Annotated in this window: 50 protein-coding genes and 1 pseudogene (1 of these 51 running past the window's edge); 35 read left to right on the top strand and 16 right to left on the bottom strand. The window is 41.4% G+C overall.

What is annotated here, in order from left to right:
* Positions 1-679, top strand: partial view of a translocation/assembly module TamB domain-containing protein gene (locus B6K83_RS11185; protein WP_158088343.1) — the 3' portion only. The gene continues 3044 nt to the left of window position 1, outside the view; only the last 679 of its 3723 coding nucleotides appear in the window; the start codon falls outside the window, past its left edge; the stop codon is at positions 677-679.
* Positions 680-889: 210 nt separating this feature from the next.
* On the opposite strand, the gene B6K83_RS11180 is transcribed toward B6K83_RS11185, so the two are convergent.
* The 5 genes from B6K83_RS11180 to B6K83_RS11165 form a co-directional block, all read right to left on the bottom strand.
* The gene (locus tag B6K83_RS11180) at positions 890-1729 is read right to left on the bottom strand and encodes a universal stress protein (protein WP_085285009.1); all 840 of its coding nucleotides are present in this window, start codon (positions 1727-1729) and stop codon (positions 890-892) included.
* A gap of 363 nt (positions 1730-2092) precedes the next feature.
* Positions 2093-3508, bottom strand: coding sequence for a putative bifunctional diguanylate cyclase/phosphodiesterase (locus tag B6K83_RS11175; RefSeq protein WP_198951684.1), 1416 nt, complete (start codon positions 3506-3508; stop codon positions 2093-2095).
* A gap of 3 nt (positions 3509-3511) precedes the next feature.
* Entirely contained in the window at positions 3512-3769 is a 258-nt protein-coding gene (locus B6K83_RS18425; RefSeq protein ID WP_269844015.1) for a response regulator, read from the bottom strand.
* A gap of 58 nt (positions 3770-3827) precedes the next feature.
* Positions 3828-4253, bottom strand: coding sequence for a response regulator (locus B6K83_RS11170; protein ID WP_085285008.1), 426 nt, complete (start codon positions 4251-4253; stop codon positions 3828-3830).
* 10 nt (positions 4254-4263) lie between these two features.
* On the bottom strand, positions 4264-6048 hold the full coding sequence (locus B6K83_RS11165; RefSeq protein WP_085285007.1) for a CHASE domain-containing sensor histidine kinase: 1785 nt from the start codon (positions 6046-6048) through the stop codon (positions 4264-4266).
* A gap of 547 nt (positions 6049-6595) precedes the next feature.
* On the opposite strand from B6K83_RS11165, the gene B6K83_RS11160 reads away from it, so the two are divergent.
* Together B6K83_RS11160 and B6K83_RS11155 are read left to right on the top strand one after the other, a co-directional pair.
* The gene (locus B6K83_RS11160) at positions 6596-7231 is read left to right on the top strand and encodes an MlaC/ttg2D family ABC transporter substrate-binding protein (RefSeq protein ID WP_085285006.1); all 636 of its coding nucleotides are present in this window, start codon (positions 6596-6598) and stop codon (positions 7229-7231) included.
* 157 nt (positions 7232-7388) lie between these two features.
* On the top strand, positions 7389-8138 hold the full coding sequence (locus B6K83_RS11155) for a mechanosensitive ion channel family protein (protein ID WP_233143960.1): 750 nt from the start codon (positions 7389-7391) through the stop codon (positions 8136-8138).
* Between the two features lie 46 nt (positions 8139-8184).
* Here B6K83_RS11155 and B6K83_RS11150 read toward each other — a convergent pair whose 3' ends face one another.
* The 4 genes from B6K83_RS11150 to rimK form a co-directional block, all read right to left on the bottom strand.
* Entirely contained in the window at positions 8185-9063 is an 879-nt protein-coding gene (locus B6K83_RS11150; RefSeq protein WP_085285004.1) for a mechanosensitive ion channel family protein, read from the bottom strand.
* Positions 9064-9144: 81 nt separating this feature from the next.
* Positions 9145-9570, bottom strand: coding sequence for an ATP-dependent zinc protease family protein (locus tag B6K83_RS11145; RefSeq protein ID WP_085285003.1), 426 nt, complete (start codon positions 9568-9570; stop codon positions 9145-9147).
* 12 nt (positions 9571-9582) lie between these two features.
* Positions 9583-10605: a succinylglutamate desuccinylase/aspartoacylase family protein gene (locus B6K83_RS11140; protein ID WP_198951683.1), complete on the bottom strand. Its 1023-nt coding sequence runs from the start codon at positions 10603-10605 to the stop codon at positions 9583-9585.
* Positions 10606-10616: 11 nt separating this feature from the next.
* Positions 10617-11522, bottom strand: coding sequence for a 30S ribosomal protein S6--L-glutamate ligase (gene rimK / locus B6K83_RS11135; RefSeq protein ID WP_085285001.1), 906 nt, complete (start codon positions 11520-11522; stop codon positions 10617-10619).
* A gap of 136 nt (positions 11523-11658) precedes the next feature.
* Between rimK and B6K83_RS11130 the strand changes: the two genes are divergently transcribed.
* The 4 genes from B6K83_RS11130 (at position 11659) to B6K83_RS11115 (ending at position 18793) form a co-directional block, all read left to right on the top strand.
* The gene (locus B6K83_RS11130) at positions 11659-12504 is read left to right on the top strand and encodes a LysR family transcriptional regulator (protein ID WP_085285000.1); all 846 of its coding nucleotides are present in this window, start codon (positions 11659-11661) and stop codon (positions 12502-12504) included.
* A gap of 344 nt (positions 12505-12848) precedes the next feature.
* Positions 12849-13979, top strand: a complete 1131-nt coding sequence (locus B6K83_RS11125; RefSeq protein WP_085284999.1) for an S-(hydroxymethyl)glutathione dehydrogenase/class III alcohol dehydrogenase — start codon at positions 12849-12851, stop codon at positions 13977-13979.
* A gap of 110 nt (positions 13980-14089) precedes the next feature.
* Positions 14090-14941, top strand: coding sequence for an S-formylglutathione hydrolase (gene fghA, locus B6K83_RS11120; protein WP_085284998.1), 852 nt, complete (start codon positions 14090-14092; stop codon positions 14939-14941).
* Between the two features lie 402 nt (positions 14942-15343).
* The gene (locus B6K83_RS11115; protein ID WP_085284997.1) at positions 15344-18793 is read left to right on the top strand and encodes a M36 family metallopeptidase; all 3450 of its coding nucleotides are present in this window, start codon (positions 15344-15346) and stop codon (positions 18791-18793) included.
* Between the two features lie 124 nt (positions 18794-18917).
* Here B6K83_RS11115 and B6K83_RS11110 read toward each other — a convergent pair whose 3' ends face one another.
* On the bottom strand, positions 18918-19271 hold the full coding sequence (locus tag B6K83_RS11110) for a DUF1428 domain-containing protein (protein WP_085284996.1): 354 nt from the start codon (positions 19269-19271) through the stop codon (positions 18918-18920).
* Positions 19272-19472: 201 nt separating this feature from the next.
* Here B6K83_RS11110 and puuE point away from each other — a divergent pair, with 201 nt between their 5' ends.
* The 20 genes from puuE to rnk all read left to right on the top strand — a co-directional run bounded on the left by puuE (position 19473) and on the right by rnk (position 40687).
* Positions 19473-20390, top strand: coding sequence for an allantoinase PuuE (gene puuE, locus B6K83_RS11105; protein WP_085284995.1), 918 nt, complete (start codon positions 19473-19475; stop codon positions 20388-20390).
* 120 nt (positions 20391-20510) lie between these two features.
* Positions 20511-21347 carry a bifunctional allantoicase/(S)-ureidoglycine aminohydrolase gene (locus B6K83_RS11100; protein WP_085284994.1) on the top strand — a complete coding sequence of 279 codons (837 nt, stop codon included), beginning with the start codon at positions 20511-20513 and terminating at the stop codon, positions 21345-21347.
* Positions 21348-21622: 275 nt separating this feature from the next.
* Complete coding sequence (gene xdhA, locus B6K83_RS11095) at positions 21623-23080, top strand: xanthine dehydrogenase small subunit (RefSeq protein WP_085284993.1); 1458 nt, start codon at positions 21623-21625, stop codon at positions 23078-23080.
* Positions 23073-25463 (top strand): xanthine dehydrogenase molybdopterin binding subunit, encoded by a 2391-nt coding sequence (gene xdhB, locus B6K83_RS11090; protein ID WP_085284992.1) that lies wholly within the window; start codon positions 23073-23075, stop codon positions 25461-25463. Before xdhA ends, xdhB begins: the two co-directional genes overlap by 8 nt.
* Position 25464: 1 nt before the next feature.
* Complete coding sequence (gene xdhC / locus B6K83_RS11085; RefSeq protein ID WP_085284991.1) at positions 25465-26388, top strand: xanthine dehydrogenase accessory protein XdhC; 924 nt, start codon at positions 25465-25467, stop codon at positions 26386-26388.
* 32 nt (positions 26389-26420) lie between these two features.
* The gene (gene uraD, locus B6K83_RS11080) at positions 26421-26921 is read left to right on the top strand and encodes a 2-oxo-4-hydroxy-4-carboxy-5-ureidoimidazoline decarboxylase (protein ID WP_085284990.1); all 501 of its coding nucleotides are present in this window, start codon (positions 26421-26423) and stop codon (positions 26919-26921) included.
* A complete protein-coding gene (gene uraH, locus B6K83_RS11075) occupies positions 26918-27259 on the top strand; it encodes a hydroxyisourate hydrolase (protein ID WP_085284989.1) in 342 nt (113 codons plus the stop codon). Before uraD ends, uraH begins: the two co-directional genes overlap by 4 nt.
* Positions 27260-27274: 15 nt before the next feature.
* The gene (locus tag B6K83_RS11070; protein WP_437438162.1) at positions 27275-27784 is read left to right on the top strand and encodes an ureidoglycolate lyase; all 510 of its coding nucleotides are present in this window, start codon (positions 27275-27277) and stop codon (positions 27782-27784) included.
* A 76-nt stretch (positions 27785-27860) separates the two neighbouring features.
* Entirely contained in the window at positions 27861-29180 is a 1320-nt protein-coding gene (gene guaD / locus B6K83_RS11065; RefSeq protein ID WP_085284987.1) for a guanine deaminase, read from the top strand.
* Positions 29181-29294: 114 nt separating this feature from the next.
* Positions 29295-30491 (top strand): urate hydroxylase PuuD, encoded by a 1197-nt coding sequence (locus tag B6K83_RS11060; protein WP_085284986.1) that lies wholly within the window; start codon positions 29295-29297, stop codon positions 30489-30491.
* An 88-nt stretch (positions 30492-30579) separates the two neighbouring features.
* The gene (locus B6K83_RS11055) at positions 30580-31209 is read left to right on the top strand and encodes a TetR/AcrR family transcriptional regulator (protein ID WP_085284985.1); all 630 of its coding nucleotides are present in this window, start codon (positions 30580-30582) and stop codon (positions 31207-31209) included.
* 319 nt (positions 31210-31528) lie between these two features.
* The gene (locus B6K83_RS11045) at positions 31529-32935 is read left to right on the top strand and encodes a sensor domain-containing diguanylate cyclase (RefSeq protein WP_085284983.1); all 1407 of its coding nucleotides are present in this window, start codon (positions 31529-31531) and stop codon (positions 32933-32935) included.
* A gap of 969 nt (positions 32936-33904) precedes the next feature.
* Complete coding sequence (locus B6K83_RS11035) at positions 33905-35179, top strand: O-acetylhomoserine aminocarboxypropyltransferase/cysteine synthase family protein (RefSeq protein WP_085284982.1); 1275 nt, start codon at positions 33905-33907, stop codon at positions 35177-35179.
* A gap of 171 nt (positions 35180-35350) precedes the next feature.
* Complete coding sequence (locus B6K83_RS11030; RefSeq protein WP_085284981.1) at positions 35351-35659, top strand: monooxygenase; 309 nt, start codon at positions 35351-35353, stop codon at positions 35657-35659.
* Positions 35660-35847: 188 nt separating this feature from the next.
* On the top strand, positions 35848-36552 hold the full coding sequence (locus tag B6K83_RS11025) for a substrate-binding periplasmic protein (RefSeq protein ID WP_158088342.1): 705 nt from the start codon (positions 35848-35850) through the stop codon (positions 36550-36552).
* A gap of 242 nt (positions 36553-36794) precedes the next feature.
* Positions 36795-38234 carry an NCS2 family permease gene (locus B6K83_RS11020; RefSeq protein WP_085284979.1) on the top strand — a complete coding sequence of 480 codons (1440 nt, stop codon included), beginning with the start codon at positions 36795-36797 and terminating at the stop codon, positions 38232-38234.
* A 75-nt stretch (positions 38235-38309) separates the two neighbouring features.
* The gene (locus B6K83_RS11015; protein WP_085284978.1) at positions 38310-38714 is read left to right on the top strand and encodes a VOC family protein; all 405 of its coding nucleotides are present in this window, start codon (positions 38310-38312) and stop codon (positions 38712-38714) included.
* Between the two features lie 553 nt (positions 38715-39267).
* On the top strand, positions 39268-39480 hold the full coding sequence (locus B6K83_RS11010; protein ID WP_085284977.1) for a hypothetical protein: 213 nt from the start codon (positions 39268-39270) through the stop codon (positions 39478-39480).
* A gap of 1 nt (position 39481) precedes the next feature.
* Positions 39482-40261, top strand: coding sequence for a uroporphyrinogen-III synthase (locus tag B6K83_RS11005; RefSeq protein ID WP_085284976.1), 780 nt, complete (start codon positions 39482-39484; stop codon positions 40259-40261).
* 57 nt (positions 40262-40318) lie between these two features.
* Positions 40319-40687 carry a nucleoside diphosphate kinase regulator gene (gene rnk, locus B6K83_RS11000; RefSeq protein ID WP_085284975.1) on the top strand — a complete coding sequence of 123 codons (369 nt, stop codon included), beginning with the start codon at positions 40319-40321 and terminating at the stop codon, positions 40685-40687.
* Between the two features lie 244 nt (positions 40688-40931).
* On the opposite strand, the gene B6K83_RS10995 is transcribed toward rnk, so the two are convergent.
* The 6 genes and pseudogenes from B6K83_RS10995 to nrdB all read right to left on the bottom strand — a co-directional run.
* Entirely contained in the window at positions 40932-42581 is a 1650-nt protein-coding gene (locus B6K83_RS10995) for an esterase/lipase family protein (protein WP_139175555.1), read from the bottom strand.
* A gap of 169 nt (positions 42582-42750) precedes the next feature.
* On the bottom strand, positions 42751-43335 hold the full coding sequence (locus B6K83_RS10990; protein WP_085284973.1) for a cytochrome b: 585 nt from the start codon (positions 43333-43335) through the stop codon (positions 42751-42753).
* A gap of 435 nt (positions 43336-43770) precedes the next feature.
* On the bottom strand, positions 43771-44328 hold the full coding sequence (locus tag B6K83_RS10980) for an NADPH-dependent FMN reductase (RefSeq protein WP_085284971.1): 558 nt from the start codon (positions 44326-44328) through the stop codon (positions 43771-43773).
* 43 nt (positions 44329-44371) lie between these two features.
* Positions 44372-44995: an isochorismate family cysteine hydrolase YcaC gene (ycaC, locus tag B6K83_RS10975; protein ID WP_085284970.1), complete on the bottom strand. Its 624-nt coding sequence runs from the start codon at positions 44993-44995 to the stop codon at positions 44372-44374.
* Between the two features lie 514 nt (positions 44996-45509).
* A complete protein-coding gene (yfaE, locus tag B6K83_RS10970) occupies positions 45510-45767 on the bottom strand; it encodes a class I ribonucleotide reductase maintenance protein YfaE (protein ID WP_085284969.1) in 258 nt (85 codons plus the stop codon).
* Positions 45767-46570: pseudogene (gene nrdB, locus B6K83_RS10965) on the bottom strand (class Ia ribonucleoside-diphosphate reductase subunit beta); the annotation flags it as partial. The gene yfaE and the pseudogene nrdB, both read right to left, overlap by 1 nt.
* 185 nt (positions 46571-46755) lie before the next feature.
* On the opposite strand from nrdB, the gene B6K83_RS10960 reads away from it, so the two are divergent.
* The 8 genes from B6K83_RS10960 (at position 46756) to B6K83_RS10925 (ending at position 57122) form a co-directional block, all read left to right on the top strand.
* The gene (locus tag B6K83_RS10960) at positions 46756-48225 is read left to right on the top strand and encodes a site-specific integrase (RefSeq protein WP_085284968.1); all 1470 of its coding nucleotides are present in this window, start codon (positions 46756-46758) and stop codon (positions 48223-48225) included.
* Positions 48226-48240: 15 nt separating this feature from the next.
* Positions 48241-51882: a VPA1269 family protein gene (locus B6K83_RS10955; protein WP_085284967.1), complete on the top strand. Its 3642-nt coding sequence runs from the start codon at positions 48241-48243 to the stop codon at positions 51880-51882.
* Positions 51882-52583, top strand: coding sequence for a hypothetical protein (locus B6K83_RS10950; RefSeq protein ID WP_085284966.1), 702 nt, complete (start codon positions 51882-51884; stop codon positions 52581-52583). Before B6K83_RS10955 ends, B6K83_RS10950 begins: the two co-directional genes overlap by 1 nt.
* 69 nt (positions 52584-52652) lie before the next feature.
* Positions 52653-53090, top strand: coding sequence for a VPA1267 family protein (locus tag B6K83_RS10945; protein ID WP_085284965.1), 438 nt, complete (start codon positions 52653-52655; stop codon positions 53088-53090).
* Positions 53087-55321: an AAA family ATPase gene (locus tag B6K83_RS10940; protein WP_233143957.1), complete on the top strand. Its 2235-nt coding sequence runs from the start codon at positions 53087-53089 to the stop codon at positions 55319-55321. The genes B6K83_RS10945 and B6K83_RS10940 overlap by 4 nt, the downstream gene beginning before the upstream one ends.
* A 201-nt stretch (positions 55322-55522) precedes the next feature.
* The gene (locus B6K83_RS10935) at positions 55523-55897 is read left to right on the top strand and encodes a hypothetical protein (protein WP_085284964.1); all 375 of its coding nucleotides are present in this window, start codon (positions 55523-55525) and stop codon (positions 55895-55897) included.
* Between the two features lie 164 nt (positions 55898-56061).
* Positions 56062-56616, top strand: a complete 555-nt coding sequence (locus tag B6K83_RS10930; protein WP_085284963.1) for a hypothetical protein — start codon at positions 56062-56064, stop codon at positions 56614-56616.
* Between the two features lie 17 nt (positions 56617-56633).
* Positions 56634-57122: a hypothetical protein gene (locus B6K83_RS10925; protein WP_085284962.1), complete on the top strand. Its 489-nt coding sequence runs from the start codon at positions 56634-56636 to the stop codon at positions 57120-57122.
* The last annotated feature ends 549 nt before the right edge of the window (positions 57123-57671 follow it).

Below are 57671 nucleotides of genomic sequence, written 5' to 3'. Positions count from 1 at the left end.
AGCGTCGTTGTTTGAGACAGGAAAACCCTTGATATTAAATGGTACATTGGAGCTAAAAGCGGGCAAGTTTCAAGCATATAAACAAACACTGATCATAGAGCAAGGACAATTGTTGTTTCTTGGCAGCGCAGAAAACCCCAGTATCCAATTTAAGGCAGTTCGACAACTCGATGATGTTAAGGTTGGTCTTATCGCCGACGGCACTATTTATCAGCCCAAGTTAACCTTATTTTCTGAGCCAAGCATGGCCGATGAAAATATATTAGCACTATTAATAACTGGCCGAAATCTATCCTCGTTATCACAACAAGAAGGCAACGCGCTCACCAGTGCCGCCATCAGTTTAGGTGTGGAAAGCGCGAATATTGCCGTACAAAAAATTGCCGATAAACTGGGTCTAAAAGACGTGGCTTTTACCAGTAAAAGTGGAGATGGAGGCAATAGTACCCGCCTTGATATAGCGGCAAAAATTAATGATAGATTACAAGTGGGTTATGGCACTAACATAGATTCTGATAATCGCTTGCAGGCCGGTTGGAACATAGAGTACCGCTTATCACCTAATATTTCATTTGAAGCCAATAGTGGCGAAGAAATTAGCGCTAACATCAACTATAAAAAGCAGTTTTCATCCTCTAAAGAAAAAGAAAAAGAAAAAGAAAAAGAAAAAGAGCAATAATGCCAACAAAAGCTGGCCGAGTGTTCGCGGTAAATGTTGTTAACCGGCTAGACGATTAACAACGCTTTTTCAGTTGCAGCCTTAACGGTTTTGATATCAGTTATGTTTCTTATGTCATTTATAGATAATGTTAAAAGTTAACTATTGCAAGCTCCTTGCTCACCATGACATAACCGTCGTTCGTGTCAAACAATACAGCATGATGTCAGATTAAGCCGTATTGATTAGCACCATATCCACACTATTATGACTTAGCAAGGCGGAAATGGTTGAACCATTAAGCCATTTGGCAATAATACTGTGTTTGCGCGCACCGAGTACCATGACATCAATTTTATGCGCAGTGACATACTGTATTAATGCCTGTTCTGGTATACCGCGTATAAAGGCTAATAATGCTTTTGGGTACTTTATTTGGCTTGCAAAACGATACACTTGTTCAACATGTAAAGCCTCTATTTGCTTTTCGTATTCAATCGCTAACGGCGGGATATGTATGGCGTGCAATAAAGTTGCCTCGATATGTTTACTGGATGCACACCAAAGCCGCATAAATTTGACCACGCTATATGCGGCTTTATTTTCAGGATCATCTTCATGAAATGGGTCGATGGCGCCAATTGCTTGACCTTGCGATAGCCAGGGCGTTTGGTTGAAAATAAACACCGTACCTTGATAATGATTTAGGTAGTGTTGATCCGCGCCACTTAAGCCAGTTTTCGCTTTGATAATGACCCTTGACTCCGTATTCTTAGCTTTGCTATCCACCATCTCTGACCAATATTTATCTTGGCATAGATAAACGGTACTCGTAGGAAAATGTTGCTTAATTTTGCTTTCTACTTGTTTGATTTGCTTATCAATATTAATTTGCAAGCTGTGAGAAACATCGGCTAAATCATCATTAATGTAGTGCCGTTCAAAAAAGCCTTGATATGAATGCAGATACCAAACAAGCTCCGCAGCGAGTTTTTTTTGTAAACAGGAGATTTTTGTAATACTTGCATGAGTGACGGTTAACTCGGATAAAACAATATGCAATCTTGTCATAGCGGCTCCTTTTAAGACACGTTAAATTAGGCTAAACAATGCACTAGCTGCGTTTTCAGTATAGACAAGTGTATGCAGATAACCTAGCTCACATTAACAAGCCCATTATCTTGCAACAAAATAACAACTCGCTAATTAATAACGCTTTTAAAGCAAAATAAGGCTGGAGTTTCAAGTTTCATTCTTGCAAAGCAACAAAGCGTCTACAGAGAGATAAGTTACGCACTTGCACCGTATTGCGTATTAGCGCAAACGTATTGTTTTGTCAGAAACATTACGCTAGCGGTAACACAGGATTAATGCCTTTATTGCCATTATTAACTAACGTTTAAGCTAACATGTGTTAGCAAAGCATAGGGTTAATTATAACACTTTTGCCTCAATGGTTTTTACATCTAAGGGCTTAGAAAAATAATAGCCTTGCATGCGTTGAATGTTAAGCTGCTGGCATAAGAGCATACTTTCGGTGTTTTCAATACCTTCAGCGACTATGTTTAAGTCTAGCGAATGCAACATAGCGGCTAGCCCTTTTATTAAAGCTAAAGTTTTCGTTTCATGGCAAACAAACATCAGCGACTGATCTAACTTTACGGTATCGATTGGAAAGTTTTGCAAATGTGCTACCGAAGAAAAGCCACTGCCAAAGTCATCAAGTGCAATACGACAGCCTAGCTTATTTAGTTCGCTCATAAACGCTATACTTTGATTGTCATGCTCAAGTAACGCGGTTTCGGTGAGTTCAAATTCAATTAGCCTTGCTGGAAACTGATATGTATCAATAACGGTTTTAATAAAGTCAATTAAAGAGCTATCACTTAGCTGCAAGGCTGATAAATTAATTGAAACGGAAAGGGTTTTATTATGCTTTGCATTCCAATAAGCCACTTGCGCTATTGCTTGGGTTATTACCCAGCGACCTAACTCAAAAATAACGCGCGAGCACTCTGCAATCTCGATAAAGCTATCAGGAAACAGTAGTGTATTTTGAAAGTTCCAACGAATAAGCGCTTCAAAGCCAATGACCTGTTTGCCATCGGTTGGGTATACGGGTTGGTAATGTAGCACAAACTCATTACGCTTTAGGGCGCCCAGTAAATTAGCCTCAATTTGATAGCGTTCGATAAACTTTGCTTGCATTTCTTCGGCAAAATAACAAATTTGGTTTCTACCGAGTTTTTTCGCCCGATACATGGCAATATCGGCATATTTAAGGAGCTCTTGGCCATTAACGCTGTTATCAGGATAAATAGCTATGCCAATACTGGCAGATATTTTGATGTCAATGCCAGCAACATTGCAAGTTTTATCAATACTATTAAGAATACGTTTAGTGACGCGAGTAGCGTTATCTAAGGTGCGTAAATTATTTAATATAATGGCAAATTCATCACCACCTAAACGGGCAAAAATTTCGTTACCGCGTAAACATGCGCGAACACTATTGGCTACCTGTTTTAGTAATTGATCGCCAATATTGTGGCCGTGCGTATCATTAACGTATTTAAAATTATCAAGATCAAATAAAATTAGCGCCAGTTTTTCATCATGGCGTGGCTGTTGAGTAATATTTAAGCTTAGAGCTTCTTCAAAAGCATAGCGATTTGCTAAGCCAGTTAGCACATCAAGCTCGGCTAGTTTTTTTGCTTCTTGGTAACTATTTTGCAACTTTTGCTCTAACTCAAAGCGGGCTTGTGATTGCAGTATTACGCGTTGTAATCTTGACTCAGTTACTTCAGATTTTAACAAAAAGTCTTGCGCGCCGGCTCTGATGCACTCCAATGCTTACTCAGGCTCTTCAGAGTTACTGAGCATAACAATCGCAACATTCTGTTCAAATGAGGCGTTGCGTAACGCTAGCAGTAGCTCGATGCCATCTCGTTGCGGCATGCGGTAATCTAACAGCACCATATCAAACGACTGCGACGCAAATGCGGCGAGGCCTTTATCAACCGAGTCAGTTTCTACAAAGCGCCAAGCGATTGTAGCTTTTTGTAACGTCCTTTTAATGTGTTCACGATCTACAATATCGTCGTCGACAATTAAAATATTCAGCGTTTTGCCCTCTATCGCTTGCTTAAAATAAACTATTAGTACTTTACTATTGCTCCGGAAGTAGCGCGATTTTCCAGTAGCCTTTCAGCATTTTGACAATGTCTAAAAATTCTTCACCAACTTGGTCTTTAATAAAGTAGCCGGCAATATTTTTCTGGTAACTGGCGGCGATATCTTCATCAGACTTTGATGTGGTTAAGATAAAAATAGTACTTTGCGCTAGATTTTCATCGGCGCGAACTTGCTCTAAAAACTCTAAGCCATTCATGCGCGGCATTTGTAAGTCTAATAAAATGATAAAAGGCGATGGCACCGCACCGCTGCGTAGCATTTGCAAGCCTTCAACCCCGTCATGGGCCCTAATTATCGGATTGCTCAGTTTCATTTTTTCAAAAGAGCGGGTGATAGACATAGCATCGACATCATCATCTTCTATCAAAAATAAGGAGACTTCTTTTTTTTCTACTGTCATCTTGCTTCACTTATGCGTTTTGTTTGGCATTGTTAGCTATTGGCCATAAAATGACAATAGTAGTGCCGTTAATACCATCGGAATTAATCGTTAAACTACCGCCATAATGTTCAACCGTTTTTTTCGAGAGCGCTAATCCCATGCCACTGCCTTCTACTTTATCTCGCGGCTGTAGGGTTTGAAACATCTCTAGGGCTTTATCAAAGAGCTCACTGGGTATACCTGGCCCATCATCTTCAATACTAATGTGGTGCATACCTGGGTCCATTTGATAGCGAATCTTGATGTGGCCGCTTGCTTTGTCGTGATGTTTAATAGCATTGGAGAGTACATTGCGTAAGATAATTTCAAATGGGATTTGCGGCAGACAAATGGTTTGTTTTTCAACTGACAAAGTAAAGTTAGCAGGGTGATCTAATAAGTTAAAAATAGCTTGTGCGATTTCAGCAAGATCAAACTCGTTAGCTTGATGATCTTTACGGCCGATGCGGGAATAATCAAGCAGATCATCTAATAAGTTGTTCATTCTTTCGCTGCGATTATTGAGCAAAGCTAAGTGTTCCTTAGAGCTATCAGGTAAAATATCTTCGCAGTCTTCATTGAGCCAGCCGACAAGTTTTCGTATCGCATTTAACGGGGACTTTAAATCATGTGACGCCACATAAGCGAACTGTTCAAGATCTTGATTGGATTTTTTCAAACGTTGACTGTTGATTTTTAACTCGCGTGTCACTCTATCAGCGTACGCCAATGCCTGTTGGTTTGCTTTTGAAAGGAAGCTAAACAAAGCAAACAGTAACAAGTTAATGATCACACCAGCGATTAAAATAAAGTAAGGCTTATTTGAGGCTGAGTCAGCGCGAAACTCAAGGTTAGAGCTAATATTAAACTCCCACACTCGACCATATAAATTGACCTTGAATTTATCTTTAAATAATGGCTTAGGGTCAATCATATCGGCATCTTGGTTATCTTTATCATGGTATAAATGCTGGCCATTATCAGTGATTTCTATGGTGACGTGGCGTCTATCAACCGCTAAGGTTCCCGAGATTAATTTATACATGATAAAGGGCGCATAGCTGACACCTGTAATAGCTTGTCGGCGCGCCGCAACCGTATCTTCAATGAGTAAATTATTATAAAACGGGGCGTAAAAAAGGAAGCCGGGGGTTTTTTTGGCATCTTGCACTAAGGTAATAGGACCTGTTAGTTGTGCTAGGCCGGTATCTCGCGCTTGTTTAATTGCACTGTATCTGTTGTTTTCAAACGCGACATCTAAACCCACCGCTTGCTGATTCGAAAGTACAGGTTCAATATAAGTAATTGGCCATAGCTCGGCTTCGTTATGCTGTGGATGAATCGTAAAATTAGGTCGGTCGACTTGTTGGGCGCGAATAAAGCTATCTTGTTGTTCGCGTTGAATGTTGAAAATTATGCCAATACCATTAATGCTGGGGTACTTTTTTTCTAATTGTAAACTATTACTATAACGTTGCCACTGTCGATTATTGGGGGCATTACCATTGGCATCTATATGAGCAACAGCTCCCCAAAGCGCATTTTCGTATACCAACATACGCTCTTTGACTAACTCGATGACTTGTAAAGACTCTCGTTGAAAACGCTCGGCAATATTTTTATTGTGTTGCTCATTTGCTAAATACCAAGCCCCAAGCGTTAATACGGCTGAAAGCGCTAATACCAACCAATGAATACCATGAAGTTGACTGGCGTCAATTAACTTTTGACGTTCAATATTAATATCCTTTGATGGCTTAGCAAAATCTATCATTCGTTCCGTCTCTTAGCTAATGTTAAAGGTTTGCCGACATCGCGCTCAACAAGCTTGCGCCATACTATACACAAAACCGTTAATATTTATCGACTTAGCTTTGGGTAAACTCACTTAGCCTGAGCCCATGGGCAGAGGGTAATGCACAGTGCTTTATCAAAACTCAAGTTTAAAAAGGTTTTATTAAGTCATTAATATCTTTGTTGATATCATTAACAATCTCACATAACTCTATGCAATTTCAAGCAATTATTTAATGTCTAAGGTAAGTTATTGATAGTTGCTATTGCTTTTTTGTTTATGCATATGGCAAAAATGGCAGCCATGCACGCATAGATAGCTAGAGTTATATCACTCGTAACAACATTGCTGTATAGGCTTAGGAGGTTTTGGGGGTGATTAGCAAAATGCAATGTACTGCAAATTAAGTTATTAAGACCTAACTCTGTCATTAAATTATTTGATTAGATTAACGAAATTAAAGCGTTTGCGGCCAAGCTAGCAAGGCTTATAATGAACCTTATTGTTAATATTTTTGAGTAAAATAATGAAAATCAAATTTGTACTGCTAAATAATTTAGTTCATGTTGTATTTTTCACCTTAGCTTTATTGGTGTCGGCGAGCGTTTTTGCCGACGCTGAGTCAGCAAAAAATAAAGTTACCAGTGTTTTTACGCAAGTTGAGTCGTCATTAGTGGCATTAAAACGCCAACAGGCGCTAACTAAAACGAATATAAGAGCAGTGCTTGAGCAATATTTATTGCCTGAGGTTGAAGCGCGCTATTTTACCTATAAAGTACTGAATAAAAACCTAGCAAAAGTGCCGGACGCACTTAGGGCGGACTTTACTCATGAATTATCAGTACAACTCATTAATACTTATAGTAATTTATTAACTAAATATAATAACGAAACCCTAACTATAGGTACCAGTACATTATCTAATAGTGGTAAACTGGCCATGGTTAATATCACTATTGAGGGTAAAACCACTACCAACAATGCTGTGGTAAAGTTATTGCGCAGTAACACAAACGATTGGCTATTTTTTGATATTGAGATCGAGGGTATTAGTTTGCTACAAACAAAACAGGGTGAAATAAACGCTAGTTTTAGCCGCTTAGGGGTTGAAGGAACACTAGCACATCTAAAGAAAATAAATGCCAATGCCGTTAGCGACTAAAACCGTATTGTAGCAAGCATTCAGTTAGCAAATTTAGACAACAGATAAGGCCAATATTATTTTTACTTTCAGCAATATTCTTGAATTTTTATGGCAGCATAAATTCGTACTAACCATAGCGTTTATTTTTGTTTTTTTTGCCGTTAAAGCGATAACGGTGCGGTTTATCAAACGTAAAGCTAAGCAAAACAAGCGATTACAAATTAACATGGTTAACAATATATTTACCCTGTTAGTGATAGTATTGATCTTTAATATTTGGTCTGATGAAATTCAAGAGTTTGCTTTTTCAATTGCGGCATTTATTGTTGCTATTGTGTTAGCAACACGCGAGTTTATTCAGTGCTTCATTGGCTTTATTTACATTATCTCAAGTCGACCATTTCGTATTGGCGACTGGATACAAGTGGGGCAGCATTATGGCGAAGTACACTCTAATGACTGGGCAAAGCTGACCTTATTAGAAGTCAATAAACTTGATTATCACTATACGGGTAAAACCTTGTATGTACCCAATAGCCAATTAATTACCTCGGTTATTAAAAATCTGAACTTTTTAAAGCGTTATGCTATGCATCACTTTACTATCGTGCGTGATGACAGCGTTAACCCTTTTCTTTTTCTCGAGACCTTGCACGATAAAGCCAACTTGTACTGCGCTGAGTTTAAAGAAGTGGCGATTCGTTATAACCAATTAATTGAAAATCGTTTAGATATTACTATTGCCGGTCCAGAGCCACATATTCAAATATCTACCTCTGATATAGGTGACACTCAAGTAGCGTTTTCGATTTTTTGCCCAACCGAAAAAGCACTGGAAATAGAGCAAAAGCTAACGGCAGACTTTATGCAGTTATGGTTTGAAAACAAAGCCACTACTGTGGCGCAAAATAACACTAGCAGCTAATGCCAGCCGCGGTTCGTATTGAAAGGCTGCCAACGCAATAGTGGTTTTAGTTTTTGTTTATTGTTAATGAGCCATCAAGGTGGATGTCACGTTGCGGAAATGCCACCACAATTTTGTGCTCGGCAAATAATTCATCTAAACGAAAACGCACCTTGCTTTTGGCAACTCGTAAACCACTTTCAGCTTGTGAGCTGATCCAGAAGGTAACTTGAAATATTAGGGCACTGTCGCCAAAATCGTCAAAAGTTACCACGGGCTTAGGGTGGGCTAGGGTTTCTTCTTGCTCAATGGTCGCCTGCATAATAAGCTCAGCCACTTTTTTCGCAGGTGAGCCATAAGCAACACCGACCGTTACTGAACATCTGACATACGGATCTACTAAGGTCCAGTTAACTACGGTATTTTCTAATAATTTACTGTTAGGAATCAATAAATGAACACCATCAACGCGCTTAATACGAGTTGAGCGCGTATTGATTTCTTCGACTAGGCCTTTAGTACTTTCTACTTCTAAAAAATCGCCAATGCGAATTGGTCGCTCCCACATTAAAATCCAGCCACTAATGAAGTTATTAATAATATTTTGTGCGCCAAAGCCAAAACCTATGGCGATGGCACCAGATAAAAAGGCAAAAGCAGCAATCGGCACGTTCATAAAATCTAAAATGCTGATAATGATTACTGTGATTGATAAGACATAAACAATTCGCTGAATTAAATGGATAGCGTTGGGATCGGTATTTTGTTTGGTTAAGCGCTTACTGATAAATTTAGTTAGCCATTTAGTTAGCAGTAAACCTATGAATATTAATACTGGGATAAAAAGAATATCACCTAAGGTGATGGCTTGTCCTGAAACCTTGACAACTTGATAGTTAAGAAGCTCGGTTAGTTGAGCTAGGGCCAATTTAAAGTCAATAGTCATAAAATTGCCTTGTTATCTGCCTAGCTGCTAAGCGTGACTTGAATTTTACTCAAGCATGTCACGATTAGCAGCTCGCATCGTTTATGAATTGATAAATACTTTTGATGGGTCGACAAGGAATCTGTCACCAATAGCCTCGCGGCCAAATAGCATTAGATAACTCATATCAGATCGATCCGTTAGTGTGATTTCAATGTTCCAAAGTTCATCACCTAACTTTACTGGTGTCGATATTACATAGCGTTGCTCAGAGGTGCCATTTGACGATTTAACGCGTCTAATGTCATGAATAGGTGCCTGACATGAGACAATATTTTTAACATTATGGACATCTGGATGCAGATCAAATGTTACCATGCGCTTACCGTCTTTCTTAATCTTCGCTATATTGTCGACATGTAGCGATGAAGTTTTAGCGCCAGTATCTACACGTACTTGTAAATCACTTATTGCTAACTCAGGTAGAGCGATTGACTCTAACCGACCTATGATTGCTTTTGTTGTCATATGAGCTTACCTTTATACGTTATTATCAGGTAGTAGTGTGTCCTGAGCATTTTCTATTTGCTCGACAATCTCTTTATCATCTTCCTCAAAATAGGCGATATGAAACATAGCCTCGCCTTCTTGCACTAAAGGAATGTTTTGTTGGCCAATTAATATGCCAGATCTAATGGCGGTAACCACATTAATAATGTCACCATACGGGCTACCAATATCGGCTAAGATATCGCCTTTTTTGACCCTGTCACCCAAACGCACACGATGATTAACAATACCACTGGCATTAGCTCGCAACCATTGACTGCTATTCGCGACAAAAGGCGCAATTAATTTTTTCCGGCTCGACGATTTTCGTACCATGCCCAAGTGCTTTAACACGTTGGTTATGCCTCTGATACCCGCAAGAATAGAAAAATCATCAAAACGTAACGCTTCACCGGCTTCATAAAGCAAGACTTTAGTGTTACTTTTTACCGCAGCTTCTCGCAGTGAACCATCAATAATATTGGAGTTTAGCACCACAGGCACACCAAACACTAACGCCAATTCTTTCGTTTCTTCATCGGATAAGTCGGCACGAATTTGCGGGAAGTTTGAGCGATGAATAGCGCCCGTATGCAAGTCAATGCCGTAATCACAATGTTTGACTATCTCATTTAAGAAAATATGTGCCACCCGTCCTGCCAAAGAACCTTTTGCTGAACCAGGAAAACAGCGATTAAGATCGCGTCTATCCGGCATGTAACGACTTTGGTTAACAACGCCATAAACATTAACCATAGGCACAGCAATGAGCGTACCTCGAATCAGTTTAAAATTCTTTTGGCTAATCAAGCGTCGAATAATTTCTATACCATTTAATTCATCACCGTGCACCGCCGCACTAACAAATATAGTGGGGCCAGGCTTTTTTGCGCGAATAATGTGAACTGGCAAAGAAACGCTAGCATCGGTATAGAGTTTAGCAACGGGTAATTCTATTTTACGTTGTTCACCAGGCAAAATATCAAATTCGCCAATTCGTAATGCATCCATCATTGATTCCTCAATTAGCCCCGACCACGAGTTTTGGTTTGATTTGGTTTGGCATTTTTCTCTAAAAACTTGAAAATCATGCCAGCAACATTTTTCCCAGTGGCTTTTTCAATGCCTTCTAAACCTGGCGAAGAATTGACCTCCATGACCATAGGGCCATTTTGTGAGCGCAGTAAGTCAACACCACACATATTTAGGCCCATGGCTTTTGCTGCTTTTACCGCAGTTTCGCGTTCTTCTTTTGATAACTTTACCACTTCTGCCGAGCCACCACGGTGTAAATTAGAGCGAAACTCCCCTTCAGCACCTTGTCGTTTCATGGCGGCTACCACTTTGCCACCAATGACTAAGCAACGAATATCGGCGCCGCCGGCTTCTTTAATAAATTCTTGTACCAAAATGTTTGCTTTTAACCCCATAAAGGCTTCGATGATGGCCTCGGCCGCTTTGGCGGTATCGGCTAATACAACGCCTATGCCTTGTGTACCTTCGAGTAGTTTGATCACCACAGGCGCGCCACCGACATTTTTAATTAAATCTTTAGCGTTATCAGGTTTATTGGCAAAACCGGTTCGTGGTAAGCCAATGCCTTTACGCGATAATAATTGTAATGAACGTAATTTATCGCGCGAGCGACTAATGGCAACAGATTCATTAATACTAAAAGTCCCCATCATTTCAAATTGTCTTGCCACTGCTGTGCCATAAAAGGTAACAGAAGCGCCAATGCGCGGAATAATAGCATCATACTTAGGCAATTCTTTACCGTGATAACGCACCGTTGAACGACTACTGGTGATATCCATATAGCAATGTAAGGTGTCGATAACATCGACTTCATGGCCCATGGCTTCGCCTGCTTCTTTTAAGCGTTTAGTAGAGTAAAGGTTTTTATTTCTTGATAAGATTGCAACTTTCATAAGATAAGTCCGATATGTTTCACTTTGCTAAATAAAGTGAGTTAAATGTATAGCTAAAGTGTATAGTTAAGACATAAATTTATAAAACGCAATATTTTGCCTAGTTTAATCAAAATATTTGATTAGTGACGCTGCCATGAAATTTGAATTATTAACGACATTTTTAGAAGTCAGTAGAACCTTACATTTTAGGATCGCCTCTGAAAATTTATTTATTACCCAGTCTGCAGTCAGTGCGCGTATTAAATTGTTAGAAGACGAGTTAGGTGTATTGTTATTTGATCGCAGCCATAAGCATTTAAAGCTAACCCGAGAGGGGCATAGGTTAATTAAACATGCCAATGAACTTTTGTTTGTCTGGCAAAAAACCAAACATGATGTCGGTATAGCTGAACATGATGCTCAGCAATTGGCGATCGGATCTATGAACTCTATTTGGGATATAGTTTTACAGGGCTGGTTGCAAAAAATTCATCGTAACTTAGACAGTGTGAGTTTATTTACCAGTACTTATTCACCGGTAGAGCTAAGAAAAAATGTCATTAACCGTACTGTTGATATTGCCTTTTTATTTGAGCCACCCTTTGTTGAAGATCTAGTCACAGAAAAAGTCGCCACTGTGCCATTACATTTAGTTACCACAGAAAAAGAATATAATGATGAGTTGAATTTAGATCATTATATTATGGTGGACTATGGCGAGTCAGTGAACACCATGCATATGCGTGAATTTCAAGACGCACCGCCAGCGAAGCATTTCATGAGTCAACCACGTCTAGCGTTAAACTACCTATTGCAAGCGGGTGGCTGTGCGCACTTACCCAGACAAATGACTTTTGAACACGTTGAGGCAGGGCATTTATATGTCTTGGAAAATGCCCCAGTTTATCAAAGAGAGATTTTTGCGGTTTATTTAGCGAAAAGCCAAAAAACTGAGCTGATCAAGCAAGCTATTGCTTTATTTCCAAATTTACCTGTTTAATCAAGCACAAGTGTAGGCTCAGTTGTGTTTGCTGAGTTTAGCGTCAGTACTTAAATTTGACTAATAGCTAAAGTTGTGGCGCAGATGTTGGTGGCAAACTAACCAATAACTGCGGCGCTAGCTGCGCTTGGCCACAAATGTTGCCGCACTTAAGTCTATTTTCTAACCATCACTACTTTTTATTCATGCTTAATTTATCACTATTGTTACCCAGTAGTAAAAGTGATTTGTGTTTTGTGGGGATTATCATTACAAGGGCAATATACTACACTAGCCTCAATTACTAGCAGTTCGCTTAAACGCAACTATCATTAACAACTTATCAAGAGAAAGTGAGCATAACTATGACAGATAAATTTATTAAATCAAAAGCCGCCGTAGCTTGGGGCCCAAAACAACCCTTAGCTATTGAAGAAATTGACGTAATGTTACCGCGCAAAGGCGAAGTTTTGATTAAGGTTATGGCGTCAGGGGTATGTCACACCGACGCCTTTACTTTATCAGGTGAAGACCCAGAAGGTATTTTCCCTGTGGTTTTAGGCCATGAAGGTGGCGGTATTGTCGAGCAAGTGGGTGAAGGCGTCACCAGTGTACAAGTTGGCGACCATGTTATTCCGCTATACACACCCGAATGTGGCGAGTGTAAATTCTGTTTATCAGGTAAAACCAACTTGTGTCAAAAAATACGCGAAACCCAAGGTCAAGGCTTAATGCCTGATGGCACCACACGTTTTTACAAAGACGGCCAGCCAATTTTCCATTACATGGGCTGTTCAACGTTTTCAGAGTACACAGTACTACCCGAGATTTCGTTAGCAAAAGTCAATAAAGAAGCGCCGTTAGAAGAAGTGTGTTTACTGGGCTGTGGCGTAACAACCGGCATGGGCGCGGTGATGAATACCGCGAAAGTTGAAGAGGGCGCAACGGTGGCTATCTTTGGTTTAGGCGGTATTGGCTTATCAGCGGTTATCGGCGCAACCATGGCCAAAGCCAGTCGTATTATTGCCATTGATATCAATGAAAGTAAGTTTGAGTTAGCAAGAAAGTTAGGCGCAACCGACTGTATCAACCCGAAAGACTTCGATAAGCCGATTCAAGATGTGATTGTTGAATTAACCGATGGCGGCGTAGATTACTCGTTTGAATGTGTCGGTAACGTTAACTTGATGCGCTCGGCGTTAGAGTGTTGTCATAAAGGCTGGGGCGAGTCAGTGGTTATTGGTGTGGCCGGTGCTGGGCAAGAAATTTCAACCCGTCCGTTCCAGTTAGTGACAGGGCGTGTATGGCGTGGCTCGGCTTTTGGTGGTGTAAAAGGTCGCACAGAGTTACCTGATTATGTTGAGCGTTACTTAGCGGGTGAATTTAAGTTAAGTGACTTTATAACTCATACCATGGCATTAGAAGATATCAACGAGTCGTTTGAGCTAATGCACAAAGGTGAAAGTATCCGCACCGTTATTCATTTTGATAAGTAATATTACCCGTCGCGTGTACTAAAAGCAGTGCAATCAATTAATTTTGATTGCTGATTTATTAGCCCCTTTTGTTTGTGTATAAATACAAGGGGCATTATTAAGGAGTTACCATGACAGCTGAACATTTAATTGAAAGTGTGAGTGTAAATAAAATTTTTGGTGGCTGGCACAAGCAGTACAGTCATCAATCGAAAGTATTAAACTGTCCAATGCAGTTTGCCATTTACTTACCACCACAGGCCGCAAATGGTAAAAAAGTGCCGGTATTGTATTGGCTTTCAGGTTTAACCTGTAGCGATGAAAACTTTATGCAAAAAGCCGGTGCTATGCGTGTTGCCGCTGAGTTAGGCATAGCGATTGTTGCCCCAGATACTAGCCCACGTGGCGACGATGTAGCTGATGATGAAGGTTACGACTTAGGTAAAGGCGCGGGCTTTTATGTTAACGCTACCCAAGCGCCGTGGAATAAGCATTATCAAATGTATGACTATGTGGTAAATGAACTGCCAGCCTTGATTGAAGCAACTTTTCCGGTGTCAGATAAACGCGCTATTAGTGGTCACTCTATGGGTGGGCACGGTGCTTTAGTTATCGGTATGCGAAATCCAGAGCGTTATAGTTCAATGTCGGCATTTAGCCCTATTTGTCATCCAGTCACAGCACCTTGGGGTAAAAAAGCATTTACCGCGTACTTAGGTAAAGATAAAGCCACATGGCAAGAGTATGACGCTAGTGAGTTGATGCGTAAAGCAACCACGCACCTACCGGTTAAAGTTGACCAAGGTGGCGCAGATGATTTTCTTGTTGAACAATTGCAACCAGAAGCATTAGAAGCCGCGGCAAAAGCCAGTGGTTATCCGCTAATTTTAGATATTCATGAAGGCTATGATCATAGTTACTACTTTATTTCTAGCTTCATTGAAGATCACTTACGCTTTCATGCTGAGCATTTAAGTAAGTAAGTCTATTTAATGGCCGCCGAAGCTTTCGGCGGCTTTTTTCTCGTATCAGCTCAAGTTCATTAAACTGGCGGTGTATACATGCATGTACTTTCTAAATTATGTCGCTTTCTTCGCACTACTGTAACAACTAGCGCACTATTACTGCCGATAGCGTTAATGTTTGTTGTTGGCGATGCATGTGGGTTTCTGCATTATCGCAATACAATATGGTCTGCGTTCCAATAACACTCCTCAGCCCTAAACTAGGGGATTATACCTAGCTGCTCTAGGGGGAACACCCGATTAACCTTTGTTGAAAAAATAGGCACTGTGGTTAAGTGAATTATTTTCTTACCCATAAAGTGTCCATCAACCGTAACAATATGAGGTTGGTGGTTACCACAACCATAAAGGTTAATAAAGATGAAAACTACATTACTCTCAAGTGCCATCGCGTTTGCGCTAGCAACACCATTTGCCGCACTACCTACAGATGCTTATGCCGCTAGCGTTAGTGACAGCGTGAAAGCAAATAAAATCTTAAATTTTGACGTAGCAAGTGTACCGACTGTCAACCAATTGCAAGATAGCGCATCCATTAGTTTACAAGCACTAAGTGCGGAGCAAACTCAGGCCATTAACCAGTTTAAAGCCCAAAATCCGAATGCGCAGGTCACGGTCAACGCCTTGACCGGTACTGTAGATGCCATGATAGGAATGGCGATTCAAGTTTCAGGCCACTCGCCTGAAAATATGGCACGTAATTTTATTGCCGATCATCAAGCTATTTTTGCTGGTCTGAACATAGATCAGTTACAGTTTAATGCTAATCGCTCAAAAGCCGCGTTAGGTGGTCAAGTTGTTCGTTTCGAGCAAGTGGTAAACGGTATTAAGGTCGATGGCAGTGGTGTGGGTGTGGTTATTGATGCCAATAACCATGTTCGTGGTGTTATGGGACCCTATCAAAAAGATTTCAACCTTGCCAGTCAGCCAGAGCTTTCTGCTGAATCGGCCGTATTAGCGGCAAGTCAAAACTTACTACAATTTCAAAAAGATATTCCAGCTGCAGCGATGGACGTGTTAACGCCGGCGTTTAATACCATTGCGGAAAAACTCGGTGTATTTCAAACCCCGATGCCAGAGTTACGTTTTGTGCAAACGGCTAATGGTCATAGCTTAGTTTGGCAGTTTTATTACTACTCAACCAATCCCTTTGGTGTTTTTAAGTATATGGTTGATGCTCAATCTGGCGAAATACTTTACCGTGAAGATCAGGTGCGCACCGCAGAAGGCTATGAGCCTACTGATCAATTTGCTGATTATTTCCCAACCTTTCCTCCCATCACGGCTGAACTACAAGACAATTGTGAAATTATCGATGAAGACGGCGGGTTAACCGCTCGACCACAAGACTTATTACGCATTAAATTGCGTAAGTTTGATGATAGCAACCGAGTGACAGGGGTTGAAGGAGTCTTAACCGGTAAGCATGCGCTTATTGGCAGTGCTTTACCAACGAGTTCACCGTTTCCTCAAGCCGCATTAGGAACCTATTATTTTGACCGTGATGAAGCGTCAGTTTACGGCCGCGTTGATGAAAAAGATCATACCACAGGCTCAAAAGTACATTTTGATGGCATCAGCCAATTTATTTATATCACCAATTTATTAGAGTATTTAGATTACTTACACAAAGAAGGTGATGCAGTGCATGCGCGTGGTTTTGGTAATGGTAGTTTTCCAGATCAATATCCGAACGAGTCAACCCCCTTAGTGGGCGTTGTACATATTCCTAATGTATTAGATGCACCTACAGACCCGAGCGATCCGGAGTTTTTAGCAGATTTGTTAAACTTAGATAATGCCTTTGCCATTCCACTGTCACAAGACGTTGCTGGTCAAGAAGTGGTGGTTAACCCAACGTTTTATGGTCACGGTAATCTATTCAATAACCTAGCTATCGACTTTAGTGTGCCAATTCATGAAGGCACACATGCAACCATCACACCGATTGCCGGTTTTGAAGGCAGCCCAGAAGGCGGCGCGTTAAACGAAGGTCAAGCAGATTTATGGGCGTATACTATTGGTGAAACCCCAGACTTAGGCACTTATCCGGTGAATGCCTGTAAATTAAGAGATGTGTTACGTGCAGCTAATGTCGACCCTGATTCATTTGAGTATATTCGTAGTGGTCAAAGTCAATTGCGATACTCGCAATTAGGGACGCGTGGCAATACCTTTGAAGAACACAGAGACGGCGAAATTTATGCCGGTGCAATGTGGGATTTACGCGAATTGATGGTCCAGATGTATCCTGCTAACGACTTTGTTCGCCCTGATCCGGTAACTGGTGAAGCCACGCAAGCGGCGAGCTTAGGTAAAGAAACTTGGGAGCGTATCTTCCTAGGCTCTATGTATGTTTTAGGGGTCAGTGCACCAGATACTTTTGTTAAAGCCCGAGATGCGGTGCTAATTGCAGATGCCATGTTATATCCGGCAAACTCTGTTGATGCGCAATCTTTAGGTAAACACCATGCGTTAATTGAACGAGTATATGCGGCGCGTGAATTAGGTAAAAATGCCCAAGCCCCGTTAGGTGGCGTACAAATGATTTCTACTGCGGTCAGTGACTTTACCGCCAACCAAGCAGCGCCAGCAACGCCACAAAATATTATTGCTGATATTGTTGGCGATGACAGCATTAATGTTTCATGGGACAGTGTTGATGGCGTTATTGGCTATCAAGTATTAAAACGTAAAGGTGGCAGCCCAGCACGATTATTTGCTGGTGTTCCTGGCCGTGAATATATCGATGGCGACTTAACGTCAAATGGTTATACCCATGTTGAGTTTGTTACTGAGCCGAGCTACTTAGATAAAGGCCAAGGTTTTGGTCGTGGTGCAGGCCAAGGCATTGACGATTTTGACTATCAATATGTGGTGCGTGCGATAAAAACCAATGCCACAGGACAAGTAGGGTTTTCAGACTTATCCGGTACAGCTAAAACGAAATTGAAAGCGAAAAATGTCACTAAGCAGGTGCAAGCAAGTATCAGCAATGTCACGTTCTCACTAAGTGAGTTTGCGTTTGATAACACCTTAACTAACAACAGTGCTAAGGTATTATTTGGACCTATCAATTTTGATATCGTGTCAATTAGTAGTGCTAATGTTAGCGTTAATAATGCTGATAACGCAGGCACAGGCCAGCGTGGTGATAAAGCGCGCTTTGTTTACAATGAAGCGGTTTCACCGGGCAAGGATTCAAGTGCGCGTAACTTGCGTTTTGATAATCCATTAGCGGAAATGTTTAGTTTTAAAGCCAAAGTATTTGCGAAAGTAGAAGGCCAAGCACGCGCTGCGAGTGGCAGCCAAGTATCAAATGATACCTCTGAAGCAGCAGCGCGTGAGGTGGTATACCATGCCATTTCTGAACATAAAGGTTTAGTGGCGATTGGCACAACCGATGTAGCCGTAGCTGATGGCGTTGACTATGTTGATGTTAATTTTACGGCACTAAACAGCGCTACTAGTGCCGTTGCCACATTAACAGCCGATGTTGACGTCGGTGGTGCTTATCCGGATCTGGATTTTTCAATGCTGGATAGTGAAGGTAATGTGTTAGCCACGTCAGGTAACTTAGGCGCTTCAGAACAAGTTGGTAGCACAGTGGTTGGCGGTGAAACCTACACTTTACGTGTTAAAGGTTATGCTAATGGTCCAACCCAATTTACCATAGTATTAGACCAAATGGTGACTGATGCTGGTGATGCAAGCAATAATGCTGCAAGCGAAAGTGCACCAGAAGACAATGTCTTTGAACTCGTTGAGTTTTTGGTTAACCCTGTCACTGGCACCATAACCAAGTTATAGTGCATTAGCTTGGCGCGTAAAACGTTAAACAAATAAAAAAACAGTTTGAGCATAGCCCACTTAGTATTAACCTAGTGGGCTATTTTTATTTACCCTATCAACTGGGTTAGTCAACAGTGCAATACTATTTGCTTAATATTGTTTCGAAACCACCGAGTATCAGACGTTTACCGTCAAAAGGCATCTCTGCTTGATCAAAGCTCATGCGCGGATCAGCCATTACTTGTACCATACCTTGATCCCGTGCTTTTTTATTCGGCCAAGTCACCCAAGATAACACCACACTTTCATCTGCTTGGCATTTTACTGCCATAGGAAAAGACGTTAATTCACCACTAGGAATATCATCTCCCCAGTTTTCTACGACAGTTAACGCACCGTGATCTTTAAAGATATCCGCCATAGTTTGAGCAAGTTCTAGGTACATTTTTTTATTCGCTGTTGGCACAGCAAGGACAAAACCGTCAACATATGTCATAAGCTATCCTTTGTGATTGAAGGCTCTTAATTAGCTTAGCAGTTGCTCATATTTCAGCGACATTTTGCGGTATAAATCGTTAGCTTGTGTATGAAAGGCGCTTGATATTATAAAAAAAATACCGTATTTATGGGCTAGTAAGCGCGCTTATATCACGCGTAATTATCGATAAAATAAGTAAATTAATGGACGGCTATAGCAATGAACGCAGATCATCAAAATAACTATCCCCGCGATATGGTAGGTTACGGTCGCCAAGTACCGAAAGTGAGTTGGCCTAACAAAGCTAAAGTTGCCGTGCAATTTGTCATTAATTACGAAGAAGGGGCAGAAAATTGCATTTTGCATGGTGATAAGGCCTCAGAAGCCTTTTTATCTGAAATAGTTGCCGCTGTGCCATTTGAAAATCAACGTCATATGAATATGGAGTCTTGCTATGAGTATGGCAGCAGAGCAGGATTTTGGCGCTTACAACGATTATTTAGCGAACGTAAGATACCTGTTACCGTTTTTGCCGTGGCTATGGCCATGCAGAGAAACCCCGAAGCGGTTGATGCCATGTTAGCCGCCAATTGGGAGATAGCAAGCCATGGTTACCGTTGGATTGACTATCAAAACGTGCCGTTAGCAACCGAGCGGGCGCATTTAAAAAAAGCGATTGCTATACATCAAGCAATGACAGGTGCAAAGCCCAAAGGCTGGTACTTAGGACGCATGAGTGCTAATACCCGACAACTGGTGATGGCAGAGGGTTCGTTTTTATATGACGCTGACAGTTATGCCGACGACTTACCCTATTTTGTCAAGGGTATAGATAAACCCCACTTGATTGTTCCTTACACGCTTGATGCAAACGATATGCGGTTTGCTAGCCCACAAGGCTTTAACTCAGGCGAGCAATTTTATCAGTACTTAAAAGACAGTTTTGATACCTTGTACGCCGAAGGTGCCCAACGCCCGAAAATGATGTCGATAGGCTTACATTGTCGCATTATCGGTCGGCCAGGGCGCTTTGCCAGTTTAGTGAAGTTTCTTAATTATCTTCAGCAGTTTGATGATATTTGGTTATGCCGACGACAAGATATTGCGGAGCATTGGTTAAAACATCACAGTGGCTAAATTATAATATCGGCACTTAATGGCTACTGGCTTGAAAACGAAAACTAAAATAACTGAGCACAACGTGCCAAGCTATAATGCCAACAAGCTTTGTTGTTACAATAAAAAAGGAATTACCGCATGAAAAACAAGCATACATACTATACACCAACTGGCGGCTTACCGCCGCAAAGTCAGTTATTATCCGACCGTGCTATTTTTACTCAAGCCTACGCCATTATCCCTAAGCGGGTACTCACCGATATTGTCACCAGTTATTTACCGTTTTGGCAAAAAATGCGTATGTGGGTAATTGCGCGGCCACTCAGTGGTTTTGCCGAAACCTTTTCTCAGTATATTGTTGAAGTTGAGCCCGGTGGTGGCTCAGAAAAGCCCGAGCTTGATGACAGCGCTGAAGCGGTATTATTTGTGGTGGCAGGCGAAATGGAGCTTAATATTGAAGGTCGCCGCCATACCTTGCAAGCGGGGGGGTATGCTTACTTGCCGCCCAAGTGTCAATGGACATTAACCAATAATAGCGAGCAAACGCTTAAGTTTCACTGGATCCGCAAAGCCTATCAATACGTTGACGGCTTAGCAGCGCCGGAGCCGTTTGTCACCAGTGATCAAGACGTTGCAGCGGTGGCGATGCCTGATACTGATGGCGTTTGGCAAACCACACGTTTTGTCGAGCCATCCGACATGCGTCACGATATGCATGTAAATATAGTTACTTTTCAACCTGGCGGGGTTATTCCGTTTGATGAAACCCATGTTATGGAACACGGCCTTTATGTGCTTGAAGGCAAAGCCGTGTACCACTTAAATGGCGAGTGGGTGGAAGTGGAAGCAGGCGACTTTATGTGGTTACGGGCTTTTTGTCCGCAATCTTGTTACGCCGGCGGTCCTGGGCCGTTTCGTTATTTACTTTATAAAGACGTTAATCGTCATATGCCGTTTATTCGCCCGCAAAATTAAGACACTGCAAGCCCGCTTCTCGTATACATTTTTTGCTCAATTATCGTTAATTGCTAAGACGTATCTGCCAGCACCTTGCTCATTTTCTGCTACAAGGCCGTGAAAATGAGCAAGGCTATGTTTTAGCTTAGTGTACGCCGCTATTTACCTACACCGGCTACTTTATTACGGTTATCAAGTTTTTTTTGACACTTGTGTCAGGTTTTTAATCTGTTATATTGGTTTTATTATGTTGGGCTAATTTTTAGCCTAGCAAACCTATAAGCGGAATCCCTATGACCTTAAAAGCTGTTCGTTTTTTATTAAACAACGATCCTGTGACCCTAGAAAACCTTGAGCCAAATTTAACGGTGTTACAGTATCTGCGTGAACAAGCATTTAGCACAGGCACAAAAGAGGGGTGTGCTTCAGGTGATTGTGGTGCCTGCACTGTGGTGGTTGCACAGCTTAATAAAGACAAGACAGCACTGAACTATAAAGCCATTAATGCCTGTATCAGTTTTGTTGGTACTTTACATGGCAAGCAATTGCTCAGTGTTGAACACCTTAAACAAGGTGCAACATTACATCCGGTGCAACAAGCCTTTGTAGATCATCATGGTTCGCAATGCGGCTTCTGTACGCCAGGATTTGTTATGTCAACGTTTGCACTCCACAAGCAAACACCAACGCCTAATCGTGAACAGGTATTAACCGCCTTAGCCGGTAATTTATGCCGCTGTACTGGTTATCGCTCAATTGTTGATGCCGCGCTGACAACAAGTGAGCTGATAGAGTCAGACTCGTTTACACAGCAATATCAGCAAACAGTGGCGCAGCTACGCGCCATTCACGACTTGCCAGGAGCTGAGCTTACTCATAAGCAACACCAATACTATGCGCCAAAAAATATTAGCCAATTAGCGGAAAAGTTAATGGCAAACCCGCAGGCAACCCTCGTGGCAGGCGCTACCGACTTAGCTTTGTCTGTGACCCAAAACTTAGCCAGAATCGAAGACTTGGTATACTTAGGCGATGTCGCACAATTACAAGAGATTGAAGAGGCTGCTGGGTATATACGCATAGGCGCAGCAGTGCCTTACAGTGAATTTACTCCTTTACTTGCTGCACAATATCCTGAGCTTGGTGAAATGATAACGCGATTAGGCTCAAGACAAATTCGCAATGTTGGCACTTTAGGTGGCAATATTGCTAATGCCTCACCAATTGGCGACATGGCACCGACGCTGATCGCATTGGGGGCAAAAATTAGCCTGCAACTTGGTGATGTCGAGCGAAAAATTGCCCTTGAAGACTTTTTTCTCGGTTATAAAAAAACCGCTTTAAAAGCCGGTGAATTTATTAAAAATATATACCTACCTAAAGCACAGTCTGGGCAAACATTAAAAGTATATAAAATATCAAAACGCATTGACGATGATATCTCAGCGGTGTTGGCGGCATTTTTTATTGAGTTAAAAGATAATCAGGTAACTCAGCTGCGCATAGCGTTTGGCGGTATGGCAGCAACGCCCAAGCGCGCATTGGCGTGTGAAGCCGCCTTATTAAATAAAACGTTTACGCTAGATAATATCAGCGCGGCCCAACAAGCATTAAGCCACGACTTTCAACCTTTGTCTGATGTGCGCGCCAGTGATAACTACCGTATGCAAGTGGCACAAAACTTACTGAAAAAGTGCTATTTAGAGTACCAAAATTCCAACATAGCAACACGAGTGGTGAATTATGCGTAGCTTAATTGCAACTCAGCACAGCAATGATACACAGCCTAAGTCAGCAAAGTCTGTAGGCTTAGGTGGCATTGGTCGCCCAAGCAAACATGAAAGTGCTGATAAGCATGTCAGCGGCGAAGCACGTTATATTGATGACAACGCAAATATACAAGGGCAATTACATGCGGCGGTTGGTCAAAGCACAATTGCCCATGGCAAGATTAAACACCTTGATTTATCAGCGGTAAAAGCTGCTGAAGGTGTGGTTGAGGTGATCACAGTAGCGGATGTGCCAGGTCATCATGATATTGGCCCAGTTTTTCCTGGCGATCCTGTGCTAGCAGTAGATAAAGTTGACTATGTTGGTCAACCAATATTTGCCGTTGCCGCAACGAGCCATGACTTAGCAAGACGAGCGGTAAAGTTGGCAAAAGTTGACTATCAAGTACTTGAGCCGATATTAAGTGTTAAAGCTGCGCTGGCTAAGCAAAGCTTTGTTCGCCCCCCGTTTACCATGCAGCGCGGTGATGCAGATAGCGCCATTGCCAACGCTCAGCACCAACTATCAGGGCAAATAGCCATTGGTGGTCAAGAGCATTTTTACCTTGAAGGGCAAGTTTCTAGTGCCGTGCCTACAGAAGATGGCGGCATGACCATATTTTCTTCTTCACAGCACCCCAGTGAAGTGCAAAAACTGGTTGCCGAAGTATTAAATATTAGCCTTAATAAGGTGGTGGTTGATACCCGCAGAATGGGCGGCGGCTTTGGCGGTAAAGAAACCCAAGCTGCGCCTTGGGCCTGTATTGCTGCCTTATTGGCCAATAAAACACAACGACCTGTAAAGTTTAAACTAAGCCGAGTTGATGATTTTACCATGACCGGCAAACGTCACCCATTTGAAAACAGTTATCAGGTTGGCTTTGATGATCAGGGGCAAATAAAAGGCATTAAAATCGTGGTGAATGGCAATTGTGGTTATTCCGCTGATTTATCAGATGCCATAGTTGATCGTGCTATGTTTCATTCAGATAACGCTTATTATTTAGATCAAGCCTCTGTGACCGGTAATCGATGTAAATTAAATACGGTGTCGCATACCGCGTTTCGCGGTTTTGGTGGGCCACAAGGTATGATGACCATAGAAATGGTAATGGATGATATTGCACGCTTTTTAGGGCAAGACCCGTTAGCCATTCGTAAAATTAATTTATATGGTCAAAACCAGCGTAATATGACCCACTATCACCAACAGGTCGAACACAATAAGCTGGCAGCCTTGATTGATAACCTGGAAGTTAGCGCAGACTATCAAGCGCGCCGAGTAGCCATTACCGCCTTTAATACTGAAAATACGCTGTTGAAAAAAGGCCTTGCCTTAACACCGGTAAAATTTGGTATTTCATTTACCGTTCAACACCTTAACCAAGCGGGTGCGTTAGTGCATATTTACACCGATGGCACTATACATTTAAATCATGGCGGCACGGAAATGGGCCAAGGGTTGTTCACCAAAGTGGCGCAAATTGTTGCCGAAGAGTTTCAGCTTGATGTTGACCGGGTTGGCGTTTCGGCAACGCGCACCGACAAGGTACCCAATACCTCACCCACGGCAGCATCGTCAGGTACAGATCTTAATGGTAAAGCCGCACAAGCGGCGGCAAAAACTATCAAAGCGCGCTTGATCAGCTTTGCTTGTCAGCATTATCAAGTTACCGAAGCCGAAGTGAGCTTTTGCAATAATCAGGTTAAGATTGCACAGCAATGTTTTAGCTTTGCTGAGTTTGTTCAGCAAGCCTACATGGCGCGTGTATCCTTATCCGCGACTGGCTTTTATAAAACGCCGAAAATTCATTTTGATCGCAGTACAGCAAAAGGTCGGCCGTTTTTTTATTATTCTACCGGCGCAGCGGTATCTGAGGTGATCATAGATACATTAACCGGCGAATATAAGGTTTTGCGCGTCGATATTTTGCACGACGTTGGGCAATCATTAAACCCTGCACTGGATATTGGGCAAATAGAGGGGGGCTTTATTCAAGGCATGGGGTGGCTAACCAGTGAAGAGTTAGTGTGGGACCAACAAGGGCGCTTATTATCAAATAATCCAGCAACTTATAAAATTCCTGCCATTAACGATTTACCGCTTGAGTTTAATGTTGCACTAGTGCCCGATGATCCAAACCAAGAGCAAACTATTTATCACTCAAAAGCGGTCGGTGAGCCGCCGTTAATGCTGGCAATTTCAGTCTGGTCGGCGCTAAAAGACGCCATTGCCAGTGTCGCTGATTATCAATTTAGTCCAGCCTTAGATACACCCGCAACCCCAGAGCGGGTGTTGTGGGCGGTAGCGGCAATGCAAGAAAAAGCGCAAGCCGCGCGCGAAGACAAAAAGCTAGGGGCCTAAGATGAAGATGAATTGGAGCCGAGCATGTCATCACTTAAGCCAACAAGGTCAAAGTTATGTGTTAGTTACGCTTGTTGCGGTGGCTGGTTCAACGCCCAGAAACAACGGCACAAAAATGGTGGTGAGTAAAGATGGCATTTTTGACACCATAGGCGGTGGTCACCTTGAGCATAAAGTCATCAAACAAGCGAATAAATTGTTACGGACCGGCAAAGCCGCTCAGCAAATTGAACACTTTCAATTAGGCAGTCAATTAGGACAATGCTGTGGTGGCAGCGCCAGTGTGTTATTTGAATGCTTTGCACAACATGCGGTGAATATTATGTTATTTGGTGCCGGTCATGTTGGCAAAGCGCTAGTGCCGATTTTAGCGCAATTGCCTTGTCACATTACTTGGGTAGACTCGCGTGCAGAGCAGTTTACCAACGACCTTGCAAAATATGACAATTTAAACTGCATCGTTAGTGACGCGCCTGAGTTAGAAGTTGCGCGCATGCCTGCAGCAAGCTACTTTATTGTCATGACTCATAATCATCAATTGGACTTTGCCATTAGCCAAGCCGTTTTAACGCGCGCTGATTTTCATTATTTAGGGTTAATTGCCTCAGCCACTAAATGGCGACGATTTCAGCAGCGCTTTAAGCACCGTGAAATTGACCCTAGCCAAGTGGCACGCATGAGTTGTCCGATAGGCTTAAGTCAGGTTGCGGGCAAACTACCGATAGAAGTAGCGGTGTCGATAGCGGCAGAAATTATCCATTGCTATCAACAGCAACAGGCAGAGCAAGCTCAGAGCCTGAGCATTGATACTACAACAAACCTAAGTGCGCAAAACAGTCAAGCAAAGCCGGTTAATAACGTACGCGCTCGCGGGCAACAAGGCGTATGTTGGCAAGATATTAAACCATTACTGACCAACAGCTAATGAATACCAAGCAGTGATTAAGGAACAAGAACATGAATGTAGCGCACTTAAACCAATTAACAGAGCAACAAGCCACTGAGCGCTTGTTGCAATGTTGTAGCTCAAGTGCATGGGTTAGCGCCTTAGTGCAAGCGCGGCCATTTTTGGATAAAAACGACTTAGTTGCTAAGGCAGATTTGGCTTGGCAAAACTTAACTGAGGCTGATTATTTAGCAGCCTTTGCGGGCCATCCACAAATTGGCGATTTAGCCACATTGCGAGCGAAATATGCCAACACTCAAGCACTGGCCAGTGACGAACAAAGCGCGGTGCGTGCCGCTTCAGAGCAAGTAATCGCGTCATTAGCGCAGGCAAATGCCCAATACTTAGAAAAATTTGGTTTTATTTTTATTGTTTGTGCAACAGGCAAAACGGCTGAGCAAATGTTGGCGCTATTACAGCAGCGTTTAGTTAATGATAAAGCCACAGAGCTGCGTAATGCTGCGGCAGAGCAACGCAAAATCTTTCACTTACGCTTAGAGAAATTATCATGAGTCAAATTACCAGCCATGTTTTAGATACCACGCGCGGTCAACCGGTTGAAAACTTAGCCATTAGCTTATTTGAGCAAACCCAGCAAGGGTGGCGTGAATTAGCAACAGGGGTAACCAATGCCGATGGTCGCATTAGTGATTTATTAACAGCTAAGCATGTACTTTCAGCCGGCGTATATCGCATGCATTTTGCAACCCAAGCCTATTTTATCAGTCAAAAGGTGACAGGCTTTTATCCCTATGTTGATATTGTTTTTGAAATTGATGCCAGTGGCGCACATTACCATATTCCCTTGTTATTAACGGCATTTGGTTACTCAACCTATCGCGGCAGCTAACGGGTTTACTGCGTTATGATGACTAAAAAGTGCCAACTTATCCGCCCTGAGCCATTAACTAGCGCGGCATTTCGTGAATTTGGTGATGTCATTGAAGCCAGTGATAGCGCAAAGGTATTAACGATAAATCAAGGCTATACCCAGCGTTACCATGATTTAGCTACTGTTGATGTGAGTGACCATGGTGGCCATGCCTTGATCAATATTTTTCGTACTACGCCATTAGCACAACCTATTGCCATTAAAATGATGGAGCGCCATCCAAAAGGTAGCCAAGCGTTTATCCCGTTAGGTCAACAGCCCTATTTGGTGGTAGTGGCGCCCAAAGGCGATTTAGACTTAACACAATTACGCGTATTTAAAGCCAGTGCAGGGCAAGGGGTAAACTACCATAAAGGCACATGGCACCACTTTTGTTTAGCTTTAGATGTAGAAAGCGACTTTTTAGTCATAGACAGGGGCGGCCCAGGTGATAACTGTGATCTGGTTACACTCGATGGCACGCACCTGATTGTTGCCAATTAGGCAAGCCATACTGGGCATAGAGCCGAGCCAGTAAACAGTAAACTTAGCGGATAAAATAACCAGAAGGTCAATGTGAATGTTAAAAGTATATCGTGGTGAACTGCTACACTTTTTAGCCGATCCAGACAAAGTACCGCTGTCAGAGAGTTACCAGTACTTTGCCGATGGTGTCATGATCATTAAAAATGGCTTAGTCGAGCAAGTGGGAGAGGCAAGTGAGCTGTTAGCGCAGCTAGACGAGAATGTAGCGCTTATTCATTATCAAAATGGCCTCATAATGCCTGGTTTTATTGATACTCATGTGCATTACCCGCAAACTGAAATGATCGCTTCCTATGGCGAACAATTACTTGAGTGGCTAGAAAATTATACCTTTCCATTTGAGCGCCAGTTTGCTGATTTTGAGCACGGTAAAAATGTTGCAGAATTCTTTTTAAATCAATTGCTAGCCGCTGGTACCACTACAGCATTAGTGTTTGGTACGGTTCATAAAGCCTCTGTCGATGCGTTTTTTACGGTTGCTCAACAAAAAAACTTACGCATGATTTGCGGCAAAGTGCTCATGGATCGCAACTGCCCTGATTATTTATCGGACACCGCGCAAAGTGGCTATGAAGACAGTAAAGCGTTAATTGAAAAATGGCATAACACAGAGCGTTTACAATACGCGATAACCCCAAGGTTTGCGCCAACGAGCTCAACTGAGCAACTCAATAAAGCTGGGCAGTTACTGGCAGAATACCCAGGGGTTTACCTGCACACTCATTTAAGTGAAAACAAAGCAGAAATTGCTTGGGTGAAAGAGCTATTTCCAGAACGAGATGGTTATTTAGATGTCTACGATAACAGTAAACTACTGGGTCGGCGCAGTGTGTTTGCCCACGGCGTACATTTACATGATAACGAGTGTCAACGTTTAGCGACAACCTCATCTGCCATTGCATTTTGCCCTAGCTCGAATTTGTTTTTAGGTAGTGGCTTGTTTAATTTACAGCAAGCAAAAGCTTTTAATATCAATGTAGGCTTGGGCAGTGATATTGGCGCAGGTACGACCTTTTCCATGTTAAGCACCATTAATGAAGGCTATAAAACCCAACAATTGCGACAAGAAAAGCTCAGTCCGTTTCAATCATTTTATTTGGCGACCTTAGGGGGCGCAAAGGCGTTAGATCTTGAAGGCACAATCGGCAACTTTGTAAAAGGTGCAGAAGCAGACTTTGTGTTGTTAGATTATCAAGCAACCCCCTTGATGGCCCGTCGTATGCAGCATTGTCAAACACTGACTGAAAAACTGTTTATTTTAAGCATGCTCGGCGATGAACGCCATGTGAAAGCTACTCATATTATGGGAGAGCGGGTGGAGCCAGAGCCAAGCAATGACTTAGGCAATGACTAAGGTAATCGTTCGCCTAGGTTAGCCAATTAGTGACGGCGTTAAAAACTAAAGCGCCTTAGCGAAAGGTAAATCATAACAGCAGTACAATAACAAAGCTAAAAGGTAAGGAAGGGTATGGATCCGTATATTAATGAGTGGTTAAACTTAGTGATCCGCTTCGCGCACTTGATCACTGGCATTGCATGGATAGGGGCTTCATTTTATTTTGTTTGGTTAGATAATCATCTACAAACACCACCGAAAACGAAAGCCGAGCAAGGCATTGCTGGTGATTTATGGGCAATTCACGGTGGTGGTTTTTATGAAATTGCCAAATATAAACTCGCGCCCCCTCATATACCTAGCACTTTACATTGGTTTAAATGGGAAGCCTATAGCACCTGGATCACCGGCTTTTTATTGTTGTCATTGATGTTTTATCTTGGCGCTGAAACCTATTTAATTGACAAGCGGGTAGCCGACTTATCGCCATTTCAAGCGATTTTATTGGGCATTGGCGCGATAGTGCTTGGTGTTGGTAGTTATGAGGCATTAGTGCGCACAAAGTTACGCAATTACAGCGGTGTCTTGGGGCTGATTTTAATCTTGCTTGTTACCGCGTTAGCTTATGGCTTAACGCAAGTATTTAGTGCGCGAGGCGCTTATATGCATATCGGCGCTATTATGGGGACTATTATGGCAGGCAATGTGTTTTTCGGTATTATGCCTTCACAACGTGCGCTCGTGAACGCGGTGGCAAAAGGGAGTGCGCCTGATCCCGCCTATGGGCTTAATGCAAAGTTACGCTCAACCCATAACACCTATATTACCTTACCGGTGTTATTTATTATGATTTCAAACCATTATCCCATGACCTTTAATCATAGCGCCAACTGGTTAGTACTGATGGTGATAGTGGTCATTACTGCTATGGTGCGGCAATACTTTGTACTGCGTCACTTTGGTAAACAAAAACCGCTGATCTTAATTGCGGCGGTGTTGGCCACCATAGTGTTAGCTATGGCAATTGCGCCGCCAACTGCGCAGTTGACTAAACAACAAGAGCAGCACGTTATTAGTGATAAGCAGGTGTTACAAATGTTCCAACAACGCTGTAACACTTGTCATAGTGAGCAAGCCACAGATCCTGTCTTTACGGTTGCACCGGCTGGACTTAGCTTTTCAGACATAGACACCATCAAGCAATGGGCACCACGCATCAAAGCCCGTGTTTTAGACGCACAAGATATGCCTTTTATGAATAAAACCGTCATGACAGATACAGAGCGGCAACAATTGGCCCACTGGATCGCAAATTTGGCGCAACAATAATTGCCTCGGTTAATCAGCGGCGAGGTTAGCTAAGCGCCAATGATGGTATTTAGTTGGGCTAGGCGTGATTGAGAAATAGGAAACTTTAGTGAGTAACAAGAAAACAATAACCAGCAGTATTCGAGAAAAAAATAAAGCTATTATATTGGCTGCCGCCAAGCAAGAGTTTGTTAATTATGGTTTTAAAGGTGCGTCGATCAAGCGTATTGCAGAGCGCGCCAATATTGCCCGCGCCAATATTCATTATTATTTTCAAGATAAAACCGACTTATATCAGCAATTACTCAGTAATATTATTGCCGTTTGGAATAACGACTACGATACCTTGTCGGCTAACGAGCACCCTAAACAAGCCTTAAGTGCCTATATTCGCGCCAAAGTGATGCACGCGAAAAGCGACCCAGAGGCGTCACGGATATTTGCCAGTGAGTTGATCCATGGTGCCCCGGTATTAAACAACTATTTAAACAGCGAGTTTAAGGTTTGGATTAACAATAAGGTTATGGTGATAGAGTCGTGGATAGAGCAAGGGTTAATGGATAAGGTCAATCCACATCATTTGTTATTTTTAATCTGGAGCTCAAGCCAACATTATGCTGACTTTAATGTACAAGTTGTTGCGGCATTAGATAAAACGGCAATGACAGATGCAGACTTTGACGCTGTGGTCGACTCATTAACACAGATTATTCTTAAAGGCTGTGGCGTTATAAGTTAGGATTTAGCGACTAACTCGCACTGTAAACGCTTATCAAAAAGCGCAATTGCAAAAGCGAGCTGTTTATGATTTTTCAGTAAGCAGCTGGTTTTAACACAGCAAGTCGCTTGTATCATATCTGGCCAAGCAAATGTTTTACTGTGCATTTTATCACTCTTAACTGTCGAAAACGTTCGCAGCTTAAGCGAAAAAAGCATGAGTTTGTTAAATTTAGCGCAAAGTGGTTGGCTTGTGCGTGTTTGCTCGCTAAAGTGTATACAGTTTTATGTGTTGCCAAATAACGCATTGTTAACGTGAACACCCTCCATAAGGTAGAGCAATGAAAGAAAATTCACCCAATGACGCTATTGCAGCATTGTCGACAAGCTTAAATGACAGTGCCATTTCATCTTTTTTTCTACAAGAAATATTTAATGGGTTTGAAGAGGCGGTTATTGTTACCGATGTTAACCGCTGTGTGGTTTACATAAATGCGGCGACAGAGCAGCTATTTGGTTACAGCAAAGACGAGTTGTATCACCAACAAACTAAAATACTTTATGCCGATGAAAATGATTTTTCTGAGCAAGGGCGTAAGCGTTTCAATGTTGCCAGCAGAATATCCGAAGAAAATTACCGAATTGTTTATCGTCATGCTAAGGGGCAGCAATTTCTTGGTATGACAACAGGTGCGGCTATTCGCAACGCTGCAGGCGAGACCGTGGGATTTATTGGTATTATCCGCCCAGCGCGGTCAGCCGATCAGTCATTGGATGCACTACAAAAAATCCATAATATAACCGCTGATGTTAATTTGAGCCACGAGCAGAAAATTAATGCCTTATTGCGAGTTGGGTTGCAACACTTTGGTTTGAAAATTGCGATCCTATCGCAAATTGAAGGTAATGAATACACAGTGGAAAATTGTGTGGATCTCAATGGTGAGCTTGAGCCCGCAACGACATTTGATGTTACTGATACCTATTGCCTTCATACCCTAAGTGAAAATAGAACGCTGGGTTTTAATTATGTTGCCAAAAGCGAGATTAAAGATCATCCATGCTACGAAAAATTTGCTCTAGAAGCTTATATTGGTAGTCCAATTAGACTGGCGGGTAAGTTATATGGCACGATAAACTTCTCTAGTGCCTTGCCGGTTGAGCCCTTTAGTAAAGATGATTACATTTTAATGGAGCTGCTTTCAGATACCTGCAGCTTTCTTCTATATCAAAAAGTCTCGCAAGCTGAAATGACCGCATTGGCGCGTGTAGATGAGTTAACTGGTTTACCAAATCGACGGGCAACTTTAGAGCGATTAACCGAGCTTATTGCTCAGTCACGACGCTTTGAGCAACCGCTTAGTATTTTATCGATAGATATCGATCACTTTAAACGCATTAACGACCGATGGGGCCATGCAGCTGGTGACTTGGCTTTAGTTAAGTTTGCAAGTGTCGCGTCAACTTTAGGTCGACAAACGGACTTTTGTGGTCGCTTAGGCGGAGAAGAGTTTGTCTTTGTCCAGCCCGGCGCCAATATAGCTTGTGCTCAAGCTTTGGGAGATAAGTTACGCGATTGTTTAGCGCTTGCGCCGATTGATGTTGGTGACGGTGAGCTAAATACCTTAACCGTGAGTGTCGGTATTGCGATGTTGGCAGGTGATGAAACTGCTGAAAGCATACTTGCGCATGCTGATCAAGCTATGTATCGGGCAAAACAGCAAGGCAGAGATCGGGTAAGTCAATAAGTTAGCAGCACTAAAGTAGGTTAATAGCTATAACATTAAAGCGTACATAAACATTAAGTGCGTAGCGAGTTAACCATTTTAGGTTATGTTGTCTGCTATCTATAAATGCCGTAGTCTGGCTATTGGTTATAAGCGGCATATTTTAACGTGTGGCGAGAAAAACAACTTATTATGGCGAAATCTATTTCACTATCAGCTTACGTTAAAAGGCGCAATGGTGTAGCGCTTGGTGCGAAAGGGTCGATGAGTCAGATGTTTAAAAACTCATTTGGCGCAGCATCTTTCCAGCAATTTTGGCACTATTGGAACCCAATTTGGGGTTTTTATCTTGCCAGAAATGTTATGAGTCCGTTGCAAAAAATTGTGCCAGCCTGGTGTGCGATAATACTCACCTTTGCTGTAAGCGGTGCGTTACATGATTTAGCAATCAGTATAATTAAGTGGCGTTTTAGCAGTTTTTTTACCCTGTGGTTTTTCTGTATGAGTTTAGCTGTACTAATCACAAAAAAATTCAATATTCATTTTCATTCACAGCCTTGGTTAGTGCGCTCAGCAGCAAATATGACCCTGATAATGATGTGTTTGTGGTTAGCCACTACCATAGAGCGGTTTATACTTAATCTATGATGGCGCTGTTTTAAGTATCTATTTAATATATTAAAAAATTTAATTCATCCTTGAATAGCTCACTGTGTTTCATGCTCAGCAAGCCCTTAACGGCCGGTTTAATACCCCAGCAAGAAAATAGTATTTTTACGCAATTAAGCTATTGCAATTGTCTTTCTAGATGGCTAGACTTCTGGGTGGGTTGTATACCTAATCAGCCAATCAATACCATAATTTAGTACCACCATATAAAAACTATTGTGATGTAAAAGTAAGCTAGGTCACCAGCAGTATAGGCTGGTAAGCTGGTTTTTACTTTGCTTAGAAAAGGGCAAATGCCCACCAGCTAGGAGAGCAAATAGCATGAAATTAGAGTCAATCGCCTTACACGAGGGTTATACTTCAGAAGAAACCACTAAATCTGCTGCAGTACCCATTTATCAAACCACGTCATATACTTTCGATAATACCCAGCACGGTGCCGATTTATTTGACCTTAAAGTGCCAGGTAATATTTATACCCGTATTATGAACCCAACCACTGACGTTTTAGAGAAGCGGTTGGCCGCGATGGAAGGTGGTATAGGGGCTTTATGTGTGGCTTCAGGTATGTCTGCGATCACTTATGCTATTCAGTGTCTTTGTGAAGTTGGTGATAACATTGTCAGTACCAGTGAGTTATACGGCGGTACTTATAACTTATTTGCTCATTCACTCCCTAAACAGGGGATTGAAGCACGAATGGTGAATTATGATGATTATCAAGCGTTTGAAGAGGCGATAGACGAAAAGACCAAAGCGGTATTTTGCGAAAGTATAGGTAATCCGGCTGGAAATATTGTTGACCTGAGTCGTTTAGCAAAAATTGCTCATAAACATGGTGTACCATTAATTGTTGATAATACTGTGGCGACGCCGTATTTATGTCGTCCATTTGAACACGGCGCAGATATTGTTGTGCATTCATTAACTAAGTATATTGGTGGTCATGGTACGTCGATTGGTGGGGTTATTATTGACTCGGGCAAGTTTGATTGGGTTGCTAATAAAGAACGCTTTGCGGTGCTCAATGAGCCGGATCCTTCTTATCATAATGTTGTTTATACCCAAGCCTTAGGCGCAGCTGCCTATATTGGCCGTTGTCGCGTGGTGCCGTTGCGTAATACCGGCGCAGCGTTATCACCTATGAATGCATTTCAGATCCTACAAGGCCTTGAAACACTCGGTTTGCGTATGGATAGACACTGTGAAAATGCTGAAAAACTAGCGGCTTATTTACAGCAGCATGAAAAGGTTAAGTGGGTAAATTATGCAGCACTACCTGATAGTCCTTACTTTGCAAATTGTGAAAAGATCACTAAGGGTAAAGCTTCAGGCATTATCAGTTTTGGCATTGAAGGTGGTGTTGAGTCTTGCGCTAAATTTATTGACGCGTTGCAAATGATTCTACGTTTAGTCAATATTGGTGATGCCAAATCATTAGCGTGTCATCCGGCCTCAACAACTCACCGTCAGTTAAATGAGCAAGAGCTAGCGTCGGCAGGGGTGAGTGCGGATTTGGTAAGAATATCTGTGGGTATCGAGCATATTGATGATATTATTGCTGATGTAAGTCAGGCGTTAGCAAAAGCCAATTAAGCATTTTTACAGCGAAATTTTCCGTAACAGGCTATGGGGAAGTGACGTTAAGTGTTGGCGCGTCGCCCGCGATAATTTACGCCACCTGTAAAATAAAATGCAGCTAATCGCCATCAAGAGCGTCGCGAGTTTTCTTTGTGGCGATTAGTTTAATTTTTTTGGAGATGTTTGGTGAAAAAACTATTACAAGTAGACTTTGATTTTAATGGCCCCTTCGCTGATGAAATGACCGATGCACTGTCAGAGCTGGCGGCCTCTATCAATAACGAGCCTGGTTTAATATGGAAAATTTGGACTGAGAGTGAAACTAGTCAATTAGCGGGTGGCATCTATTTATTTGATAATGAAGCGAATGCCAAAGCATACCTCGCGATGCACTCAGCCCGATTAACCGCGATGGGTCTAAGCAATATTAGAGGCCGTATTTTTGACGTTAATATGGCATTAACGAGTATTAACCAAGGACCCATTGCTAAATAGAGTAAACATTATCTTGGTCATTTTTGCTGATGATGGCGCTAAGCGTGACAGCAGCCAAACGCGATATGCTGTCAGGCCTTGACGCTAACAGGATAGCTCCTATAATTTAGCTAAGGGAATTTAATGTTTTCATTGGCTATGTTTTAGTTAACTAGTTAGCGTTCTTGCCTTACATTAGCGACATACCTGTGCAGAAATTTATATCTCGTCAATTGGTCATTGTGCTCTTGTTGTTGGTTTCTTTACCAAGTGTTGCTGATAACCATAATTTGCTTAATATTGTTTGCCCGTACTTTCCACCCTATAGTTATAGCGATCAGAACAAGGTTGTGGGTATTGGTCCCGACTTGATTAAGCGTGTATTAAATGACAGTAACATTGCCTATAAAATTACCTTAGTTGCCGATTATGCAACCGCAGTACAGGCGCTTAAGGTTGAGTTAGCTGATGGCCTGTTGTTAGCGTCAAAAAGCGCTGCCCGTGATGAGCTAGCCGTTTTTACTCAGCCAATGATGACCAACAACTGGAGTTGGTTTTTATTGAAAAATACCGATTTTGATGTCAAGTCGCACACGTTTAAGTCGCAGGCAATTATTGGTTCGATAAAAGGCACTAATACTTATCAGTGGTTGCAAGACAACGGCTATAAAGTGTTAGCGTTACCGCAAAATGCACGAGCTTTAGTTGCCATGTTAAAATCAAAACGCATTGATGCCGCATTTGTAGCCGATGTTGTCTTTGAATATCCGCTAACGACAGAAGATTTATCATTATTTAAAAAAGTAAAAGAATTAGAAAAGCCATTTGGCATGTATATTAGTCGGCATTACTTACGCAAACACCCCACCTTGTTAGAGCAAATAAATCGCAGTATTGAAAAATTTCGTCATTAACGCGGCTAAACGACGTGTTGCTCAAAGTTAAGTTTTAACCCTAGACAATGTTTTTTGAGTACCCTTGTTTTAAAGCTGAGTGTTATTGGCGTTAACCTTAATTAAACTTCTTTTTATTAGATCATAGAAAACAGCAGCTAAAGCCGCGGTTAGTTGATTTGTTATATATTTTTTATAAAAAAACAGTCAAACTATTACCATTAGAGAAATTTTGGTAAATCGAAAGCAAGTGAGCAGTATTAATGGATCAATCCGCGAGTAAACAGCAAACCAAAGCCGATAAAATGCTCGGTTTAGTGGCAGACTTTTTTAAATTATCTTCGCATAACACTACCATAAAAACAGAGCTGATGGCTGGCCTGACAACGTTTGTCACTATGTCATACATCATGTTTTTAAATCCAATTATCATGTCTAAAACGGGTATGCCGTTTGATGGCTTGTTTTTGGCTACCTGTTTAGGGGCGGCAATTGCCACTATACTCATGGGCTTATATGCTAACTGGCCGGTAGGTCTAGCGCCAGGTATGGGCTTAAACGCATTTTTTACTTTTTCCGTCGTTGGTGCCATGGGGTATAGTTGGCAGGTTGCCTTAGGGGCAGTATTTTTGTCTGGCGTGGTATTTGTTTTAATGAGTGTGACGCGCCTGAGGGAATGGATGTTAGATAGTATTCCCATGAGTTTACGCCTTGCGATGACGGCAGGTGTGGGACTTTTTCTCGGTTTTATTGGTTTACGTTTTACGGGGCTTGTTATCGCTGATGCTGATAATTTGGTAGCGATTGCTGATTTAACACATTTTGGTTTTGGCGAATTTGGGCCTGAAGCACCGGCCTTAGGTTTTTTAAGCTTTCTACTGATTAGTATATTAAGTTACCGTAAAGTTTTTGGCGCTGTTATTATCGGTATTGCACTGACAACACTGATTGCATTTATCATGACGTGGCTCTTACCTAGTGACTTTTTTGTCGTTGCCGAAGCGGCTAAATCTTTCGCTCCTGCATCAGGTTTTGTTAGTTATAACGGCATGTTAGCGGTGCCAGACTTTGCTGCACTGAGCCCCATATTTTGGCAAGCCGATATTGTAGGGGCTTTTCAGGTGGCGTTGATCCCAGTAATAGTGACGTTTTTATTTGTTAATATATTTGATACTGCCGGCACCTTGATGGGGGTTGCTGAGCGAGCTAATTTGCAAGATAAAAATGGCAAAATACAAGGCCTGAGTAAATCGTTAAAAGCCGATTCAATTGCCTCAGTGATCGGTACGGGTTTTGGTTGTCCACCTGTTACCTCATATGTAGAGTCGGCAGCCGGTGTATCTGTTGGCGGACGTACCGGTTTAACGGCGGTAACCATAGGTTTGCTGTTCGCCGTTGGCATGTTCTTTTTACCTTTAGCACAAATGTTGCCAGGCTTTGCCGTTGACGGCGCGCTTATTTATGTGGCTATGTTGATGCTAACTTCTTTAAAAGCACTTGATTGGAATGACCTAACTGAGTATGCGCCCGCCTTGTGTACGGCGGTAATGATGGCATTTACTTTTTCAATTGCTAATGGTATTGCATTTGGTTTTATTACCTATACGATATTAAAGCTTGGTACGGGTAAAGCATCACAAATATCAAAGGGCGTTTGGGCGCTAACAGCACTATTTATTGCTAAGTTTATGTTTTTAAATTAATGGCTAAGGTGTAGCTTAAAAGTGCTGCATTAGTACCTTAAGTGAGTCTCTCTTGTTATGAAGTAAGGGCTATTTATGTTGCAAATTATGGCGATTGATCATCTGGTTTTAAGAACCACTCAACCCAAAAAGATGTTAGCGTTTTATATTGATGTCTTGGGCTGTACCCTTGAGCGCGAAACATCGAAAGCTACCGGTCTCACACAATTGCGAGCGGGTAATGGCTTGATTGATATTGTCGATGTCAATAGTGAGTTAGGCGCGTTAGGGGGAGGTGCACCAACAAAAACTGAGCAAAATCTAGATCACTTTTGTCTGCAAATCAAAGCAATGGCAGAGCAAGACATCCTTGAGCACTTCAAAAAACACAAGGTTTCAGCAGGGGAGTTTACCCGTCGCTATGGTGCACAAGGCTTTGGTAACTCAATTTATATTCAAGACCCAGACAACAATACGGTTGAAATTAGATGTCAAAAGTAAAATTTTGCCTATCCTCAACTGGAAAGTTTTTTGTCAAATAGTCAACATTTATTGCGCTAAAACAAAGTGACGTTAAATGACTGTGGTTATATTAAAAGCAGCGTTAAGTTACCACTTTTACAGTCGATTAGCGCTGGCGAAAAATCAACCTGCAAACTGAATATTTAAACAACTTCAATTGTTAAGGTGTTAAAAGCAATTAGGTAACAAGTTTAGACTTGAAATTTAACCTGTTCGCCTCAATTATGTAAAAGTAAGTATAAAAACCAAAGAATTAACCTTTATTGGCAACCATTGTTGTCTATGGTACGATTATTAAATGCTAACATTATCGTTTTCTCAATACATTGCCTTAGTAGCGGACTTATCCATTGCATGGATGAGTCCTGTTCGCGCCTTTCCCATTTAGGGGCGGCTAAGAACCACCTGTTAGCTTAGTCGCCCAGCCCCAATTAAAACTCTTGAATTCACTTTTCCCTCATTGGATTTAGCTTATGTTTATTTAATAAGCTATTGCATAGGGTTATTTTAGTTCAAGATTGAGAGTTATTTTATGCATAAAGATTTTTGGAATTACCTCTATCAAACATTTGAGCTAATCGACAATATGGATAATGAAAATCAAAACCTGCTTAGCCAGGTTAGTGCTCGATTAGAAACAATAGAATTATTATATGCGCGACACTTTGATCCTGTTGACTCATATGAAGAATATGTTGCAGTAAAATTAATTAATGCGATTTCGCACGCGATAAAAAGGCAGTAGCATGACAACACGTAAGGCCATTAATGTTTTGTTTAGTCGAGAGTACTCTAAACTTAACCAAGCATTAAGTCTGTTACCTAAGCAGTGCTATAATCTAGTTGCCTGTCCCTTATTTGACATTTTATCAGTAGATAAAACAACGCAACTTGCACAGCAGTTTTGTCAGGCTATAGATGCAGATTATTTAATTTTTACTTCTCAATATGCGGTTATCGAAAGCCTTGCCTATTGGCAAACTTTGGGCATTAGTCCAGCGCAGCTACAAGGGGTAACAATTTGTGCAGTGGGCCCCATTGTTGCGCGCCAGTTGGCTGAATATGGCTTGAATACAGATATGATGCCAGAGTTATATACCGCGGAATCATTAGCAACTTTATTCGCAAAAGTAGAGACAAATAATAAAACGATATTTTTTCCAAAAGGCAATAGGGCGGCATTGAAGTTAGAGCGCGTACTGGCAGAAAAAGGTTATCAGGTTAATACCCCAGTTATTTATAAAACCGTGCTGCGTGATGTACTCGATGATGAGCCAGCAGCGTTATTGTCAGCTAAAGGTGTTGACTGCTTTGCATTTACATCGCCTTCATCAGTACAGGCATTAAGCAAAATTTTAGGCGCTAATAAAACTAAGGATATTTTACAATCAAGTGTTATATGCGCGATAGGAACAACCACATATCAAGCCTGTGAAGATGCAGGGCTAAAGGTGAGTATTATGCCAGAGGAGTATACCATTGAAGGCTTAGCGCGAGCGATAAAGCAATTTTATTTAACCAATTGATATAGCAGTACTAAATTATTTTACGATGAAACTAATAACCATAAGGCAGGGTATATAATGATTAAACCTAAATTAATTATCAGCGATGAAGATTATGATCGTTTACATGCAATGATAGAGAAGCAAGATTATGTACCATCACATGATCTACTGATTGATGAATTGGAGCGAGCCAAAATAGTGCCTAAAGCCAAGTTACCGAACAATGTGGTGCGCATGAATTCAACGGTAACTTTTACTATGCTTTCGAGCCAAAAAACCTTTGCATTAAAGCTCGTTTATCCACATGAAACCACGGAAAGTGGCACGTTATCAGTGCTGACACCGGTTGGTAGCGCATTAATTGGCTTGTCGCAAGGTCAAGAAATTGAGTGGCCATTAGATAATAATAGAAAGACTATCGTACATATTGACTCGATTTCTTAGATACTTACATATCGTATATGCTTAACGTTATCGCGCAGTTAGGCGTTAAAGGCAATTTAAAGCGCAGCGACGAAGTTGGTGTTAAACTCAGTCTAAGCGCTTAAATAGCTGACATTATCATTATTGACTTAATGGGTAGTGTCAGCTATTTTTTTATGCGTTTTATCGGCCGACTTTATCAGGGCATTTGCATCAGGTTTTATCGCATCGACCCGCGATGTCTTCAGCCAATAGCCAGAACTTATTACTCTGTATCGTCTTGCGCTACATTTAATTTATTTAAAATAAACGCGATAGCTTGTTCATTTTGAAATGAGTTATGCGCAGAGCTGACAATAAGTCGCTCTTTGGCATGCAGGTAATTGGCTGATGTGTAGTTAACAACACCATCTGAGATGCTGGAACAAGTTAGCTCGTCTTGACAACTTAATGCACCGTCTGAGCCAATAATGGCATAGGACTCGCCTTGAATAGGTAAATCGTAAAGTGTCTCCATTAACGGGTGACCTGGACGTAATACATGGATACTACTAGGACCATAATTGATTAAAAAAGGCCGCATTTTATCAGTTAATATATGCACGCCTGTGCGCGCGAAAAAGTTTTGAAATATTTTTGTAAACTCAGTCGGTAAGGTAACCAAAAATGCGCCCAGCTTACCAATAACTGAACTGGCAACTTCAGAGCCTTTAAACGGCGTGTCTAAGAAAAATACAGTATTACTTGCAAAGACTGCTTGGTAAATAAAAATGTCTTTGACTGCAGGCTCAACGCTGTCCATCTGCTCTGGTCGTAATTTAAAGGTGGCATCCCACAGTTGGTGATCAGCTCGCGTACTGAGCAAATTTGCAACAACTCCCCCCATGCTGTGACCAATAATAACCGCCTTTTTTGCCAACCTTGGGCTATCGATGGTTTTTAATAATTGTTGCAAATTATCGCGGGTTCTAGCGGCGCTATAAAAAGGTGGCGGACCGGATGGGTAATAAATATGCCAAATTTGATAGTTAGCGACTAATGCTGGGTTGTTGAGTATGGCCATGGTTAAATGACGCCAGATCAGCGGATCAGAATTTAAACCATGGATCATGATAATGGGTATTTTGTGTTGAGAAATATTACCGATCACAAACACGCCGCGGCGCTTTTCTGCTTGGGTTGGCGATACCATGCCTAGCCAATTGTAATCGTCGATATTGGCTTGCTCTAACAAATCGAGATAGGCAGCGGCGGGGGAGTGTCGTATTTGATACTTATTATCGCCTAAGTTGATAACGTTATTATCGTTACTTGCTTTAATTTCTACGCTAATTCGCAAGGTTTTTTCTTGCTGTAATGTAATATTTTTTAATAAAATTGTTGCCGACTGCTTAACACCTTCGAGCGGGAAATAAATATCTAATCCTGTTTGCGTATTATCGCGAGAGGTAGTGATAGCTAGCCCTATTTCACCCGTGATGGCGGGTGTTAAGCGCTTATCGAGTGCAACAATATCGTCAACAAATGAAAATGGTACTAAATTTTCGTAGTGTATCAAGACCCGATCTTTTGCTAGTCGGCCGGCATGTTCGGCTTTAACCAATAAGGTTAAATTACGGTTATAGGCACTTAAGGCGAAGTCTCGCTGTTGTGCAGATAAGTCAGCACGAGATAATAACTCGTTTGCACATTGTAATAACGCCACTATGCCAAAGTCGGTTGTCGCAGGTAATGTGCGGCAGTAACTTTCTAGCTCAAGGGTGTTAAATGTAATTAGAACCGGTAATTGGGCAGGGTCATTAGCTTGGACAATATTTACGCTTGCAGACTGCAGTTTTGCAAATCGTGACGTGGTACAGCCCACCAATATTAGGCAAGTTGTCAATAGGAAAAATGTTGATATAAGCCGTGTCATATCAACATCATACATTATTATTAACGCGCAACAATATTTTTAATTGCTGGGATAAAAAGTCGTTTCGGCGGCTAGCGATTACTTCACGCCCGCACTGAGAAAAATTGCCCTAAAAGAGGCTAGTCGTGCGTGACCTTACTGCTCCGTTGTTGCTTGTAAATTAATTGCTCTATTTATTTGTTGTCATTTTACGAAGGGTACGATCTTGTTTGATAAAGTGGTGATATAACGCGGCTAAGACGTGACCTAAAATAAGTATCCACACTAGCCAGGCCCCTAATATGTTTTTATGCAAATAATCTAATGGTGCTTCAAAGGCTTGGTAGCTGATGTTAAACGTAGTGCTAATCCATGCAAACATTGCTGTACTTTCAAACATTGCAATATCGAATAGAAAAAAATATTCAGTGTCGACTTTAGTACCTAAATAACCCGTGACTGGCATAATCACCATGATGGCGTATAGAGCATAATGGCCAGCATGGGCGGCTCCGTGTTCAAGCTTGCTGCCTGGCTCTTGGGCAGGGGCTTGATTCATGATGCGCCAAATTATACGCAGCGTTACTAGCACAGCAATGGTAACGCCAAAAGATAAATGCAACTGCAAGGCGGTCCAGTTTGCAGGCGTATCCCGTTCAGTAAACCAATGCCTAAAATAGACACTGGCATAAGCAGCAAAAAAAAGCGCCGCCGTTAGCCAATGCAACCATTTAGCAATGCTGCCATAGTTATTGCTTGTATTTTTAAGACCCATAATACTTTCCTAAGTTTAAAATTAATCAGTGGTATTAGCCTTGCTATCAACAATGAGTATGCATATGTAATTAGCTATATTGATTGTGAAAATATAACGAAAACTTACTCACGTTATGGCTCTTTAATTTGTAAATAAAGCGCAAGGCATTGGCAATAAGCGCAGCAATTAGCGGCTTGCCATAATGGCCTGTCAGGGGCTGAAGCTTGCTACTTTGAATGTTAATAATGAGCTTTAACCGACCAAGATCATTGCGTGTTGAAACAATAACACGCAGCTCATGAGGGAAAAATACCAAAAAAACTAATAAATCGTTCGGCTCAGTAGAACCAATATTTCGTGCGTACTCTTGCTAAGGAGGAGCTATGAAAAATGGCGCAAAATAAGCGGCAGTGGCAATAGTGCAACTTATGTTGGCCATTTAGCGAGGGATCGTTATTTGTTAAGTTGATTATGCCAAGTGACAAGTGCCGCCATTAACTGTTGGATAAAGTCGCGACTGAGCTGATCGTCTAATTCACCTTGTTGGTTAAACTTGTTATGTGCGCTTGCGATCATAACTTCAGGTTTATTAATGAAGTGGACATCTAAATAAATCATGATCTGTCGAAGGTGATACTGCGCTCTTGCGCCGCCTAAGACACTCATACTCGCGCTCATTATAGCCGCAGGCTTACCTGAAAATGGCTGTGGTTGCTGCCTAGAAAGCCAATCAATGGCATTTTTTAAAACACCAGGCACTGAATAGTTGTATTCAGGTGTGGAAAATAAAATGGCATCGGCATTTGCCACTTTTTGCGTTAGTGTTAACACGGCTTCAGGTGTTAACTCCCCGTCGAGCTCTTGATTGTATAAAGGCAACTTAGCAATATCTAATAACTCAAGGCTACAGTTTTCGGGTAATAACTGTGCTGCGGCGTTAATGGCGGCAGTATTATATGATGATTTTCGTAAACTGCCTGAAATAGCAACAATATGGGTTTTGCTGGTCATTTTAACTCCTAAATTATGCCTAAGGCATGCCGTATTAATAAGACTATTGAGATTGCAATGTATTGTAGCTATTGATTAAGTTACGATAGTCAGGGATATGGTTTGAGAATAAGTTTCCTAGCCCCTCAATATCATTGCGCCAGTCACGGTGTAATTCACAAGCCAGGCCAAACCAAGTCATTAATTGCGCACCCGCTGCGGTCATACGCTGCCAAGCGGCATCACGTGTCATGGCATTAAAGGTGCCAGAAGCGTCAGTGACCACAAAGACTTCAAACCCTTCTTCAATTGCTGAAAGCACAGGAAACGCCACGCAAACTTCCGTTACTACCCCAGCGATGATCAGCTGCTTTTTACCCGTTGCTTTAATCGCGTTGACGAAATCTTCATTGTCCCATGCATTAATTTGGCCGGGCCGAGCAATATAGGGTGAGTCAGGAAACATGGCTTTAAGCTCAGGTACTAAAGGTCCGTTGGGTCCTTGCTCAAAACTGGTGGTTAAAATGGTTGGCAAATCAAAATATATGGCACAATCTGCTAAGGCTAAAACATTATTTTTAAATTTATCAGGATCAATATCTCTGACTAACGATAACAAGCCGGTTTGATGATCAACTAACAGTACAGCGGCGTCATTTTTATCTAAACGCAGATAAGGTTTACTCATTTTTCTCTCCAAACGTTTTCGTTACAGCCTTTATTAATCGGCCGAATGGTGTGGCGACAGCGCAATGGCTTAGCCTGTTAATGAAAACAAAAGACTGTTGCCGCCTCGTGCTCATGTGAGCATTGCAACTGGCTAATAAAGTAGTATAGACGGGATTATCGAACGTGATGGTTTTATTGCGTTAGTAAACTCAGGGCAAGGTTATTATTAGGCGCTGAAAAAGTGTTGGTGCTAATTATATCAGGTATGGTCAGCCAGCATCACCAGGCTAAAGGGTTATGCTGAAGATAGGTATTACAGGCAGTATAAGGGCTTGTTGCATAACATAACGCAGCGGTTAAAGTGCATTGTCATATATTGTCATATATTGTTGAATCGCTTGTTAATAGGTTTGGATATTGGTTCGCTAGGGTATTGGCAGCTGGCTGTGGTATTACTTGTTATGTGTAAACTCGTGCCGATACGGAAAACTTAGCAGCGATAGTTTTCCGTTATTTGGGGTTAAGCGTTAATGTTAGTCGTGGACATCAATTTCGATATCTGTGATCGGTTTTGAGCAACAAGTTAGGATTTCTCCGTCGCCGATAAAAGCTAACGGGTCAATAGGGTACTCAACATTGCCGCTAATTAATTTACAACGACAAGCACCACAGAAGCCATCTCGACAATGATAATGACTTTCAATGCCCACACGCTCGAGGGCATTGAGTATATTCTTGTCTTGCTCAAGAAAGGTAATTTCTTGACCGTCAACAATAACTTTTTCTGACATTACAAATCAAAGTCATCGAAATCTTCGCTAGATACCGACGAGTCGACTTGGCCGACTAAGTAACTTGAAATTTCTGTTTCTTGCGGTGCCACTTGCACATTGTCACTTACAAGGTATGAGTTCATCCAAGGTAGTGGGTTACTTTTTATCTCAAATGGTGCGTCAAAACCTATGGCAGTCATACGTTGGTTACTGGTGTATTCAATGTATTGTTTTAATATCGCAGCATTCAAACCAATCATAGAGCCATCTTTAAACAGGTAGTCGGCCCATTCTTTTTCTTGCTCCACCACATCCATGAAAATTTGTTTACCTTGTTCACGCATTTCAGTGGCGATTTCTTGCATTTCTGGGTCATCTTTACCTGATTGCCAGTTGTTAAGAATGTGCTGAGTTCCAGTTAGGTGTAGTGCCTCATCACGGGCGATAAGTTTAATTATTTTCGCATTACCTTCGAGTAATTCACGTTCAGCAAAGGCAAAAGAGCAGGCAAAGCTGACATAGAAGCGAATTGCTTCTAAAGCATTAACTGAGCAGATAGCTAGGTATAAACGCTCTTTTAGTTTACGAGTGCTCACGTCTACGGTTTTGCCATCAACTTGATAACTACCTTCACCTTGCGACTGTAGTAGTTGTGTGGCCAGTATGACATCATCAAAATATTTAGCGATTGAGCTAGCGCGTTTTAAAATTGCCGGGTTGACAACAATATCATCAAAAATTTCGCCGGGCTCAGTAAACAAGTTACGCAGAATGTGAGTGTAGGAGCGCGAATGAATGGTTTCACTAAAGGCCCATGTCTCTTTGTTGGACAAGGGAATCTAACTTTTCTCAAAATTACGCAGAATTACGTAAAAATCTTACCCCCCCCATAAATACAGTGTTTCCTGAGAATTTAATTTGCTGTATCGACTTTTGATGAAATTTGACATTTGTGCAAAAAGTATTACATTTTATGGACAGTGGAAATCTAATCAAAAAGTGACGAATGCAAACGATTTATAATAAAAACCAGTCGGTGTCGTATTTTACGCGCTGGGTAAAAACAAAAGACTACGGAGAGACGAAGTTTCCGTTGGTTTATTTGTGCAATGGAAATTTATCTTATTCGCTTCTTTGTTACGTGAACCATTTATATAAAACAATGAGAGGTAAGAATACGTCTCAGCTTAACGATCTTTTTCGGGTTGTCGCAGCCATTACTGAATACAACTACTATCGAAATGATCGACTTGAGGCGTGGGCAGATAAACCGCAGCTCATGTTGGCCGAGTTTTTCGAAGATTTCTTTCACGGTACTTGTCAGCATGAGGGCGGATGCCCATATGGGTTATCATGGAAGGGGGTCTCACTTGATACCCTCAAAAAATCCTACAATCAATGGAACAAGTACGCTAAGTATGTACATCAATACCTTAATTATAACGAACTAATAGTTAAAGATTTTTATGCAACATCAAGCGCTGATGGGTGGCACCACTTTGACAAGAATGAATATTCACTTCTACAACATTTAGACGTAGATGAAAAGGCCAAAACCAACTGGTCAACGAAAGGTCTTTCATATAATGCAGACCCAAAAATGAAGCTTTGGAATGGTATTGATGAAGATTTCAGGTTTTTTCCTCCGGACAAGTTGGCCGAACTAATACTCCAAGCAAAAGACGTTAATCAACAAGCAATATATCTTTTATGCGCATTCACAGGACTACGGGCAAGTGAAGCCCTCCACATGATGGTAACTGATTTAGTACCCAGTGAGGACAGTTTTCTATTCAGTTATGAAGTAATACTTTCGCCACCGCATGGCAAAACATGGTGCCCTGACAACAACGAGTTTATCGATCGAGAAACAATACTAAAACAAGAACAGCTAGAAGATCTAACAGGTATTGATGTACCAGCGCCTGATTTGGATTTTCTACAGTCACCTACGCCACGGACATCACTTCATAATGGACATAAGTTGAGACTAGGATGGAAAGGAGTAACGCTAGTGTATGAAAAAGGATCAAAATATAAATACACACTAGACTGGTCTAATGACCATGCTCGTCTAGCATTTGAAAAGCTTATCCCTGAATTGCTAAGTCAAGCTCGCGTCGGTCACCCGTTCCTTTTCTGCGGCGAAAACGGAATGCCTCTATGCTACAACACCTATTACCGCAGAATTCGTCGCGAATCAGAGCGGATATGCGGAGATAGATTCGGCACTCACTCTTTACGCCATTTTTTCGGGTTTTATCAATCAAACTGTCTAGGGCTATCCAAAGAAGAGGCTCAAGTAAATTTGAGACATGCGACGGTTTTATCCACAGAAAAGTATTACAACCTTACTGTCGAAAAGTCGCGAGAGGTGATGAGAGAAAAGGCTATGATGGCGAGTCAGGTGAAAAATATAGCTGCAAAAACAAAGTGGAACCAATTGGACTTTAAGTGCCTGACGAAAATTAGATAACAATTAGAAGTATACATGAATATGAAAGAGCAAATAACGAAATGGAAGGAGCATGTAGCGGATACGTGCTTTATTACGACTGACTTAACCTTGCTGACTAAAGGAACGGGGTATATTAGCGGGGAAGTTGTTCATTACAATGCTTCACCAATCAATTTTATTATTAACAAAGACAAATTTTCTCGAAGTGGTGGGGCAATTAAAGTCTTACAGAAACTAGCGCGTGACCTACATATAGAAGATAAATCTCGCAAACTAAATAGGTCGGATACTGGCTTTAATAACCCAAGATTACTGCTCACAAAAACCGAACTAACAAAAGAGGGAGTATGTTTTTCAGTTCGCTCTGATGAAGCCGTTACTAAACTACTCGATATAGAAGCGCGAGCACTCGACGGTGAGTTTCCTATAGAACCAAATAAAGGCATCGGCAACGCTGGTTCAGGTTGGTTTGATTTTGAAAAATCATTCGAAGGTATAGATGAAACAGATGTTCTAGAATGGATCGTACTAGCCTCAAGACCTGAATTTCCAACGCTTCATAATAGCCGCAAACAAGATCGAGAAGACGAAAACGGCCATATAATCAGAACAACTCTTGGGTGTGATACGGTTGAGGCGATCCTCGATCACCCTGTTGGAAAATTGCTTCAACAGCTTAAAGTGCTTCCGCACCTACAAGGCATATACGCCAATGCAGTCCCTTGCTTAAAGACCGAAATCGAAGCGTATATTCGAATGTTTGATGTAGGAAGCACCATCACTCGAACACCACTCTCAACATTCTTAACCGAAATCAAGGCAATGGCATCTTGTTTAGTGTTTAAGCTGAGCGCTTTGGGTTACCTTTACCTACCTTTTTTGTGTAAGTTCGAGGTTAATATTGAGGTAGGCAAAGGAACTTGGAATAGTAGTAATAGCTTGGCCGATAGACTCTTTGACTTTTATGCGCCGATGACCAATAAGCAGTCCGGTATTGCAAAGAGAATTAATCTGCGCGGCATACTACAGTCATCCAATATTGAGAGGATTGAAGATTTTCCGATTCATTTTGTAGAAGATATATCTGCTGCTCAACGAGTATTTCAGGAAAAGCATGGTAAAGCGAAATTCGGCACCATTCGCAAGGCTGATTGGATAGCTTTCTTTAATGCTATTGAAACAACTGAATGGACTAGCAAACACCCAAGATTTGATAGAACATATCTTAGTTCAGTAACAAACCGTAAATTGAAAACACATAATCAATTACGCGGGACGGGGCGATATACCCAATTAGAATCTCATGCAGGTGAAGAGATAATCGAGTTTTTAAGGGCGTACGCTAAAAACGCTAGCAAATCTTCTATCCATTCGCTTAATTATTTTGCAGATTGGATCGTATCTGAATCATCTAACATATACTTCGATTGTATTGCTGACATTAAACATTTCCATACCTACTCAAATGGTGAGGTTAATCATGGTCTTAACAACACGCTTTACGAATATATAGCTGGGTTAAACGAGCAAAATACCACCAATAGAAGCCATTGGCGCGTTATAAAAAGATTCCTAACAAAATCTGCACAAACAGTGTCTATTAACACGGGTAATGACCTAACACACCCTATTATTGAAGAGACTCCTTTCGGTTCGGATGATAAGCGTCAAATTACCACAAGAGAGGCTATGCCGAGCTTATTGCATGAATTATGCTTAGAGGTATTGCTTGAAGACGACTATAAAATTTATACCGACCAAGTAAATAGCAAAGGTTTATTCAATCAAAAAACACATACTAGGGAGTGGGATACATACAACAGAACAGTACCGCGATGCCTTCATTTATTAATGTTACTACCTATTCGTGGAATGCAAGCTAGGTGGTTAGATGAAGGGTTGCTCGATGATCAAATCTGGGACTTTGAGAAAGCACAATACGTCAAAAATACTCACCCATTAGCAAACTACAAATATGATGACGGGGTAGAGCATGTAAACAAATTTGGACGTACAGGCGTTATAAGGAACCCAAGCGGTTCCGGTAAAGAAAATCTTGGTATTTTTGTTAATACAAACAAAACACAGTCGAGAAAAGATTTGATAATGGGCGCGAAGCCTGGCTATGAAATTCCTTGGCCTGCCGATACGGACGTAGACTCACTTAATCAGGTATACGAAATAATCAATGAACAAAAAAAATTCAACGAGATATACTCTCCACCTGTAACTACACCAGTAAATCAATTAGATGAAGACAATCAGGTGTATGAGGGAATTAAAAATCAATTACCTTATTATGTTCCTTTGTTTCGCAGGGTTCAGGAAACAATATCTAAATCGTTTCCGGACACAAGAAGATCCTTGTTGCTTCCGATTACCGCAGACGCATTGCGCAAACTCTTTGTTAATGTTCTAAGAGAAGCAGAGCGTCGCTACAAAGAAAAATACCCCCAATTCAAAGACAGTTTGATTGCATTTGATTGTAACGGCCAACCGAGATTCGACATCCATTCGCTTCGTGTATATGGGGTCACTGACCTCCTTGATAATGACGTTCCTTTGGAGGTCGTTCAAATGATTGTTGGTCACGCAACTAGCGTTATGACAATGTATTATCGTAAAAAAAACCGAGAAGAATTCTTAGAGCTACTTCGGGAGGCTAAAAAGACTGGTGGCGCGTCTTTGTTGCATGAGAAAAGTATGATTGAAAAATTAGGGCTTACTGAAGAGAATAAGCAAGAAATTATTGCGCTATTCGATATCGTCGATGATTGGAAGGGAGGGACACAGAAAGTTAATGCGAGACCAGACTTCGATAAAGGTGGGCGAGACAAGTTTATCAATGGCGGCGTATGTTCCAGCTTTGATTGCAAGACAGGAGGGATTGATGTTACTTACACCAAAGGCGGGAAGAAAGTAACTGTTACGAGTGTTGAAGGAGGTGACTATCGGTGCGGTAATTGCCGATATTTCAGAACTGGGCCTAGATACTTAGCCGAGCAAATCCTTTACTTCAACCTGATAGCCTTGGAAATAAGAGAACTCGTTGAAAAGCGTAAGGAATTGATGCGTAAAGCAAATGAAATTTTTGACCACCCAGAATTAGAGTTATCATCAATCAAAGCAGATCGTTATCTCAATCAAGCAGATCAAGTGACAAAAGTTTTAGCCCATAGAATTGTAGAATCTCGCCGTCGCAAGGCGTTGATAGATCGTTCTAGGCAGCCGATGTTGGGTGAATCCGGCACGAATAAGGATAATATTGAAAATAGCTTAGCAGTTCTTGGTCAACCTCAATCAGAGATAAATTTCACATCAGAACAACTGAGTATGTTTGATGCATGTATGGAGACGTCCACCCAGGCAGCAGTGCTAGGTATTGAAGATATCGAAGCCGATATATCATTGAGAAAGCTTGAAAAATTCATTTCTCAAACAGCCTCTCTAGCCAAGGAGCAGAACCCCTTATACTTCATTCCTGATGATAACGATAAACGACTGGCTATATTATTCAAACTCCATGATGCATCTGAACTAATGGGGCGTAGCATAACCGATGAAGAGTTCAAGAATCCCCATCTTTTAATGGAAAACCTTGGCAGGGACGGGTTTAAGGCACTAGCTCAAAACTTAACAAACTATGAAGTCAGCCTTCTACAGGAGGCTTCATAATGAGTAAGGTAAATCAAAAGAACTTTGACGTTGCAAAAGCGTTTGCGACCAAGAACATTGAAAACAAAAGCGATACGCGTGTTAGGAAAACAGCTAAACGATTGTTGAGTGCCCTAGAGGAGATGTTGTTGACAGGGCGCCCCATTACTCCCACTGAAATACAGAAATTTACTACTGAGAAAAATAAAGAAGATAAGAGTTATAAAGTAATAACTGCTCAGTTTCTTTATAACGATGAACAGAAAAAAGATAAAGCCAATTACATTGATATCCTTAATGAGTTTATAGGGATTTGCCCTCACAACAAGGCAAAAAACGCTGATAACGAAGGAAGTGATGCGGACATCATCCCTTTGCATGTACGCACAGAAATCAATACCTTAAAAAGGCGAGTTGAAACTCTTAAAAACATTTTAGACCAGCAGTTTAACTACGAAGAATCATTAACATCTTATGATATTCGGTCAATGGTCGAAGCTGGATCAAGTGGAATGGATTCAGTCGATGTAAAGGCCGTATCGCAAGGTCTTTCTGATGTTCAAAGAAATACAATCAGAACAATCTTGGGTGCACTGCTAGATAGAGAAGTAGAAGTACAGGGACAAGGGGAATCAGAGAGGCTAGTTGATTCTATTAGTGGCAACATCATTATAAGGCCTGTTGAATATAACGCGATAAAGCCATTAATCGAAGAGGTTTGATGTGAAGTTAAATAAGGAACAGGAACAAGAGCTTATTATCATATATCTATCAGACGAGGTAGACGAGTAATGGCAAGTGGTCAGCAAAAAGCACAGCAGAATCTTGAAGCATTTGAAGTATGGCAAGCCACTCAGGCTGATAATGACTTTAAACAAATCATATTTAGAGGCCAACTAAATCGTGGAGAAGTAGCCAAAGCGATTGGTTGTGGTAAGTCTGCTCTTAACCAGAATCCAGCACTTAGAGAGGCGCTCAAAACGCTAGAGGATAACTTGCGTGAAAAAGGTGTGCTTCCACCAGTAACCGAATCTGCAAAGAAAGATGACAGCAAGCCTAAACAATACGACAACACAGCAAACCGTAAATTAATGGACTCGAAACGAGTCTCGGCTTTAGAAGCAGAGAACATTGAGTTAAAAGCCAAGGTTAAGGAGTTGGAGAGTAAGCTAGAGCGGTTTGGTGAGTTGAACGAAACCCTTTCTGAAATGGGGTTCATGCCACGATGAACGAGACTAAAGTGCAAAATATGCAAATTGCTAATTGTGCAAACGCGTCTGCACAAATCGCTCAACAGGCTGCTGAACAATTGCGCGTTACCAGCGTCCCTTATAGTTCAAGCACTATGGTAATATTCACTGGTGTACCACTGGCAAAAGATTCCTACAAGACTAACAGTGGGAAGTATTTCGTCACGATCAAAGCAGATCCTGATTCTATCCCCGTTCAACCCGCCATTGGTCAACATTGGTCAGTGAATGGGACTCGCTTGATAGGGGAAGTAGAAACTGGTGATTTCGTGATGCAGCAACATACTTATGAATCGCCAGAGCACATTGAATGTAACCTTCCTGAAACGGGCGAGCAACTGATCCGCTTCATTGCAAAAGAAGCAGATTTCAAGGGTATCGGAGAAAGTAAAGCCAGAATGCTCTGGCAGCAACTAGGTAAGGAGTTTCACTCGATAGTTAGAAAAGATACCCCTGAAGCCAGAAAGAGGCTTAGAGGGCTTCTCAGTGAGGATTCTGTCAATGCGCTTTTTGAAGGTTACACCAAGTATAAGAATCTGGCCTACTGCAACTGGATGACCGATCACAAGATACCTGCAAGTATTCAGCAAAGATTATTGAAGCATCATGCTGAAAGGTCGATAGAAGCTATCAAGCAGAACCCCTATGTGCTGATTGGGTTTGGGATGTCGTTTGATCAAGTTGATCGTATGGTCGCAAATAGCGAATTCAAACTTATGATCACAAATTGTGATCATCGCAGACTCAGTGCAGCACTTGAAACGGCTATAAGAAAAGAAATTGAAAAAGGTCACACCTATACAACACAGGCCTGCTTGAGACCCTATCTAACAAAGCTAATCAAAAATAAAGAGCTGGTCACAGAAGCATTCAAAGCGGGTCACAACAAAGCGCAATACATCCTTAACTCTGATAATGGGTACTATCACCCAACAGCACAGTTATTGATGGAGAGTGTCGTTGCCAAGCGACTTAAAGCGTTAGCCAGCCAAAACAACCTTTATGACGAAAATGCCAATAACGCCTATATATCCGCAGTGGATGAACTTCCCTATGAGTTAACTCCGATGCAATCGGAAGCAGTAGTGACTTGCTTAGATAATGCCGTAAGTTGCATTACTGGTGGAGCTGGAACAGGTAAAACAACGGTACTCAGAACCGCACTTCGAGCCTACCATCAAATGGGATTTGAAATACACGCAGTAGCACTGAGTGGTAGAGCTGCTATGCGCTTGCATGAGTCAATTGGCTTTATCACATCAACCATTGCTAAGTTATTGCGTGAAGACGCTATAGAACCAACCCCAGATAAACAAAAGCATCTTCTGGTGATTGATGAAGCCAGCATGATTGACTTGCCAACAATGTATCGCCTGGTCAACCATATTCACCCATCGGTTCGTATTGTATTTACTGGCGACCCAGACCAGTTACCACCTATAGGTTGCGGCAAGGTACTTGCTGATATCGTTCTGTCTAAAGCTATTGCTAATACGATGCTAGATATCGTTAAGCGTCAAGAAGGTTCAACAGGCATCCCTGAATATTCTAAGCTAATCAACCAAGGCATCGTGCCGGATAAACTAAGTACGGGTGCAATCCACTTCCACGAAACGGCAAAGAGCGACATTGCTCAGGTTTGCTGTGACCTGTTTCTGCAATCAACTGAGAACAGTCGTGTTATGGCTCCAACCAAAGCGCTTGTTGCTGCCATTAATAAACTAACTCAAGAGGCTGTTAACCCTAATGGATGTAGGCTTGAGTTTGAAATGCACGGTGAGAGATTCTTTCAAAACCTTAGATTGAATGATGCGATTCTATTTACGCAAAACCACTACGACAAAGGCATTCAAAACGGTTCGCTCGGTACACTAACCAGTGTTGAATCTTCGAGTGAAAGCTACGGTGAGGTTACACTGGACACAGGTGATAAGGTCGAAGTCACGAAACCTGTACTTGATTGCATGGAGTTGGGTTATGCAGTAACCCTTCACAAAGCTCAAGGTTCGCAATTTCCGCGAATTATAATAGCATTAAAAAAGGGCAAGATAGTTGATAGAGCGTGGTTATATACAGCAATTACAAGAGCCGAGGCGGAGATTCATATAGTTGGCAGTTCGGATGATTTGAGGATTATCACAGAAGCTCAAAGCAATTCACATAAACGAAACAGTTATTTGGTTGAACTGCTGCGTTATATTGTGCCCTAAAAGAGCACTCAAGTGCATGAATATAGTTATGATGCTTATCTATTCATCTTCCCTGTAGATCTAAAGTTGATCTGAAGACTGCAAACGACAAGTTAGAGCCTATTGATTTTTATGGGATTTTATCCATTTTAGTTGAAACATTAGGTGAATAAGTTTAAAGTAAGCGCCGAATGATCAAGGAAGATAATTCTTGAGTTAGGTATGAGCCAAGATGCCTCCTTGCTTGTTCGCTTCTTTAAAACTATAAAATGGAATTATTTAATAATGAAAAAAAGAATCACTCTTGGAATATCACTCTTAACTAGCATGGTTGCGGTAGGCGGTACTCTTGAGTATGATGAAAAACTTGGGGCTTGTTCTAGTATTGATGGACATACTATTTATAACGAAACGGGCCGGACTAATATTTTAGGGAAAATGGTTAACTTTAACCTGATAAAGGATGATGATGTTTCTTTTATGTTGTTAGGTACCACCAATCGAATTGCTAATAAAAAACAATACCACTGTGATATTGTTTTTTATATGGCGAAGATTGTGTCGCGGGAACTGGGAGCTACTCGTTTTGGGAAATAACAGGCCATCCGTCAGCTTACCCAAAGCTTGTTGGTGATTGGCAGGAAGATAGCTTTAGCAACCTTGATGCAAGAGACTTTCATTATACACCTAGCTCTAGAGGAAGGCACTACCTAACTACGGTCGTAACGGAGAAAAACTTTAAAACAATCGTAAGACATGGGGTGCCTGAACAGAAACAAGACTTACCAACTGAGCTTCAATATGAATGGCCAACCCTACCATATTTGCAGGATGTTGATTGGTTGAATGATTTAATTTGGAATGGCGTAGAGTCGCTATTCTCTTCATCTGGTTCATCTAGCTCAATACCAAATATAGAAGCTCACATACCGATGTGTGATACTGTGAAAGTTTATGTACAACAAGCTCCTACAATCAGCAAAAGCTCAGCACCAACTTTTGTAAGCGCTGGAAGTTCAGCTCATATTCGAGTGAATTACACCTATGATACTACTTACTCTAAAGCTGCTGTAAATAGTAACCCAGTTACATTCACATGGATTTTTGATAACATAGATTACCCGTCTACACCAAATCAAGTAGTATCCACCACAACACCTTATGTTAACTTTAGCCCCACTACCAAGGGTGAACATAAAGTAACAGCGAGGATTAACGATGGTAGTTTCACTAATTCAACTCAAATAGGTTACATTATGTTTGCGGGTGGAAATGACAATACATGTACTCCAGGTGATTGCGGTCAAATATACTAAATTAAGAGGGAATTTTAATGAGATTAATACTTTTAGCAGCTTCTTTTATCTCGCCACTATTGTCTGCAAAAAGTTTAGATGAGTCCAAACTTAATTTTGGTGTAGGAATCGGCCAAATGTATAACGGGTTAGGGGGCAATGTTGCTTTAACTGATTTGGATAGTCTAAAATTTATCGCGATAGGTTGTACTGGAGATAGTTCAACTTTAGGTACCATATGTGGCGCGAGTGCAGGCTGGATTACAACAACTCTTTTTGAAAGTTCATCTAACAAACATGGTTTAGGGCTTTATTTAAGCAATGTTGACAAGGAAATACAATCAAAAAGAAATAATGATGGGTCTATTTATTTTACAGAAAAAGAAGTATACGGTTTCGGAGTAAGCTATACATATTTCATAAATGGCATTAATAAAAGAGGTTTTAATATTGGAACCTCGATTCATTATACTAATTCAGACTTAGATAATGTAGGTTACTTTTTACAAGCGGGTTACCAATTTTAAAAAGTAGAGTTTGGTATTTGTATAGTCATCAATGGTGATGGCTATACAATTTTAAAAATGGGTAGAGATATGAAACCTAATGTATTTTTTATCGTGTTTGTAGCGTTCCTTGTTGTTTCATGTACGTCAAACCTAAAATCTCCTCAAGAATATGCTAAACACGCTGTTGTTGAGATACTTACCGGAAAAAAAATTTCTTACGGGAACGAAGCTAAATGCGAACATTATAAGCAAACTTGTGGAAATGATTATAGAGAGTGGTTGCATAAAGGTAAAATAGCTTGCTCATGCTAAAGTGGTACTTTTGAACTTCTGTTAAACAAGAGTCATAGAAGAGCTTTGGATTATTAAATGTCTGTTGCTTGCTTTTGAGTTCAACAGATGGTCGAAACTTGGCAGCTAGTAATATAAGATTATATATGGTAAACGTCCGGCCAACTGCACATTTCCTGAATTAACCTTTCAATTTAAAGTTGCTCTAATATTTTTTCTTGGAGCAACCTATGCAACGCAGAACACTTGATGATTGGAAATCCCTTGTTGATAAAC

It is taken from the genome of Colwellia chukchiensis (assembly GCF_002104455.1).
GTDB classification, from domain to species: Bacteria; Pseudomonadota; Gammaproteobacteria; order Enterobacterales; family Alteromonadaceae; genus Cognaticolwellia; species Cognaticolwellia chukchiensis.
The sequence above is the reverse complement of the archived record's forward strand: the minus strand, read 5'-3'. Positions and strand labels throughout refer to the sequence as shown.

What these genes read in the sequence shown, in the direction of transcription:
- B6K83_RS10950 (WP_085284966.1), top strand. Translation starts at nt 51,882, where the DNA reads ATGAGTAAGGTAAATCAAAAGAACTTTGACGTTGCAAAAGCGTTTGCG.
- B6K83_RS11045 (WP_085284983.1), top strand. Translation starts at nt 31,529, where the DNA reads ATGAAAGAAAATTCACCCAATGACGCTATTGCAGCATTGTCGACAAGC.
- xdhA (WP_085284993.1), top strand. Translation starts at nt 21,623, where the DNA reads ATGACCTTAAAAGCTGTTCGTTTTTTATTAAACAACGATCCTGTGACC.
- B6K83_RS11060 (WP_085284986.1), top strand. Translation starts at nt 29,295, where the DNA reads ATGGATCCGTATATTAATGAGTGGTTAAACTTAGTGATCCGCTTCGCG.
- fghA (WP_085284998.1), top strand. Translation starts at nt 14,090, where the DNA reads ATGACAGCTGAACATTTAATTGAAAGTGTGAGTGTAAATAAAATTTTT.
- B6K83_RS11100 (WP_085284994.1), top strand. Translation starts at nt 20,511, where the DNA reads ATGAAAAACAAGCATACATACTATACACCAACTGGCGGCTTACCGCCG.
- B6K83_RS11180 (WP_085285009.1), bottom strand. Translation starts at nt 1,729, where the DNA reads ATGACAAGATTGCATATTGTTTTATCCGAGTTAACCGTCACTCATGCA.
- B6K83_RS11005 (WP_085284976.1), top strand. Translation starts at nt 39,482, where the DNA reads ATGACAACACGTAAGGCCATTAATGTTTTGTTTAGTCGAGAGTACTCT.
- B6K83_RS10955 (WP_085284967.1), top strand. Translation starts at nt 48,241, where the DNA reads ATGAATATGAAAGAGCAAATAACGAAATGGAAGGAGCATGTAGCGGAT.
- ycaC (WP_085284970.1), bottom strand. Translation starts at nt 44,995, where the DNA reads ATGAGTAAACCTTATCTGCGTTTAGATAAAAATGACGCCGCTGTACTG.
- B6K83_RS11145 (WP_085285003.1), bottom strand. Translation starts at nt 9,570, where the DNA reads ATGACAACAAAAGCAATCATAGGTCGGTTAGAGTCAATCGCTCTACCT.
- B6K83_RS10935 (WP_085284964.1), top strand. Translation starts at nt 55,523, where the DNA reads ATGAGCCAAGATGCCTCCTTGCTTGTTCGCTTCTTTAAAACTATAAAA.
- B6K83_RS10995 (WP_139175555.1), bottom strand. Translation starts at nt 42,581, where the DNA reads ATGACACGGCTTATATCAACATTTTTCCTATTGACAACTTGCCTAATA.
- B6K83_RS10940 (WP_233143957.1), top strand. Translation starts at nt 53,087, where the DNA reads ATGAACGAGACTAAAGTGCAAAATATGCAAATTGCTAATTGTGCAAAC.
- B6K83_RS11070 (WP_437438162.1), top strand. Translation starts at nt 27,275, where the DNA reads ATGATGACTAAAAAGTGCCAACTTATCCGCCCTGAGCCATTAACTAGC.
- B6K83_RS11140 (WP_198951683.1), bottom strand. Translation starts at nt 10,605, where the DNA reads ATGATGGATGCATTACGAATTGGCGAATTTGATATTTTGCCTGGTGAA.
- rimK (WP_085285001.1), bottom strand. Translation starts at nt 11,522, where the DNA reads ATGAAAGTTGCAATCTTATCAAGAAATAAAAACCTTTACTCTACTAAA.
- uraH (WP_085284989.1), top strand. Translation starts at nt 26,918, where the DNA reads ATGAGTCAAATTACCAGCCATGTTTTAGATACCACGCGCGGTCAACCG.
- B6K83_RS11125 (WP_085284999.1), top strand. Translation starts at nt 12,849, where the DNA reads ATGACAGATAAATTTATTAAATCAAAAGCCGCCGTAGCTTGGGGCCCA.
- B6K83_RS11115 (WP_085284997.1), top strand. Translation starts at nt 15,344, where the DNA reads ATGAAAACTACATTACTCTCAAGTGCCATCGCGTTTGCGCTAGCAACA.
- B6K83_RS11020 (WP_085284979.1), top strand. Translation starts at nt 36,795, where the DNA reads ATGGATCAATCCGCGAGTAAACAGCAAACCAAAGCCGATAAAATGCTC.
- B6K83_RS11015 (WP_085284978.1), top strand. Translation starts at nt 38,310, where the DNA reads ATGTTGCAAATTATGGCGATTGATCATCTGGTTTTAAGAACCACTCAA.
- B6K83_RS11110 (WP_085284996.1), bottom strand. Translation starts at nt 19,271, where the DNA reads ATGACATATGTTGACGGTTTTGTCCTTGCTGTGCCAACAGCGAATAAA.
- B6K83_RS11170 (WP_085285008.1), bottom strand. Translation starts at nt 4,253, where the DNA reads ATGACAGTAGAAAAAAAAGAAGTCTCCTTATTTTTGATAGAAGATGAT.
- xdhB (WP_085284992.1), top strand. Translation starts at nt 23,073, where the DNA reads ATGCGTAGCTTAATTGCAACTCAGCACAGCAATGATACACAGCCTAAG.
- B6K83_RS10925 (WP_085284962.1), top strand. Translation starts at nt 56,634, where the DNA reads ATGAGATTAATACTTTTAGCAGCTTCTTTTATCTCGCCACTATTGTCT.
- guaD (WP_085284987.1), top strand. Translation starts at nt 27,861, where the DNA reads ATGTTAAAAGTATATCGTGGTGAACTGCTACACTTTTTAGCCGATCCA.
- rnk (WP_085284975.1), top strand. Translation starts at nt 40,319, where the DNA reads ATGATTAAACCTAAATTAATTATCAGCGATGAAGATTATGATCGTTTA.
- B6K83_RS10980 (WP_085284971.1), bottom strand. Translation starts at nt 44,328, where the DNA reads ATGACCAGCAAAACCCATATTGTTGCTATTTCAGGCAGTTTACGAAAA.
- yfaE (WP_085284969.1), bottom strand. Translation starts at nt 45,767, where the DNA reads ATGTCAGAAAAAGTTATTGTTGACGGTCAAGAAATTACCTTTCTTGAG.
- xdhC (WP_085284991.1), top strand. Translation starts at nt 25,465, where the DNA reads ATGAAGATGAATTGGAGCCGAGCATGTCATCACTTAAGCCAACAAGGT.
- B6K83_RS11150 (WP_085285004.1), bottom strand. Translation starts at nt 9,063, where the DNA reads ATGACTATTGACTTTAAATTGGCCCTAGCTCAACTAACCGAGCTTCTT.
- B6K83_RS11165 (WP_085285007.1), bottom strand. Translation starts at nt 6,048, where the DNA reads ATGATAGATTTTGCTAAGCCATCAAAGGATATTAATATTGAACGTCAA.
- puuE (WP_085284995.1), top strand. Translation starts at nt 19,473, where the DNA reads ATGAACGCAGATCATCAAAATAACTATCCCCGCGATATGGTAGGTTAC.
- B6K83_RS11130 (WP_085285000.1), top strand. Translation starts at nt 11,659, where the DNA reads ATGAAATTTGAATTATTAACGACATTTTTAGAAGTCAGTAGAACCTTA.
- B6K83_RS11010 (WP_085284977.1), top strand. Translation starts at nt 39,268, where the DNA reads ATGCATAAAGATTTTTGGAATTACCTCTATCAAACATTTGAGCTAATC.
- B6K83_RS11035 (WP_085284982.1), top strand. Translation starts at nt 33,905, where the DNA reads ATGAAATTAGAGTCAATCGCCTTACACGAGGGTTATACTTCAGAAGAA.
- B6K83_RS11160 (WP_085285006.1), top strand. Translation starts at nt 6,596, where the DNA reads ATGAAAATCAAATTTGTACTGCTAAATAATTTAGTTCATGTTGTATTT.
- B6K83_RS10990 (WP_085284973.1), bottom strand. Translation starts at nt 43,335, where the DNA reads ATGGGTCTTAAAAATACAAGCAATAACTATGGCAGCATTGCTAAATGG.
- B6K83_RS10945 (WP_085284965.1), top strand. Translation starts at nt 52,653, where the DNA reads ATGGCAAGTGGTCAGCAAAAAGCACAGCAGAATCTTGAAGCATTTGAA.
- uraD (WP_085284990.1), top strand. Translation starts at nt 26,421, where the DNA reads ATGAATGTAGCGCACTTAAACCAATTAACAGAGCAACAAGCCACTGAG.
- B6K83_RS10960 (WP_085284968.1), top strand. Translation starts at nt 46,756, where the DNA reads ATGCAAACGATTTATAATAAAAACCAGTCGGTGTCGTATTTTACGCGC.